This is a genomic window from Paenibacillus flagellatus, from assembly GCF_003217775.1.
Lineage (GTDB): Bacteria > Bacillota > Bacilli > Paenibacillales > NBRC-103111 > Paenibacillus_AB > Paenibacillus_AB flagellatus.
In genome coordinates, this window is sequence record NZ_QJVJ01000003.1 from 516,849 (window position 1) to 573,112 (window position 56,264).

Below are 56,264 nucleotides of genomic sequence, written 5' to 3' on the forward strand. Positions count from 1 at the left end.
TCGTTCGTCACTTGAGCGACGGTCGCCACCTTCAGCTTATAGTCGGATGCTTCGAACGTACCGGCCGTCTTGCCTTTGTACGTCAGCGTGTACGTCGCACCCGGCTTCTGGACCGTAACCGGGACGATGTAGGTCGCCCGCGCGCCCGTTTTCAGCTGCGGCACGTTCAGCAGCGCCATGCCGTTGTCGAACGCGAAATTTTTCTTCGCTTGGTCCAGGCTGACGTCGGCGGCGGTCAGCGGCGCCGAGAACGTCACCTCGAGCGTGATCGCATTGAGCGCCTTCACCCCGGTCACTTCCGCCGAGGGGGAAGGAATATGCGGGAGCGCGTCCGATACCCACCGGGCCGCTTCGGCACGCGTAACCGGCTTGTTGGCATTGTACGATTCCGTCCACAGCTGGACGATCGACGGCTTCTTGTTGATCAGCCGGCCGATATTCGCGACGATCTCTTCCTGCGTAATCGGGGTCGTCGGCTGAAACTTTCCGTTCGCGCCCAACGTCCATCCGCTGTCCAACATCGCCCGGACGTACGGAGCGTACCATTCGTCCGCCGATACGTCGGCGGGAAGCGGCTGTCCGTCCGCCTTCGGCTGCAGTCCGAATGCACTCGTCGCGACTTTGGCGAATTCGGAGCGGGTCATCGGGCGGTTCGGCTTGATCGTGCCGTCCTCATACCCGGCGATGACGCCGGCTTCAATCAGCTTCTCGAGGGCGGGGCGAAGCGCGCCGGCTTCGGCCAATTCGGTTTGCGACACCTGCGAAAGCGATGCCGCGTTCACTTGGGGCACAGCAGGCTGGAGCAGCGAAGCGGTGCCGATGGCGGTGGCGGCGATCAAGGTCAAGAGCGGTTTCTTCATCGTAAATTCCTCCCCGGAATGAGTCGTATAGTAATTCGGTTCTGCTACTCATCATACCGGGTAAATATGAAATCGAAAGAAACCGGATATTAAATCTTTCTTAACCGCTCGTAAAAAACGGCCGGACTAGACGGAAAACCGGTAGCCGGCCCCCCATACCGTCTCGATAAATTGCGGCCGGGACGGGTCGGCCTCGATCTTCTCCCGGATTCGCCGGACATGCACGGTCACCGTCGAATTGTCGCCCCAGCTATCCGGCCCCCAAATGCGCTCGAACAGCTCCTCCTTGCCGAACACCCGGTCCGGATGCTGCGCGAGAAAGGTCAGCAATTCGAATTCCTTCGCCGTCAACGTCACTTCCTCCCCGCTCACGAAAACGCGCCGCGAGCCGGTGTAAATCGTCAAATTCCGAATGCTCAGCTCGTCGCGTTCGGGCGTCTTGCCGAGCAGCCGCTCGTAACGGGCGAGATGCGCCTTGACACGGGCGACGAGCTCGCTCGGGCTGAACGGCTTCGTGATGTAATCGTCCGCCCCCGTTCCGAAGCCGCGAATTTTATCGACCTCCTCCTTTTTGGCGGAGACGATCAGGATCGGCACTTCTTTGACGGCGCGGATTTGCCGGCAGACGTCGAACCCGTCCTTGCCCGGCAGCATCAAGTCGAGCACGATCAGGTCGTAGCTCCCCTTCAGCGCCAGCTCCAATCCTTCCTCCCCGTCATGGCACAGATCGACGCGAAAGCCGTTCAGCTCGAAATAGTCCCGCTGCAGCTCGGCGATGCTCGTCTCGTCTTCGATGATCAATATCCGCTTCATAGGTCCCACCTCACGCTTCGCACGTATTCAGCTTGATCGCTACGCGCGTCCCTTCTCCCGGCGTGCTCGCCAGCGCGATTTCGCCGCCGTGTCCTTCGACGATCTGCTTCGCGATCGCGAGTCCGAGCCCGCTTCCGCCCGTTCTCGCATTGCGGGACGGCTCCGCCCGGTAAAACCGGTCGAATACGGACCGGATCGCCTCCGGGGCGACGCCCGGCCCGTTGTCGGCGATTTCGAGCGTAACCCGATCCGAATCGGCCGCAAGAGCGAACGAAAGCCGCTTCTCCGCCTTGTCCGCGAACTTGACGCTGTTGTCGACGATGTTCGCGATCGCCCGCTTCATCTTGTCGGGATCCAGCCGCACCCAGACGGGCTCGCCTTGTCCGCCGTGCCAGTCGATGCGGAAGCCGTGTCGCTCCAGGTCGAATCGCAGCTCGCCGACGATGTCGTCCACGAACCGCCGTGCATCCAGCTTAACGAGCTCGAACGGCACTTTGTTCAAGTCCAGCTTCGAATACAGGAACAGCTCGTCGATGAGCCGGTCCATCGCCACCGTCTTGGCGTAAATCGTCTCGACATACTTATCCATCTTCTCCGGCGTATTCGGCACGCCGTCGCGAATGCCTTCGACGTAGCCTTTGATCGTCGTGACGGGCGTCTTCAAATCGTGGGATATGTTCGACAGCAGCTCCTTCCGGTTCGCCTCGTACTGCAGCTGCAGCTCCACCGACTGCTGGAGCTTGCGGCGCATATGCTCGAACTGGAGGATGAGCTGGCCGATTTCGTCGCGGGAGCCGGTCGGCTCGATGCGAAAGTCAAGGTCCCCCTCCTCGATTCGCGCGGCGGAAGCCCGCAGCTTGTGGAGTGGGCGGATAACCCGGCGCGTGACGAATAAATAAAGCAGCACGTTCGCTCCCACGAGCATGACGAACAAAATCGACAGGAACAACGGCAGCAGCTTGCCCGTCAGCGCGGCGAACGGGCTGAGCTCGCGGATGACGAACAGGCTTCCCCGGGTTGCGTCGGACAAGGCGAAATCGTATTTGCCGTACGCATAAAACCGGTCGCCGATATTCAGCAAATTGCGGATGCGAATATTGTCCATCTCGTAAGGCGGCAAGCTCTTTTCGAGTCCGGCGTCGGCGATTTGCGGCGACAGGAACGCCACCCGGTCTTCCCGACGGATGAGCAGCGCCGATTTGGCGACGCGCAGCTGGAAATCGTATTCTTTTTGCAGCGCCGGATCGAACAGCTTCTCCGGATCGGTTTTGGCCATATATTTCAAATCGAGGAACAGCGTCTCCTGCTCCGGCGTCAGCGGCTTCAGCGTGAAATGGATCGCGTAAAACTGCTTGACGCTTTTCGCGTCCCCGGTTACGGCGAGCGTAATCAAATAAGCCGTGGCGAAAAAGACGAGAATCGTCACGACGAGCACCGAGCTGTAATAAACAATCATTCTGGAACGGATCGACATGGCGCCCCCCCGCATTCTCATTTGCTCTTACATTAGCACAGGGACGCGAGGAAGTATAGACGATCCCGCCTCCGACTAGGCGGCATAGCCAGGGGGAATGACAAGCCCGAGCACGTCCCGAAAAGCAAAAAATCCGCGACGTTCGCGGATTTTTCGCGGCCGGCACGGGCCGTCCGGTCAAATGACGTAATCGAGCACATACTCGTCTGTCGGGGAGTACGTTCTTGCGCCGGACAACGGCGGGGCGTACACGTGCAGCGAGACGGTGCGTCCTTCCGTCGGATTGCTCATCCGGTGCACCTGTCCCGGCGGGGCGAGCACAAATTGACCGGCACTCAATCGGGTTTCGGCCGCAAAGGCGGCTTCGTTTTCCCCGACGGCCCGGTAAATCGAATTGACGAGCACGCCCTCGACGACTTGGGCGCAGCCGAACGACGCCCCGTGATCGTGAATATACGTTTCGGTATGCCCCGGCAAATGAACGACGATCGCCTCGGCCTCTTCCGTACGGAACAGCACGTTGCGACCGTACGGCAGCCCGTCGGGCTCGGTCACGTACGGAGCGATCGCCTCCGGCGTGCATAGCAGGGCGGACAGCGTCTCGCGCAGCTCGCGCAGCGTCGGCTTATGCAGAGCGGACAGCGCCATCTCGACGCGTTGCAGGAAAGTCATCGGCATCTCTCCCGGATCGCAGGTTTTCCTACCTTCCGTACAGTATATGGAGAAAAGCTTTCCGCGGAAAGTTGTACGGCAAATGCCCTACGACCCGGGCCGTTCCCGTACCGCCGAATCCGTTCAAGACGCCGGATGCTCCGGGAGTGCCAGCTCCGCACCCGTCGCCCGGTTGTAGCTGTACTTCAGCAGCAGCGCCAGCTCGTACCATTGGATTTGCTCGAGGACGGCGACGGTGCTCTCATCCCGCTCGCGAGAAACTTGCCGCTCCACTGCGTCCACGAACCGGTATGCATCCCAAGAGCCGGAGCGAAGCAGCGACTCCAGGTCGGCACGTCCTCGGCCGGCGGGGACGGTGTCCAATCCGTTCGGACTTTCAAGCAGACGTTTCGCCGCTGCGTACAGCTCGCCGAATACCGGATGGCTGCCCGTTCTGGCGAACCAATATTTCGCGTTGCCGTAATCGCCTTCCATCCGGTGCATAATGCCGTGCCAAAAGCTGCCCGTCGCCGTATGGACGTCCTGCGAAACGTCATGCGAAGCGTCCAGGCTGTCGTTCCATAGATAGAGACCGGCCACGACGGCCAATCGGTCGGCCTTCGAGCCTTGCGTCGGCGTTTCCGCCCAAGAAGCCGCTTCGGCGGCGATCGCTTCGTCCAGCGCGGCATCCCATACGTTCCGGGGCGCAAGCGATTGAAGCGGGGATCGACCCGCCAGCCGCATCGCCCATTGCTGCATCGACATCGGTTTTTCCGTCCTCCTTCCGGATAGGTGCCGCCGTCTGTGCGGACTACAACGCCCGCACCATGCCGCCGTCTACGAGCACCGCTTGGCCGGTCACATACGTATTGGCGAACGAGCCGAGGTAAACGACCGTTTTGGCGAACTCCTCCGGCGTACCGTAGCGGCCGAGCGGAATTTGCGCCATAAACTGCTCGCGCACCTGCTCCTCGGTCCATCCTCTCCGATCGGCGGCGAGCCGGTCGAGCTCGACGATCCGGTCCGTTTCGATCCGTCCGGGACCGACCGTATTGACCAGGATGCCGTCTTTGCCGTATTCGGCGGACAAGCTCTTCGTCAGCGCATAGACGCCGGCGCGGAAAACGTTGGACAAGATCAGGTCGGCGATCGGCTGCTTGACCGATACCGACGTCAGGTTGACGATCCGTCCCGCTCCCTGCTTCTTCATATGCGGCAGCGATTCCCGGACGAGCCGGACGACGCTCATCAAATTTTGCCGGAACGCCGCCTCCCACGCGTTGTCGTCGAACTGCTCGAAGCCGCCTCCCGGCGGGCCTCCCGCGTTCGTCACGAGCACGTCGAGCCGGCCCGTCCAATCGACGGCCGCCCGGACCGCCCGCGCTACGTCGTCCGTCTTGTTGACGTCCGCCGCAACGGCGACCGCCTCGCGTCCCGACGCCGCTTCGATTTCCCGCTTCGCCGCCTCCAGATGCTCCACGCTGCGGCTGGCGATGACGACGTTCGCTCCTTCCCGGGCGAATTCGATCGCGCTCGCTTTGCCGAGCCCTTTGCTGCCTGCCGTCACCAGCACCGTTTTGCCGTTCAACTGCATATCCATCCGTCGTTCCCCCTCATTCGCGTACCGCGGTTCGTTACAGCACGAGATCTTTTTCGCGCTGCGTCAGCTTCCGGGCCGGGATGTCCAGCACGAGCTTGCCGCCGGACAATCCCCATATGCGGGAGGCGTTCCGTTCCGCCATCTCCAAATTTTGCATCGCGCATACGACGATCATGTTCTGTTCCGTGCACAAGGCGCGAAGATCCTGCAGCACCTTCGACGCCGATTCGGGATCGAGCCCTTTGGTCGGCTCGTCCGCCAATATCACTTTCGCACCCTGCGCAAGCCCTTTCGCGATCGCGACGCGCTGCTGCTCGCCGCCGCTCAGCTTTTCCGCGGGAAGCATCTTCGCCTTGTCGAGAAGACCGACCCGCTCCAAGTAGTCCATCGCCCGAATATGCTCCTCGGTCGAGACGGTCCCCGTTATTTTGCGCCACCACGGCAGCTGCCAAAACCGTCCGCTGAACACGTTTTTGAGCGCCGTTTTTTTGAGCGCGAGCGCCGGCCGTTCCTCGAGAAACGCCCATTCCTTGCGCAGCTTCAGTCGATCCGCCCATTTCGCGCCGGAAAACTCGGTGCCGTCCACGATCAGCTGCCCTTCGGTCCACTTTTGCCGCAGGGCGAGACAGCCGAGCAGCGTCGACTTGCCGCTGCCGCTCGCCCCGATGACGGCGATGAATTCGCCTTTATCGATTTGGAAGCTGACCTTGGACAAAATCGTCTGGCCGTCGGTCAACACTTTGGACAAATTGCGTACGATGATCATCCGTTATCATGGCTCCTTTGATTCGCGGCGGCTGCCGTTCGTTTGCCGGAAGATGAAGGCATTCGTTGCCATTATACCACAGCCGGACGAGACGACGGAAAACTTTTCCCCCTGCGGGCGCTCCGGATTGGCACATAATTCGGGCCCCGCCTGCCAACGATACGGATGGAGGTGGATCACCCATGACAACGTCCAAGCGCCGGAAAGAAAGCGCATGGAAAAGCCGCAAGCAAAACCAAAAGCCGCACGGTCACGTATCGTCGCTGAAGGAATTGTCCGAGCAGGCCGATCAAGGGTAACGAACGCCAGCCTCTGCAACGAACGAAACCCCCGGCGTCCGAACGTTCCGATTACGGTCCGTCCGGCGCAAGGGGTTTGGTTTGCCATCATCCAATCGATATTAGGGCAAGTTTTTTTCGATATTGTTGACCGAAGCGGTGTACGCCTTCGCCTTGTCGGCTTGAATCGTGCGGACTTCCTCTTTCAGGCGCGACATGTTTTGCTGCTCCTTGTACGCCTTGCGGCGATGATGCGGCATGAGGACACCTCCGTTTTCGTAGAAGTCGGATCAGTTGTCTTTGCTCTTCTGCTTGCCGGGAAGCTTCTGGTCCGGTTTTCCGTTTCCGTGAGTTCTCCGGTTTTTCTCGTCCTTCGCCTGCGTATCGTGCAGCTTGTTCACATACGACCGCGTATCGTCGATCATGGCGTTCCCTCCTTCCTTGCGGAAAGACTTCGCCTATATTGTGTCCAAGCGTTCGCCGCCGTACGACGAAACCGCGCATGACAATTTCAGTCAGCCTACCTTCCGCCTCAACCGATTATTTTTGACGGAAAAAATTCCAGCCGCCGACCGTCTCCGGGTTGCCCGTATCCCCCGGCAGCAGCGCTTCGTATTGGAGAGCCGCCTTGCGGAACGCATCCGCGTACCGGTCGATCTGCTCCGGCCGGTAATGCTTGAACCACGGAATCCAGAACACGCGTTCCGGAATCGCTTCGGACACCGGCAAGCTGCCCTTGGGCTGACGCACATCGCGGGAAGCGTTCGCGATGATCGTCGGCTTGCCGTGGCCGTACACGTCCACCTCGTGCTGGAGCGGATGAAGGTGAAGCGGGATGTTGCAGCCGGCCTGTGTCGGCACGCCTTCGGCGCGCACCGCCTCGCAAAACCGGGTGACGGACAGGCCGCCGAGCTCCTCCGGCACGTAATGGCCGTGCGCCGCGTACCAGCCGCCCATCGTGCTTCCCGACCCTTTCTCCGGCCGATGCGGGCGAATGCCGGGTACGCCTTCGAGCCGGTCCCAAAACCGGTTCATCGCCTTGTCGATTTCGCCGATGCGCTCGTCGTAATATTTCAGCTGGACGCGCCCTACGGCCGAGCTGACTTGGTGCATGCGGAATTTGTACCCGCCGTACGGCAAGCCGATATGCGGCTGCAAATACGGAGTGCGGATGTCCGCGTTGAACCGCTCGTAATGGCCGAGCGCGATCGCCCGCTCGTATATTTCTTCGTCGTTCGTGACGAAAATGCCGCCTTCGCCGATGGCGAACGACTTGCCCGCCATGAGCGACATCGCCCCGACGTCGCCGATCGTGCCGACGCGGCGGCCTTTATAATAGCCGCCCTGGGCGTGGGAGACGTCTTCGATCACTTTCAGGTTGTGCTTTTTCGCAATCGCCATAATCGGATCCATGTCGGCCGGGTGACCGAGATAGTGGACGACGACGATCGCTTTCGTCTTGTCCGTAATGCGGTGCTCGATGTCGTTCGGGTCGAGGCACAGCGTCACCGGATCGATTTCGGCGAAGACGACGGACGCCCCGAGCGAGTAGGCCGGAAGCGCCGAAGCCCAATACGTGACGCTCGGACAAATGATCTCGTCGCCGACGCCGACGCCGCATCCGTAAAAGGCGCCGAGCAGCGCGTTCGTCCCGTTATTGAAGGCGAGCGCGTACGACATGCCGAGCCAGTCCGCGAACTCGCGCTCGAATGCTTTCGTAATATCCGTGCCGGACATCGCGCCGTCCCGCAGCACTTGCACGGCGGCCGCCTCGTCCTCCTCCGTGATGATCGGCCATTTGAACAACGATTCGTCTTGCTCGACGACCGCCTTCGGCCCTCCGAACAGGGCAAGCTGCTCCACTGCGTTCATCGTTACCCACTCCTTGTACGGCTTGGAATAAAATTCGGGGGAAACCCCGGCCGCCGCATGCGGAACCGGTTTTCCTTTTTCGACAGTAACTATATAATAGAGCCAGAAGCGCCGCATGACAGAAGCCGCGCGACTGGATGACAGTTTTTAACGACCGCGCTTTCCTTCGGGAGGGGACGAACGATGACTAAGACGGGATTTCCCGAATACCAGGATCATATCGGCGGGCTGACCCATTCGCCGGACGGCCAGCAGCGTTTTTATATCGATATCGGCACCGTGACGCGCTCGAACCTGCACCATCACGACTATGCCGAGCTGTCCTATTATTTGGAGGGAGAAGGGACGGAAACGATAAACGGCGTCGTTCACGCCGTTCGGCCGGGGACCGCTTCGTTTTTGCTTCCCCATCATATGCACAAGGTGGAGAGCGCTCCCGGCCGCACGATGCGCAAAATCCGCTGCATGTTCGACATGCCGCTCTTGTTCGATTCGCGCGACAGCGGGGAGTTTTCCCGGCTCGTGTACGGGATCGGCACCGTCACTCCTTCGTTCGCCGATTTCGAAGGCCGTGCCGCCGACCGGATGCGAACGACGCTCGAGCAGCTGCTCGAGGAATACGCCGCCGGCGATCGACCCGCGAGGCTGCAAATGCTCCGGCTCAAGCTGAGCGAAGCGCTGCTCCTGTTCGTCCGGACGGGCAGCCGACGCGCCGAAGAGCACGCCAATGCCGGCCGCGATCATGCGGCGGTAAAGCTGTCGCCGCTGCTGCAATACGTCCATCTCCACTACGCGGAGAAGTTGACGCTGGAGCAATTGTCCGAGCAATTCCGGTACAGCGTCCCCTACTTGAGCCGGATTTTCAAGGAGCAGACCGGAAAGCGGTTTCACGAATACGTCCGCGAGCTTCGGATGGAAAGCGCGATTACGATGCTGCTGCATACGAACATGTCCGTCACCGACATCGCGGCGGCGGCCGGTTTCGATTCGTTCCGCACGTTCGCGCGGGCGTTCCGCGACACGAAGGGAGAGACGGCGAGCGAGTTCCGCAGCCGGATGCGGGGTGCGGGCGCGAAGCCGGTGCGGTAAAGGCTGCCGCGATAGGTGCGAACCGCGTGCGGACTAGCGCTGCGGCGCACACCGGCTGGCCGCGTTTTACGCAGCAACGCAAAAAGACGGGCTGCGGCCCGTCTTTTTCGTATGTTCCGTATCAATACAGCTTTCCGAGTACGGCTTTGGCCGTCACCTCGAGCGACTCGTACGTACGCTCCTTCTGGCCGAGCGCAATCGCGGTCGACAACACGTCGAGCGCATGGATTTGCGACAGCTTCGAGGAGAACGAGCCGCCCTGCAGCGGGCTCTCCTTCGATGCGGTCAACAGCACGACGTCGGCGAGATGCGTAATCGGCGAGCGCGCGTGACTCGTCAGGCAGACGATGCGCGCCCCTCTCCGCTTGGCGATTTCGACGGCGTCGACCAAATCCTTCGTGCTGCCGGACGTCGAGATGCCGACGACGACGTCGCCCGGCTTGACGAGCGCCGCGTTCATCGCGATGATGTGCGCGTCGTTCTCGGCGGCGCAGTCGTAGCCGATGCGCATGAACCGGTATTTGGCGTCGAGCGCCGTCAGCCCGGACGAGCCGACGCCGAAAAAGTACAGCTTCCGCGCCTCGCGGATGATCGCGATCGCCGACCGCAGGCTGTCGTCGTCGAGCAGCGTCGTCGTGTTCTCGATGTTTTGCGCGTTCATCGCGCTGATCTTCTTCACGACGACGCTCAAATCGTCCGAATCTTGAATGTCGCCGTGAACGTTCTGGGACGGCGTGGACAAGTTTTGCGCGACCGACAGCTTGAATTCCTGATACCCTTTGAATCCGAGCTTCCGGCAAAACCGGATGACCGACGTTTCCCCTACTCCCGCCTTCTCCGACAAGTCGGTGATCGTGTAGAACACCGCCGCTTCCGGCTCCTGCATGACGACGTCGGCCACCTTTTGCTCCGACTTCGTTAAAGATGTGTAAATGCTCGATATTTTCAGCAGCGTGTTGTTCAAATCGGGAATTCTCGTATGTTTCATGGAAGGTTCACGCGCGGCTTACACTTCGTTCCATATGCGGATCGCGTTGTCCATCGCCGTTTTCGTGCCCCACTTGCACTCCTCGCGGCCTTCGAACTCGATCGACACGTAGCTGTCGTAGCCCGAAGCCTTCACGATGCGGACCACCTCGTACATGTCGATGTCGCCTTGGCCGACGACGGCGCCGCGCAAATAGTTGCCGGCCGTCGACGTGAACCAGCCGTCTCCCGGATTGCGGTACGACGGACGGACGTAGAAGTCCTTGAAATGAACCATGGACGCGTACGGCATGCTTTTCTTGACCGCGGATACCGGATTCTCGTCGACGCAGAGGAAATTGCCGATATCGACCGTATGACGGAAATTCGGACGGTTGACCGCCTCGATGATCCGGTGGACACGCTCGGTCGCCTGCACGAAAAAGCCGTGGTTCTCGATGCTCGTCACGATGCCGTATTGGCTCGCGTAATCGGCGATTTCCGCGCATGCGCGAACGATCGTCGCGAAGTCGGCCTCGAATTGGGCCGTACCCGTCTCCGCGACCGGACGTCCGGCGACGTCGTGACGCATCCGCTTCACGCCGAGCCGGTTCGCGATGTCGACCTGCTTCTTCACGCGCTCGAGCTCGTTCGCGAAATGCGCCTCGTCCCCGTTGACGAAGTTGGCGCCGATCGCGTAGTTCGAAATGTCGATGCCGACTTCGGCCGCCTTGTTCACGATGGCGTCGACGAGCGCCGGGTTGTCGTCCAGCGTATATCCGATCGGTACGATCTCGACGTGCTGTCCGCCGTTGTCGGCGATCCATTGGATCGCGCCGAGGACGTCCATTTCTCCGGCGTTGATCGCCCGTGCCAAGCTATAAGTGCTCACTCCGATTTTCATAGGTAACGTCCCTCCGAAATGGTTTGCTTTTCCTCATTCATTGTAAAGGACGGCTCGCCGTTTGTCTGCCCTTTTTTTAGCCGGCCGCGATCGCGTCGCGAACCGTGCGGACGAGCTCGGCATCGTCGGGCGTCACGCCGCTGCGGAACCGGCCTGCGATCGTCCCGTCCCGGCCGATGACGAACTTCTCGAAGTTCCATTCAACATCGCCGGCGTCCGCCGCCGTCTCGGTCAAGTATCGGTACAGCGGCTCCTTGTCGTCGCCCAGGACGCGGATTTTGCCGAACAGCTCGAACGTAACGTCGTACGTCGTCCGGCAAAACTCGCGGATCTCCTCCATCGTCCCCGGCTCCTGGGCGCCGAAATCGTTGCAAGGAAAAGCGAGAATGCGAAACCCTTCGTCCTTGTGCCGGCGGTACAGCTTCTCCAGCCCTTCGTACTGCGGCGTCAGCCCGCACCTCGACGCGACGTTGACGATGAGCAGCGGCAGCCCTGCATAGTCGGACAACGGCTTGTCCTCGCCGGCGGCCGTCTTGACCGTGAAATCGTAAACCGAACTCATGGAACATCCCTCCATTTTTTAACTCCAGTATACCATTCCCCGACCTTCGAGAAAAAGGTTGCGAAGCGCACCAGCACAAGGAACGCCAGCATGAGCCCCATGCCGGCGGCCATCAGCCAGACGGTCACGCGGACCGGATACGTCTCCATCGTCCAACCGGCCAAGTACGGCAGCAGCGCCCCCCCGAGGCCGTTCACCGCCATGAGCAGGCTCGTCGAACGGTCGGTCTGGCCGGGCATTTGCGTATTGGCGAAAATAAGCGCGATCGCGAACAGGCCCGACATGAACAAGCCGACGAAGAAGGCGAGGACGAAGCCGCCCGCCAGCCCGCCGCCGACAGCGAGCGCCGCAAGCGCGACGGCCGCACCCGCCGACGAGACGAGCAAAAACCGGTAATAGCCGAACCGGTCGGCCAACAGCCCCGTCAGCGCGCGTCCGACGATCATCCCGATCCAATAGTCGCTGACGACGAGCGAGGCGACGGACGTGCCGGCCTCCCGGTCCTCGATAAACACCGAGGGCATGAAATGGATAAACGACGTCTCGCTGCCTCCGTACAGCAAAAAGAACAGCGCGCACAGCGCGAACGCCGTCCCGTTCGACCGGCTCCCTGCCGCGATGCCGCTTCTCCCCTCGCCTTCGCCGCCGGCCGCTTGCGACGGCTGTTCGTCCCGCACCCGGCGCTCCCCGCGGCTTTTGCCGATGAACCGGTCCAGCTCTTCGCCGAACGACATCGGCATCCATACCGCGGCCAGCAGCAAGGCGCTCAGGCCGAGCACCGGAAACGCGGCGATCCACGCGTCCTGCGCGATCAGCCAAGCGACGAGCGTCGGCATCGCCAGCGCCCCGGCCCCGAACGTCACCTCCAGCTTGCTCATCGCCGCCGCGGGCCGGTCTTTCGCCGCATGCAAAATAAGCGAGCCGATGCTCGACTCGACGAGCCCGGCGCCGCAGCCGGCCAGAAAGACGATCGGCATCGTCAGCGCCCAAGGCGGCGAGGCGAGAAACAGCGTTTCGGCCGACATGAAGACGAGTCCGAGCCCGACCGTCCGGCGGCGTCCGGCGATCTTGAGCAGGGCTGGCATGCCGAGCACGCCGACGAGCAGGCCGACGAATTGGACGAACACGAGCAAGCCGCCCGAGCTGTAGCCTTTCCCGTAATGGGCGAGCAGCTCCGGCAGCATCGAGCCGACGATGACGAGCGTGAAGCCGGTCAGGACGTAGCAGAGACACCCCATCCACAGCAGTTTCTTCATTGTAACGCAGCCTCCCCGCCGCGCGCTTCACTTCGATATTCGCGCAACTTCCTACATTATTAGCGGAATCGGGGAATAGTTCAATAGCCGCTGCGTCGCGGAGTCGGAAAAAACGTCTATAACGATTCGCGGATTTTCCTTTTGCTCCGGCTTGTGGTACTATTAGGGTCTGTTTTTTCGGGAATGCCCGAATCCGGATCATTTGGGAGGTAACTGAATTGGAGATTCAAAGTGCCTATCAAGAAGAGTTGGAAAAGCTGGAGAGCACGTCGCGGTGGATCGACGCGAAGCTGGAGTCGCTGCGGGCGATTCCGCGCTATTTCGGCGAAGATTTGACCGAGCAGGTGCTCGATTCGATCCGGGAAAACGCGAGGCGCAGCTTGACGGCGGCCACGGACGAGCCGTATTTCGGCAGGCTCGATTTCCGCGAGGAAGGCGAAGCGGAGGCGCGTCCGCTCTATATCGGCAAGTTCGGCGTCGACAACGACCAGAGCGGCGAACCGCTCGTCATCGATTGGCGCGCTCCGATCGCCAGCCTCTTTTATTCGTTTACGGGCGGAGAAGGTCCCGCCGGCTACGAATCGCCGGACGGCTTGATCGAGGGACTCGTCTACTTGAAGCGCAATCTCGTCATCCGCAAGCAGATCCTGCAAAGGGTCGTCGACACGTATGACCGAAACGGCGACAATCCGGCCGTCACCGACGAGTTTTTGCTGTACCGGCTCGGCGAGAACAAGGACAACAAGCTGCGGGACATCGTCTCGACGATCCAAGCCGAGCAGGATCAAATTATCCGTTCCGCGAAAAATACCGCGCTCGTCATCCAAGGCGTCGCCGGCAGCGGCAAGACGACCGTCGCCCTGCATCGGCTCGCTTATTTGCTGTATCAATACCGGGAACAAATCCGGGCGGAGAAAATGATCATATTCGCGCCGAACCGGATGTTCCTCGACTACATTTCCTCCGTCCTGCCGGAGCTCGGCGTCGGTCATATCCAGCAGACGACGTTCGAGGATTGGGCGCTCGAGACGCTGCCCGACCGGGTCGAGCTCGCCGACGATGCCGAGCGGACGTCCCGCTGGTTCGCCTACGGCGCCGACAAGCCGGTTATCGACGACGATGCTCCGGGACGGTTCAAAGGCTCGATCCGGTTCATGGAGGCGCTGGAGGCGGCCATGGACGCGTACGAGCGCGGGTTCGCCCCGGAGGGCGATTTCGAGCCGTGGCCGGGCGCCAAGCTCGCGTCGGCGCAAATCGGCGAATGGTTCGGCCGCGAGTACCGCCATTACCCCGTCATGAAGCGAAAGGAACGCGTCGAGGCGAGAATCAAGCGCTGGCTCGAGATGCAATTGAACGAGACCCGCGACCCGAACGTCCGCAAAGACCGGAAGAAGAAAGCGTCGCAAAAGCTGAAAGCGTATTGGAAAACGTGGCCGGACGATACGCCGCTTTCGTTTTACCGGTCGCTGTTCGCCGGACCGAACGATGCCGCGGGATCGTTCGGCGGCTTGACCGTCCCGGCCGCGATCGTCGAGCAAACGGTTCGCGCGCTCAAGAAAAACAAGCTGTACCCGGAAGATTTGGCGCCGCTCCTGTTCATTTACGACCGGATGTACGGCATCGAGAATGAGCGGACGTTCGACCACGTCGTCATCGACGAGGCGCAGGACTTCTCCCCGTTCCAGGTCGCCCTGCTCAACCGGCACGTCCGGAACGGCTCTTTTACGATATTGGGCGACTTGTCCCAAGGCATTCATCCGTATAAAGGAATTCGCCGTTGGGACGAGTTTCTCGGCCTGTTCCCCGACGACGCCCGCGGTTATTTCACGATGGAGCGCAGCTACCGGTCGACGATGGAAATTATCCGCTTCGCCAATGTCGTCCTGAGACGCGGCATTCCGGGCGCGATGCAGGCCGTCCCCGTCTTCCGCAGCGGCGAGAAGGTGAAGGTCGTCCGTCACGAGCCGGCCGACCGGATCGGAACGATCGTGCGCGCCGTCCGTAAGCTGTCCGCCGGCCCCGCCTCGACGATCGCCGTCATCGGCCGAACCGAGAAGGAATGCAAGGAGCTGCACGCGCTTCTGCTGCACGAGGACGTCTCGGCGACGCTTATCGATGCGGGCCGCAACAAGTACGAGGGCGGCTTGTCCGTCGTCCCCGTCTACTTGGCCAAAGGGCTCGAGTTCGACGCCGTCGTACTGATCGATGCGGACGCCGAGCGTTACGGCGCCGACGAGCATGACGCCAAGCTGATGTACGTCGGCTGCACGCGGGCGCTGCACGACTTGTGGGTGCTCTATGCGGGCGAGCCGACGCCGCTGATGGAAGGCGCGGACGACGACTTCGCGAAGCGGCTCGACGCCTGACCGGCTAACGGCCGCTCCGCTGCGTCAGCACCGGCGCCGGAGGCGAGACGGCCCCGTCGGTCGGGACGGACCCGCGAAGCAGCGGCACGGTCTCGCCGAGCATCGGCACGACGAGACGCTCCGCGGCCAAACCGGAGGCGCTCCACGCGGCATACAGCCGGTCGAGCGCCTCTTTCGGCGTGTCGTCGGCGAGGCGGAACGCGCCGTAATGCATCGGCACGAACGTCGCCGCACCGACGTCGCGGAACGCCTGCACCGCCTCCTCCGGCGTCACGTGCTGCGGGCTCATGAACCATTCCGGCTCGTATGCGCCGATCGGCATAAGCGCGACGTCGATGCGCGGAAACGTGCCGCCGATCTCCGCGAAGCCGTCGAAATAACCCGAATCGCCGGCGAAATACACGGTCGGCACGTCCGCCGCTTCCTCTTCCCCCTCGACGATCCAGCCGCCCCAGTGCGACCGGTTCATGTCCCACGGCGACCGTCGCGTCCAATGCTGGGCCGGGACGAACGTAAACGTCAGCCCGCTCGTACGTTCGCTCTCCCACCAGGCGAGCTCCCGCACGCGGTTAAACCCTTTGCGCCGGAACAAGCCGGCAAGCCCTTCCGGCACGAGGTGGAGCGGATCGCCCGGCAGACGACGAAGCGTCGGGAAGTCGAGATGGTCGTAATGGCCGTGCGACAGCAGCACGACGTCGATCGGCGGCAATCGGTCGAGCGCGATGCCGGGAGGCGTAAGCCTTTTCTCGAACGCCATCCGGTCCGCCCATACCGGGTCGGTTAAGACGGACAGCCCGCCCAACCGCAGCAAAAACGTCGAATGCCCGATCCAGACGAGCTTCGCGGGCGGCGCCTCGGCCTCCCATGCGGTACGGTCGAATTCCGTCCGTGGAACCCGGAACGACAAATCCTTCGTCTTGCTTCTTCTTTCTTTGCGCCAGCGTCGCAGATCGCCGAATTTCGGCCGGATCGGCGCGCCGTTTTTATTTTCGTACAGCTTCATGGCTTCCTCCCTGGTTCTCCGTTGTTTATTTCGGCTGGCCGATCGGGTACAATGAGACTATTATCGTTCACAGGAACCGATCGAGGTGATTCACGAATGCGATATTCGGTCAAGGAAGAAATCGCCAACGCGATAAGCCACGGCATCGGCGCGCTGCTCAGTGCGGCGGCGCTCGCGCTGCTCGTCGTGTTCGCCTGCCTCCACGGCACGGTGTGGCATATCGTCAGCTTCGCCATCTTCGGCACGACGCTCGTGCTGCTCTACACGTGCTCGACGCTGCTCCACAGCTTCCGCGAGGGCAAAGCGAAGGACGTCTTCGAGTTTCTCGATCATTCGGCCATCTACCTGCTGATCGCCGGGACGTACACCCCGTTTTTGCTCGTCACGCTGCGCGGCCCGCTCGGCTGGACCATATTCGGCATCGTCTGGGGGCTTGCCGTCGCGGGCATCGTATTCAAGGCGTTCTTCGTCAAAAAGTTCATCATGCTCTCGACCTTGTTCTACATCGGCATGGGCTGGCTGATCGTCGTCGCCATCAAGCCTTTGTACGAGCAGCTGCCCTGGAACGGCCTCATGTGGCTCGTAGCCGGAGGATTGCTGTACACGGTCGGCACCGTTTTTTACGTATGGCGCAAAATTCCGTTTCATCACGCCATTTGGCACGTCTTCGTCATCGGAGGAAGCGTCTGCCATTTTGTCGCGATTTTGTTCTACGTGTTGCCGATGCCCGTTGTCCGATGAGTTAACGCAACCAAGACGAGATCAGCCCAATGGCGGCCATGCCGGCCGTCGCGACGAAGACGCCGATGCCGAATCGCCGCACCCAAGCCGGCATGGAGCCCCAGTCGGCTTGTTTCATCGGGCCGGCCCCTTCGATGCGGGCGATTTCCTCCAAATCGGGCGGGACGTACGGCTTCTCCTCCGCTATCGCCCGCTGCGGCTCCGTCTCGTGAATGTGCATCGGCTTCCCTCCTTTTTCTATATGCTCCCATTGTACCCAGAACGAAACAAAAACGGAACCTCGGCGGTTCCGCTTCGTATCGATTGCATACTCGATCCCCTCATGCCTTCATCGGTTATTGCCGTCCGCCTTCTGCGGAAAACTCCATCTGCCCCTTCGTAACCGGGTAACGGTCCCATACGTAGTTCATGTCGTACTCGACCGTATCGGCCTCGATCCACCGGTAGATCACAATCAGGAATACGGCGAAACCCAACAGAAAGCCTATCGTGCAAACGAGAAACATGCCCATGCCGAAGCCGCCTCCTTCCCGGGTACCGTAACGTTCGTACCTTATATATATTCCGGGGAACGAAAAAAAGCACCTTCGATTGAAGGCGCTTTCCCCCTTGATGCAGCCCGTTATCCGGCGGATTACAGCTTCTCCGCGACCATCCGGTTCGTGATGGACCCGAGCTTCTCGATTTCGACCGTGACGACGTCGCCGGGCTGCAAGTACACCCGCTTCTCCTTCGGGTAGCCGAGCACGACGCCTTCCGGCGTCCCCGTCAGGATGACGTCCCCCGGCTCCAGCGTGAAGTGGCGGGAGATGTAGCTGATAATGTGCTTGCAGTCGAAAATCATGTCCGACGTATTGGAGTTTTGCCGTTCTTCCCCGTTGACCGTCGTCCGGATGTTCAGCGCGTTCGGGTCGGAAATTTCGTCGGCGGTGACGAGCACCGGTCCGAGCGGAGTGAAGCCGTCGCACACTTTGCCGAGCATCCATTGGTTCGTGCGCAGCTGCAGGTCGCGGGCGGACAAGTCGTTCGCCGCGCAGTAGCCGAATACGCTGTCGAGCGCCTGCTCGACCCCGACATGCTTCGTGCGGCGGCCGATGACGATGGCGAGCTCGGCTTCGTAGTCGACTTCGTTCGACGCGACGGGCAGCTCGACGTCGTGGCCGTGCCCGGTCAGCGTATTGTTGAATTTGTTGAACAAAATCGGGTACTCCGGAATCGGCGCCTTCGTTTCCTCCGCATGCTTCCGGTAGTTCAGTCCGACGCAAATGATTTTTTGCGGTCGCGTGACGCACGGACCGTATACGGCCGATTCGGCGTCGATCCAAGCCGAGCCGTCGGCCTCCGCATCGCGCACGAGCGCTTCCACGGCCTCGCGTGCGGCGGACCCGCCTTCGATCAGTTCGTGGATCGTCGCGGGCAAGGTGCTCCCTTTGCCGGCGCGTGCCGCGGCCGTCACGTCGAGAATGCCGCGTTCGGTTTTCACGCCGAGGTGCGGTTGTTGGTCGATGAGCAATGTAACGAGTTTCACTGTAGGTGCCTCCCCATACGGTCAGGCCGTCCGCCGGGTCGCCTTGTCAAACCGGCAAGCCGAACAGACGGGCCGCGTTGTTGTATGCAATATCTTCTCTCTGACGTTCGGTCAATTCCGCTTCCTGCAGCTGGGCGTAGTTCGTCAAAAACGAGCAGCCCGGCATGTCCGAGCCGAATACGATCCGTTCGGCGCCGATTTGCCCGACGGCGTAGTCGAGCTCGTCGCGGCCGAACAGCGAGCCGGAGTAATCCGTCCAGACGTTCGGACAGTCGCGGACCGCCTTGATGCCGTGATAGACGTTGCCGCCGAAATGCGCCATGATCAGCTTCGCCTCCGGGTAACGCCGGGCCAGCCTCGCGACATGGACGCCGGTCGTCTCGTCCTGCAGCTGGTTGACCGCTTTATGGAACGCGTGCAGCAAAATCGGAACGCCGTAACCGATACATCGCTCCACGAGCGGATATACGAGCGGATCGTCGCCGTACGTCGCGATCCACAGCTTCAATCCGATCATGCCGTCGTCCTCGATTCCCCGCCTCAGCACATCTTCCGCATCGGCGTTGCGCGGATTGACATAGACGTAGCCTTCGACGAGGTCCGGCCGCTCGCGCTTGAACCGGACGACGTCGGCGTTATGTCCCGCGATTTCCTCCTCGTTCGGGTATTGCCGGGCGATGCCCGATACGATGATTTTCGCGATGCCGTACCGCTCGCAGTTGTCGATCAGCTGCTTCGTGTGCAGGTCGTACCGGCCGCCCCATACGTGCGTATGCATGTCGATGACCATACGCGATCGCCTCCCGCCTTCGTCCGGCCAAAGGACGAATCCGTTATCGTTTCCATCGTAACCGATAACGCGGGAGCGCGTAAACGACGATAATCGGTCCCTATGTCCGAAGGCGGCGGACCGCTAAGGCAAATAGGACATTTTCGTGCTGATTTCTTTGGCGCCTTGGCGAACGGCCTGCACGATCCGCTCCCACGTGCGCTCGTCCCATCTCGCCTCCGGCATCGAGACGCCGAGAGAGGCCGTTATTTGCCCGGGCGCCCCGTAAATCGGCGCGGCGACGCATCGGATGCCGTGAACCGACTCGCCCATGCTGTAGCCGACGCCTTCCTCGCGAATGCGGCGCAATTGCGCCTGCAGCTCGCCGAAATCGGTGATCGTCGTCTCCGTCAGCCGGCCGAGCAGCTTGTCGGGGTACAGCTTGCCGAGCTCGTCCTCGGACAAGCCGCTCAGCATCACTTTGCCCATCGCCGTCGCGTGCAAGGGCAGCTGCATGCCGAGATGGGAGACGAAGCGGACCGGGTGCGTGCTCTGCTTCTCCGCGATATACAGCGCCTTGTCGCCGTTGCGGATCGTCAAAAACACCGACTCGTTCAGCTCGTCGACGAGCTTCTGCGCCGCATACTGGAATTCGCTTGCCAAGTCGGTCCGTTGGGCGTACTTGCTGCCGATTTCGAACAGCTTGTAGCCGAGCCGGAACGTCTTGCCCTGCTTGTCGGTTTCCAAATAGCCGCGGGCGAGCAAGTTTTGCAGCAGCTTGTGCGCGCTGCTCGGGGGCAGGTCAAGCTCGCGGGACAGCTCGGACAAGTTGAGCGGCTCCTGCCGCTCGGCGAACAGCTCGAAAATGTCCAGCACCCGGTCGGCGGATTTGACGGTCGTTGTCGTTTTGTCGGTTTCTTTCATGCGTACCTCTTTCCCCTTTCCGGTGCCAGGCCGTTTCTCGGCGTTCTGCTGGATGTGTCGTTCATTCGTTCGGGCGGCTCAGGACAGCTTGATCAATTGGCCGCCGTCGACGACCATGCTCGTGCCGGTCATGTACGACGATTCGTCGGAGGCGAGGAAGACGGCCGCGGCCGCGATTTCCTCCGGCTGCCCGACGCGCTTCATCGGCACGGTGCGCAAGTAATCGGCGATCGCCGGCGCGTTGTCGATGAGCGGCTTCGTCAGCCGCGTCTCGATGAAGCCCGGGCAGAGCGCATTGACGCGAATGCCGTACGCGGCCAGCTCGAGCGCCATCGACATCGACAAATTGATCATGCCGCCCTTGGTCGTATTGTAATGAACCTGGTCGGCCTCGGCCTGAATGCCGTTGACGCTGGACATTTGGATAATCGAGCCGCCCGTCCCTTGCCGCACCATTTCCCGGGCCGCCTTCTGGCTGACGAGAAACGCGCCCTTCAAATTGATGCTCATGTGCCGGTCCCACTGCTCCTCCGTGATGTCGAGGAACGGAGAAACCTCGCAAATGCCCGCGTTATTGACGACGATATCCAGCCGGCCCCATTGCCCGATCGCCCCGTCGACGAAACGGTCCACCTGCGATTTGTCCGACACGTCGGTTTCGTATGCGAGCGCCTCGCCGCCGGCCGCGCGGATCAGCTCCACCGTCTCGTCCAGCGCGGCTTTGCCGCGGCCGCACAGGGCGACCTTCGCCCCTTCGCGCGCGAACCGGATCGCGACCGCCTGGCCGATGCCGTGCGAGCCTCCGGTGACGAGCGCCACTTTGCCGGAAAGCCTCATCTTACTTCCCCTCCGTCAGCCGGACGAACGTGCGGTCGATCGCCGCCAGCGTCGCCTCGATATGGCTCGGCTCGTGTACGGCCGAAATGTACCAGAGCCCGTTCGGGCGGACAAGCACGCCTTCGTCGAGCATATATTCGGCGAACTTCGCATATTTCGCGGCGTCGCGCTTTTGGAACGTATCGAAATGCGTCACTTCGTCCTCGTCGATGAACATCATATGGAACACCGGGCCGATCTGGTTGACGACGCCGCGGATGCCGCGCTTCGCGAACAGGTCGCGAATGCCGCCGGCCAGCTTGATCGCGTTGTCTTCCATTGTACCATAGACGGCGCCGCCGTTCGCGGTCAGCTCCTCGAGCACGGCAAGTCCCGCCGCCGTGGCGACGCCGTTGCCGTTCAGCGTGCCGAGATGGCTCACCTGCTCCGAATCGATCAGCTCGAAAATGTCGCGGCGGCCGCCGACCGCGCTGAGCGCGATGCCGCCTCCGAGCGCTTTGCCGACCGTCACGAGGTCCGGCGTAATGCCGAAACGGCCGTGAGCGCCGCCCGGACTAAGCCGGAAGCCGGTAATGACTTCGTCGAGAATGAGCACGATGCCGAGCTCCCGGGTCAGCTCCCGCATTTTCTCCAAATAACCCGGCTTCGGCAAAATGCAGCCGGAGTTGCACATGACCGGCTCCGAAATGACCGCGGCGATGTCGCCCGCGTGCTCTCGCAGCGTCGCCTCGAGCGTTTCCGGCTCGTTCCACGGCAGCAGGATGACGTCCTGCAGGCTGAACTCGCTCTGTCCCTTCGTACCGGGAGGAACGCTGCTCTCGCCGGCCGAGGTCGCCTTCTGCATCATGTCCGGGCTCGGGAACGACGTGAAGATCGAGTCCGACCAGCCGTGATAATGGCCGTGGAACCGGACGACCTTCCGCTTGCCCGTATAAGCGCGGGACAGGCGAAGCGCAAGCATGACCGCTTCCGTGCCCGAGCCGCTCAACGCGACTTTGTCGGCGCAAGGCAGCACCTCCGTCAACCGCCTAGCCAGCTCGATTTCGCCGTTATGCTGCAAGCCGTAGGAGATGCCTTTCGCCATCGCGCGTCCGACCTTCTCGTTGAAGCCCGGATGGGCATGGCCCAGAATAAGCGGCCCGTAGGCCAGCAAATAATCGATATATTCGTTGCCGTCCACGTCGCGGACGATGACGCCGGAGGACGACTCGGCGTAAAGCGGCGTCGGCTTCATCGAGCCGCGCAGCGTGCTCGCGACGCCTCCCGCCAGCACCTGCTTCGCCTCCGCCAGCTTGGCGCGGGACTTCTCGTACGTTCTCATATTCGCAGCTCCTCCCCGTTATTCCGTTCGTCATTCAATCGAATCAAGCGGATAAATCGGACGCTTCAGCGCTTCGTACCGGAACCGGCTCAAGTTGCCCGAACAGCAGCCGGGCGTATCGACGTCGATTTCCAGCTTCGAGACGTCGCCGAACGCGGTTTTCCATGCCAGCGCCGACTTCGCGACGATGATATGGAATTGCTCCGGAGACAGTCCGACCGCGCGGACGTGTCCGACGTCCCAGGGCGCAACCCTTTCCGTTGTCAGCACGAGCGTCACGCTGCCGCACTCCACCGCGGCGCTCAAGCCCATTCTCGCATATTGGCCGGTCATGTATGCGCCGATATGCCGGTAATTCCCGTCGGACAGCGTACGGACCCGCCCGACGATCGGAATCGGCTCGCCGTGCAGATCGTCGGTTTTGCCGCCTACCGGACACCGCAGCTCGCCGCCGATGCCGACCTTCGCCGCCAATCGGGCGGCCTCCGGATCGCACAGGACGAGAAGGCTCTTCTTCGGCGACGCCAGCAAATGCGGCAGCAAATGCGTCGAATCCGCCGGTGCGCCGCCGCCGACGTTATCGGCGCTTTCGGTCAAAATGACCGGTCCTTCCGGATGACGGGACGCGAGCGCCACCGCCTCGGCCGGCTCCGTCAGCCGGACGAGAAACCGCTCCCTGCGCTCCCAGGCCGCCGACCGCAGCGTCTCGCCGCACCGGTCCGCGAGCTCGCGGTCGCCGTCGGCCGTCACGACGAACGTCATGCCGGCGTCCGCCACGTCGCTGAACGGGAACCCGCCGGCGACCGAAACGTTCAGGACGCCGGGCTCCTTCTCCAGCTCGAACGCCAGCTCCATCAGCTCCTTCATCGCGCCGGCGTCGGTCAGCATCGCTTGAGGCGCGACCAGCATCCGCGTATGGACGAGCTTCTGAACCGGACGGACGGAGCCGTTCAGCATTCGCTTCAACAGCCCCACGGCTTCGACGGCCCGGTCGTATACGTCGACGTGCGGATACGTATCGTACGCGACGATCAGATCGGTGCGCTCCACCATCGCCGGACTGATGTTCGCATGCAAATCCAGCGTCATCGCAAGTGGAAAATCCGGCCCCACTTTGCCCCGAATGCGCCGCAATATTTCGCCTTCCGCGTCGGGATACGACTCGGCGACCATCGCTCCGTGCAGGATGACGACGAGTCCGTCGAGCCCTTGCTCGATCGAATCGACCATGCCGTTCGCGATGGCGTCGAACGCCTCGTCGGTCACCATGCCGCTCGGCGTCGCCTGCGTATACAGGCCGGGGCGAAGCTCCAGCCCGAGCGACTCGGCCGCGTCGATCGCGCCGCCCATCGACGTTTTCGTTCCCCGGTAACGGCCGACGAACGCCTCCCTTCCCTCGACCCAGTCGCCCCGGAACGCCTCAAGCTCCGTCTTGCCGGGCGCGAACGTGTTCGTTTCATGGACGACGCCGATGACGCCGATCGCATAGGGGCGGTTTCGTTTCGGTTGTTCCATCGTCCGTTCAGTCTCCTTCCGCTCCGCACCAATCCACCGTCAATTCGGCAAACCAGCGGATTAATCGGGAATAGCTGTCCAAATCGAGATATTCGTCGGCCGCATGCGCATTCGCGCCGGAAGGCCCCAGCACGAGCGCCGGCGTCGGGCTGTGCAGGTTGAACATGAAGCCGTCGCAGGCGAACGGCGATCCCCGGTTCGCCTCGGGCTCCCGTCCGAGCGCCGTCGCGCCGGAACGGCGGACGACGGCGAGGAACGATTCCGTCGGTTCGCCGGCCGGCATCTCGCTGCCGGACAAATACCGGATGAGCGGGGTAACGTGCGGCCGGACTTTGGCCAATATCGGAAAGTTCGGCAGCTCGCTCTCGTAAAATTGCCACAACCAGTCGAGAATTTGCGCATCGGTCATGCCGGGGTAGCCTTCGATCCAGAAGTTCAGCTTGCCGTCGGCGGGCAGCTTCTCCTGCAGCTCCCGATTCGTGTCGCCCGATACGATCGAGAGGACGACGACGTCGATGCCGCGGTCGGTATGGCTCCACATCGGATGCGTCGGCACGAGCTCGTTCAGCCGTTTCTTGAACTTTTGCAGCAGCATGGCGAACGCCACGGTCGCGTCGAGCGCGCTGACCAGCTCTTCGCCGTTGAAGCCGATGCCGCTTTTGCCGGAAAATTCCGCCTTCCAGATGCCCCCGCCCAGATGGGCCGGATACGGCACCAGGTTCGTCGGCTCGGGAATGACCGCCATATCGGGATTGACGCCCATCAAGCGGCCGGCCAGCGTCCCGTTCGCGCCGCCGTGCTCTTCGTCGACGACGCTTTCGATATACACGTCGCCGCGGAGCCGGATGCCGCATTCGCGCAAGCAGCGAATCGCCTCCAGCGCGGCGGCCATGCCGCCTTTCATGTCGTACGAGCCGCGGCCGAACAGCTTGCCGTCGCGGATCGTGCCCGAGAACGGTCCGTCCCGCCAAGGCTCGGTCCCTTCATACACCGTATCGGCATGGCCGGAGAAGACGAGCGAGCGGCCCGCTCCGGCACCGGCGAACAAGCCGTGCACGTTCGGCCTTCCGGCATAGTTGCGCGTCTTCATGAACGCCGGATGGTCGTTCAAGCCCGGTACATCGTCCAGCTCGTAGACGGTGACGTCCGCTCCCAGCGAACGGAGCCGCTCGGCAAAATAAGACTGGTAAGCGGCTTCATTTCCGTTCGGAGGATGGTTGACGCTCGGGATGCGGACGAGCTCGGCGGCCAAGGCGGCCGAAGCTTCCTTGTTCGACTCGACCCATTCCGCGATGATCCGCGTAATCGCGTCCCGCTTCATTCAGCCTTCTCCTCGGCGCGTAGGCGCGTACGCAATGACGTCGATCTCGATCAAGTAGTTGCCGAGCCCGCTCTGAACGGTCGTCCGCGTCGGATACGGCTTGCTGAAGAGCGTCTCGTATACTTTGTTATAGGCCGGGGACATGCTCAGGTCGCTCAAATGGGCGTTCACTTTGATGACATGGTCCAGCGTCAGTCCGGCCGCTTCGAGAATCGCTTCGATATTGCGGACGCTTTGCGTCGTCTGCGCTTCGATCGTGTCGCCCGCGAGCTCGCGCGTTTCCGGATAGACGCCGACTTGACCGGAAACGTAGACGAAGTCTCCCGCACGGAGAGCATGCGAGAACGGCAGCGGGAATTGAGGGGCGTTTGGCGCTTTGATTTCGATGGACATGGGTACAATCGTCCTTTCCGTTTCGGATAATGGGAATCGCAATAATCGCTAAATCGTCCTATTTTCGTTCATTTCGGCCCGTTTACCGCACTTTGCCTCGCGCGTCGACGGTCAGCCATTTCTCGAACCGCCCGTTGCGGACGCCGCACAGCTTGTCGTGAAGATTCGTGACGACGCAGCAATGATTCGGCACGATGCGCACCGTCTCCCCGATCCGGAACGAATCGAGGTCCGGAACCGAGACGATGCCGTGCTCCTCGCTCAGCCGTTCGATGACGGCTCCTTCGTGCCCCAGAACGATGCCGTAGCCGGGATGGTACTTGCTCAAATCGCTGCTCAGCGTCTTCGAGCCGGCGTCGACGATGATCGTCCCCGGACGCGGACGGCCGACGACCGTCGCCGCGATCGTCATGGCGCACTCGTCCTCGCCGATGAGCCCCATCTTCCACTGTCCGCCGTCCCCGAAAACATAAGCGCCCGGACGCATTTCCGTCACGCCCGTACCGGCGACGTCGGCGACGTATTTCGACGTCGGCGTCGATCCTACGCTGATTTCTTCGATCGCGATGCCGTCGTTTTCGAGCAACACTTTCGTCGAAACCAGATCGTCCGCTTCCCGCTTCGCCGCCTCGCGGATCGCCTCCGGCGCGTCGTGGCCGTAGGCGTGGCCGGAATGGGTCATCAATCCGGTTACGCGTATGTAGGGGAGCTCGGCGATCCGCTTCACCAGCTCGGCCGTCTCCTCGCCCGGCTGCCTGCCGCACCGGTTCAAGCCGGTGTTCACGTCGACGTAAAGTCGGACGTCGCGGCCCAAGCTGCGGCCGAGCGACGACCATTGGCGCGCGACCTCGACGTCGTCCGTGCTGAGCGTCACCTTCGCCTTCTCCATTAACCGGCCGAGCCTCTCCAGCTTCGCGGCGCCGATGACCGGGAAGGCGATCAAAATGTCGTCGATGCCGCCTTCGGCCATCGTCTCCGCTTCCCCGAGCTTGGCGACCGTAATGCCGGACGCGCCGTACCGGATTTGCTCCTGCGCGATCCAGACGCTTTTGTGCGTCTTCGTGTGCGGTCTGAGCTTGACGCCTGCTCGCGCCGCCCGATTCGCCGTCTCCCGCAAGTTGCGGTCCAGCACGTCCAGATCGATCAGGACGGCCGGCGTATCCCACTGCTCCATGACGCTCACATCGATCCTCTCCCCGAATGGTTTGCCGTCGTCCGAGCGCCGTTGGCATCCGAATAACGGTTTTTCGCGATCATCGTAACACAGGCCTAATTTCACATCAAGAAAAACTTTTCCCGAATGGGTAAAAAAAGAATCACCTGTCAAACCGTCTGGATTCGCCGCGTTTTCTCCCCAAAACGAAAAAGACCCGGCAACGGATCGAAACGTCCGAAGCGCGGGGTCTTCCCGATCGGCGACATGGAGCCTTGGCCCTTGTCCCGAACGTCTCGGGCTGCGGGCGCGGTTATCCTTTGATGGAACCGAGCAGCATCCCTTTGACGAAATATTTTTGCAGAAACGGATAAATAATTAAGATCGGAATGATCGCGACGACGACGGTCGCCATCTTGATCGTCTCCGGCGGCAGCTGCTGAATGTCGCTCGCGTTAATGTTCAGCTCCGTACTGACGCTAGGCGACACGATCATGTTCCGCAGGACGACCTGGATCGGCATCATGTCCTTGTCGGTCATGTACATGATCCCGCCGAAGTACGCGTTCCAGTGGCCGACTCCGTAGAACAGCCCGAGCGTGGCCAGAATCGGAAGCGACAGCGGAAGCACGATGCGGAACAGCGTCTGCATGTCGCCGCAGCCGTCGACCTTCGCCGCCTCCTCGATTTCGCTCGGCAAATTCTCGAAATACGTCTTCATGATGAGCAGGTTGAAGGACGAGACGAGCCCCGGAATAATGAGCGCCCAGATCGAGTTCAGCAAACCGGTCGAGCGGACGACGATATAGAGCGGGATCAGGCCGCCCGAGAACAGCATCGTGAAGACGATGCCGACGAGGACGACGTTGCGCCCCGGCAAAAACTTTTTCGACAGCGGATAAGCGAGGAACGTCGTCACGAGCAGGTTGCAGAACGTACCGATCACCGTTACCCGCACCGTCACCCACAGCGCCTTCGGAATGCGATCGCTTTCGAAAATGTACTTGTACGCCTCGGTCGTCACTTCGTTCGGCCAAATGACGAACCCGCCGTTGCGAAGCACCTCGGCGATCGGCGTGATCGACATGACGATGACGTAATAGAGCGGAAACAGCGTAGCCAGGCCGAACAGCGTCATGGACAAGTAGATGAAAAAATCGACGACGTAGTCGGATTTCGTCTTTTTGAGTATGAATGACATCGGTTTGACCTCCTACCAGATTCCGGACCCGCCGAGTTTTTTCGCAAGCTTGTTCGCCGAAACGACGAGGATGAAGCCGATGACCGATTTGAAGAAGCCGACCGCCGCCGCGACGCTGAAGTCGAGGCTTTCGATCCCCCGGCGGAACACCCACGTGTCGATAATGTCCCCGACCTCGTAGACCCGCGCGTTGAGGAAGATGTACACCTGCTCGAAGCCGGCGTCGAGAATGTGGCCGATGCGCAAAATGAGCAGCAGGACGAACACTTCGCGAATGCCGGGCAGCGTAATGTGCCAAATTTGTCTCCAGCGGCCCGCTCCGTCGACGACGGCCGCTTCGTACAGCTCGTGGTTGATCGTGGCGAGCGCCGCCAGGTAGATGATCGCCCCGTAGCCGGTGCTTTTCCAGATGTCCGTCAAAATGAGGATCGGCCGGAACCAATCTTTGTCGGTCAGCAGGTTGAGCGTCTCGCCCGTATGATCGCGCCACCATGTGCTGATCAGGCCGGCGTCCGGCGCCAAAAACGAGAAGACGAGACCGTACACGATAATCCATGACAGAAAGTACGGTCCGTACGTCACGGTCTGGATCGCCCGCTTGAACCATTGGACGCGAATTTCGTTCAGAATGAGGGCGAGCAGGACGTCCGGAAGCATATTGAACGCGATCCGGTACACGCTGATGATCAGCGTGTTGCGAATCAGATCCGGAAAGTCCGGCGACGTGAAGACGGTGCGAAAATTGTCGAGCCCCGCCCACTCGCTCCCCCAAATCCCTTTGACCAAGTTGTACTTCTTGAACGCGATCAGCAAGCCGCCCATCGGAATGTAGTGGTAGATGATGTAGTACAAAATTCCCGGTAGCATCATCAAGTAAAACCAACGATAACGGACAAGCGCTTTTCCCAATAGGAGGATTTTTTGCTTGACGGTCGTTTGGTCCGAGGTGCTTGCCAAAGCTTGGTCTGTCTTCACTTTTGCATTCCTCCTGGTTGATTGGCGTATCGCGCCGAAACAATAAAGCGTTTTCACAGCTATCCCATATCAACATCATATTCGTTCATGTTATCGATTACAAGATTTGCATTGACGCGAAATATGTCTTTAAAAGGTCTTTATTATCCGAAACGTTACACATAACGTGTCTTAAATTCGGACAACCGTTCGGCGGCAGCGGATTCCGAACCTTATCTCCGTCCCGGAGCCGGAATCGCCCGCGCCGTCTGAGGAGACGGGTACGTAGACGACGATGTCCCGACCTTCGGAACGCCCGTCGACCACGACGTTGCCTTCGTCGTCGAGGCGGGGAATTAAAGACCGGCGGTATCGCTCCCAATCGTTTACTTTTTTCCCTGTCCAAAAATCGAAGCCGAGCCGGCGCGCTTCGCGGACGAGCAGGCGAATCGAATCGCGCACCGCTTCCCACCGGTCGATATGAATTTGGTGATACAGGAAATGGGCCACTCCCCCCACCCGTTTCACCTGCTCCAAAAACGGCACGATGACCGAATTGTCGGATAGGTTGGACAGTTCCAAATCCTGAGTCAAAAAGCTCATTTCGAGCACGTCGTACATCCGGTTCCCCTCGGTCGACCAAGCGATCGGGAAGTACGGGTGGCACGTGCCGAACAGCATGCCGACGTTGCCCTTCTTGCTCGGGCCTCGCGTCTGGTCGGCGGCGATGCCGTGACGTTCGCACCATTCGAACAGCTCGCCCCAGCCTTCGAAGCGGGTGTAATGGTTTTTGTTCGACGTGACGCCGTCAAGATCCGCCGCGTCTTTCAGCCATTGCAGCTGACGGGCGAACTCTTCCTCCGCCCAGGCGCCGCCCTGCGCCTCCAGGGCGTTGTAGTGGAACGCGAGCTCGTGCCCGGCCGCCTTCACCTCGTCGTACACCGGCTTGCCGTATCCCGGCTCCAGCATGCACCACGTCGTCCGGATGCCGAGCTCGGCCAACAGCGCGAGCGTCGTTCTCGCCTGCTTATCCTGATTATGGTCGCTGTCGTGGGAAATCATGAGCACTTGGGAGACGCCGTCCGGGTAATAGCCGACGAATGGCACCGTCTTGCCCGTTTCGACGACCGTGCCGAGCAGGGCGCCGACGAACGCTTCCCGCCACAGGTCGGCATACGGATATGCGAAATACGGCATGCCGGTCTCGGTCGTTTTCCGGTCCCAGCGCCAATCGACGGCCGCCTGGTCGTCCGCTTTCAGGATGCCGTCGTCGACCGCTCCCGTCCCGTCGGGTGCCGGGGCTCCGTCCTCGAGGACCGGTCCTTTGCCCTGCTGCAGCCGCACGATCGTATCCCATATGTCGACGGACCAGCGGTACAGCCGGCCGCCGCCGACCCGAAACGTTTGCAGAGCCGCTCCGGCCGGCTCCCCGTCGGGACGATCGCGGACGATCCGGCCTTTCTCCTCGCACGTGACGCCGCCTCCGGCCGCTCCGCTTCGCCACGGCAACGCTTCCAAAAAGCGCAGCGGCGTCCGCTCCTCGTTTCCGGCCGGCTCCAGCAGCGCGTAGCCCGGCGCGACGCAAGCCTCCTTCGCGTAGCCCAGCGTGACGCCGAGCTTGTTCAAGTTCGCGCAGCCGATCACGATTCCGCCGCGCTCCATGTACGCCGTTATCGCCGCAACCGTCCGATCGTCCTCCGAGCATACCGCCGCCACGACAACGTCGCAGTCGCAATGCTCCAGCTCCTCCGCATCGTTCAGCGTCGCGAACGGCAGTCCGGCATGGGCGAGCACTTCGCCCGCGTACAGCCCGAACGCGTTCAAGCCGAATCGCTGTCTGAGCAGGACGGCGTTCCGGTCGTACAGCACGGCAATCTTGGCCATTTTCGTCATAACGTCATCTTCCTCTCTCCGATTGGACCGTGCGCATCGCTTTGCGCATCAAGCTTCGTCGCACTTTGTTGTACTGTATAATACCTGTATACGAAAAGAAATCATTCCGATGTTACCATATATGCCGCCATCCGGCAATGCAGAAGTTTTGCCACATGAACCGATTTTGCGAAAAAGCGGCGCGAAAGGCGTTCCGATGCGTTCCGCAGCGGCTCGTGCCCGGCCGGACCGACCGGAAAATACCGGTATCGACGCCACGCGGCTTGTCTTCCCCGCGAGCGCTGGCGTACGATAAGTAGAGCGAATGGCCCGCCTGAACGTCGGGCCGGGCAACGTCGCGGATAAAGGAGAGGAGCGCCGATTGATGAAAACGGTAGCCGTATTTTGCGGGTCGGGAAACGGTTCCGATCCCGTCTATAGGAACGAAGCGCGGGCATTGGGGGAAGCGCTGGCGGCAAACGGATTGGATCTCGTATACGGAGGCGCGACGGTCGGCTGTATGGGAGCCGTCGCCGATGCGGTTCTGGCAGCCGGCGGAAGAGCGATCGGAGTTATCCCGAGAAAGCTCGTTGATGTGGAAATCGCCCACGATCGATTGACGGAGCTTCACGTCGTGGATACGATGCACGAAAGAAAAGCGATGATGGCGGAGCGCGCCGACGGCTTCATTGCATTGCCCGGGGGCACGGGCACGCTGGAAGAATGGTTTGAGGTGTTCACGTGGGCCCAGCTCGGGTATCACCGCAAGCCGTGCGCATTGCTGAACGTCAATCGATACTACGACCCTTTGCTGTCGCTGTTCGACCATATGATCGGACAAGGGTTCATGAAAGAACCGTACAAACGATTGATCGTGACGGACCGCGATCCCGAAGCGCTGATCCGGAAGCTGCAGACGTATGAAGCGGATTATGCGCCCAAATGGGGATGACGCTTCCGCCGATCGATCTTCGGGGCCGGGTCCCGTACCCCGATCCCGAGGCAAGAAAAAGAATCCCTCCATCCGGACGGGATTCTTTTCGCTTCGTACGGCACGGACTCCGGCCGGGTACGTTCATTTCGGGGGGACCGGTACGAGCTTGAAGCCGAACGGATAAACCGTTCCCCCGCTGCATTCGACGCAAACGTGCGTGTAGCACTCGGATTGCTCTTCCATGACTGTTCCGCATTTGGCGCACTGCTTCTGCGGAAGCGTTTCGAAAAATTGATGGGCCGGAGGCAGCATGCGAACCCGTTCACCCCCTCTCGTCGAATTTTGTACTACTACAGTTTATGGTTTGTTTTTTTATTATATAACAATCAACCGATCGTTGACGAGCTGTTTTTTCGTCTTCCCCCGCCTAAAACGCGATCGACCGTCTGCGGGCATGTCCGACACCGGAATCCGCAGCGGATCGACACAAATCCAACCGAGCGGCTCGGCGGCCGATTAGCCTTCCCCCATCTGCGTTGCGAATTCGGCGGACGCGGAGCCGGGTCATTGAAAAAAGGCCGTACCTTGGCGGTACGGCCGACATCGCTGCTTCGCATCAGGACGGCCGGACCGCGGGCGCCTCTCCGCCGACGACCCGGAACGAGGCGCTTCCCCACGAGCCGAGACGCCCTTCCCCGTCCTCGACACGGCCGCGCGCGGTAACGGTTTTGCGCGACTCGTGCACGAGCTCCGCGGTCACCGTAATCGGACCGAGCCCCAGCGGGGTCAAGTAATGAATATTCATATTCGTCGTGACGACGCTGTCGCCGGGTCTCGCGATCATGGCGACGATGCCCATCGCGCTGTCCAGCAGCGAGGCGTGGACGCCCCCGTGCAGCAAGCCGATGCCGTTCAGATGGCGCCGTTCGGCCAGCAGCGAGACGACGACGAGGCCCGGCTCGGCCTTCGCGAGCCTGCATCTCAAATCGTCCCAAAACGTCCCTCGGGCCGCTTCCTCCAGCTTCCTCATCCAGTTTTCCAGGTTGGCGTCCATGCTGTCGACTACCTCCAATGCTCCGTTTCGGACGCGGCTCGCTCGCGGCCCGCGGTTCAGCCGGCGGCGGTCCGGACAATCCGCGTCATCCGACGACGTACCGTTCCGCCGCGATGACCTTCTCCGCGATTTTCCGCTTCAGCCGGATCGCGTCGGGCGGCGTATGCCGCGTCCATTTGCGCAGCACCGACAGCTGCAGCGCGAGCAGATCGCCGGACGCCATCGCCGCGACCGCCTGCTTCGCCGCCCGCTCGACGTCCGCGAACGCTTCGTGGACGTATACCGTCGCCATCGCCGCCGCCAATTCCGCCCGCGCCTCCCCCGACTTCGCGGCGATTTTCTCCGCCCGAACGATCGCGCTCTCCATCGCGTAGATGCGGATCATGACGTCGGCGAGCAGCGCCAGCACCTCCTGCTCCTCCTCGAGCGCGAGCCCGTACGTTTGCACCGCCTGGCCGCCGATCAGCAGAAACAGTTGCTTCGCCGTCGCGAGCAGCCGCTTCTCCTGACCGAACGGCTCATCGGCTTCGTCGCGCCCGGCCGGCTCGAGCATCCGCTCTTGAACGGATTGGGCGTGCTCCATAAGCGGAAGCTCGCCTTTCATCGCTTTTTTCAGCAGCGTGCCGGGAATGAGCAGCCGGTTGATCTCGTTCGTCCCTTCGAAAATCCGGTTGATGCGCGAGTCGCGGTAAATGCGCTCGATTTTGTATTCTTGAATGAAGCCATAGCCGCCGTGAATTTGGACTCCCTCGTCGGCCGCGAAATCGAGCGCCTCCGTGCCGAACACTTTGATGATCGAGCATTCGAGCGCGTACTCGGCGATCCCTTTGGCCGCCTGCATGCCCGCCAGCTCGCCGTCGTGGTCGATGTCCGCGAGCACGGCGTCGATCAGCCCCGCGGTCCGGTACACCATGCTTTCCAGCACGTACGTCGCGATGTTCATGTCCGCGAGCTTTTGGCCGATCAGCGGAAACGACGAAATCGGCTTGCCGAACTGCTCCCGTTCGTTGGCGTACGCCGCGCTCAGCGCGATCGCCTCCTTGGCGCCGCCGATGCAGCCCGCGCCCAGCTTGAACCGGCCGATGTTCAAAATGTTGAACGCGATCAGATGCCCTTTGCCGGGCTCGCCGAGCAAATGGCCGACCGGCACGCGGACGTTCTCGAGAATGAGCGGGCACGTGGAGGAGCCCTTGATGCCCATCTTCTTCTCTTCCGGCCCGATGCTGACCCCTTCCATCGTCCGCTCGACGATAAAAGCCGAAAATCGGCTGCCGTCGATTTTCGCGTAGACGACGAATACGTCCGCGAAGCCGGCGTTCGTAATGAACTGCTTCGTGCCGTTCAGCACGTAGTGCGAGCCGTCCTCGGACAGCTTCGCGGTCGTCTTCGCGCCGAGCGCGTCCGAGCCGGACGACGGCTCGGTCAAGCAGTATGCGGCGATTTTCGTCCCGTTCGCCAAATCGGGCAAAAACGTCCGCTTCTGCTCCGGCGTGCCGAAAAACACGATCGGCAGCGTGCCGATGCCGACGTGGGCGCCGACCGACAGCGCGAACGAAGAGCCTTTCGCCAGCTTCTCGCTGACGATCGTCGAGCTGACCTTGTCGAGTCCGAGTCCGCCGTACGCCTCGGGCACGTCGATGCCGAGCAGGCCGAGCTCGCCCGCCTTGCGGAGCAGCTCGACGGTCAGCCCGTAGTCGAGCTTCTCCAGCTTCTCGTCGTGCGGCGTCACCTCGCCTTCGATGAACTGCTCCGTCGTCTCGGCGATCATCGCCTGCTCCTCGGTCCAATCTTCCGGCGTCGTCACCCGGTCCCACGTGATCGAATCGATGACGAAGCTTCCGCCTTTTACGATGCGCGCCATGCCGCGCCCCTCCTTTCGTCCTGCCGATCCGACGGCCGTCATGGCGCGAACGCCTCGAACACGCCGGCCGCCCCCATTCCGCCGCCGATGCACATCGAGACGACGCCGTATCCGCCGCCTCGCCGCCCCAGCTCCCGGATGAGCGTCGTCGCGAGCTTCGCGCCCGTGCAGCCGAGCGGGTGGCCGAGCGCGATCGCGCCGCCGTTCGGGTTCACCGCCGCATCGTCCAGCTCCAGCTGCCGGATCACCTGGATGCATTGCGAGGCGAACGCTTCGTTGATTTCATACAGCGAGACGTCGCCCTTGCCGATGCCCGCCTGCCGCAGTGCCTTCGGAATCGCCTCGACCGGGCCGATCCCCATCACCTCGGGCGGAACGCCCGCCACAGCGAACGAGCGGTACGCGGCGAGCGGCTTCAGCCCGAGCGACTCCGCTTTGCGCCGGCTCATGACGACGAGCGCGGCCGCCCCGTCGCTGACGGGAGACGCGTTGCCGGCCGTCACCGTACCGTTCGCCGAGAACGCGGGCTTGAGCTTCGCGAGCGCCTCCGGCGTCGTGTCGGGGCGGACGCATTCGTCGACGTCGAAGACGAGCTCCTTCGTCCACGCGCCGCGGTCCGCATCGAAGCCGGAGACGGTCGTCCGCACCGGCGCGATCTCGTCCGCGAACTTGCCCGCCGCTTGCGCCGCCGCCGCCTTCTTATGGCTCGCATACGCGAACGCATCCTGCTCCTCGCGCGTAATGCCGTATCGCTGCGCCACCCGCTCGGCCGTATGCCCCATCCCCATGTACGCCTCCGGCATCCGCTCGAGCAAGTCCGGGTGCGGCGACAGCTTGAACCCCGTCATCGGGACGTGGCTCATGCTCTCGACGCCGCCCGCGATGACGGTATCCGCCCGCCCGAGCATGATCCGCTCGGCGGCGTACGCGATCGCCTGCAAGCCGGACGAGCAGAATCGGTTGACCGTGATCGCCGGCACGGACACCGGAAAGCCGGCGTACAGCGCCATCGTCCGGGCGAAATTGAGCCCCTGCTCTCCTTCCGGCATCGCGCAGCCGATGACGATGTCCTCGACGTCCTCCTTGCGCAAGCCGGGCGTCCGGTCGACGGCCGCCTCGAGCGCCGTCCGTCCCAAATCCTCGGCGCGCGTCTGCGCGAGCGACCCTTTCCGCCCCCGGCCGACGGCCGTGCGGACGGCCGTTACGATGACCGCCTCTTCCATGTCCGTCCACCTCCCGTCAATTTCGCAGCGGCTTGCCGGTCGCGAGCATATGCTGCATCCTCGCCTGCGTTTTCGGCTCGCCGCACAGGCTCAAAAACGCTTCGCGCTCCAAATCGAGCAGGTGCCGTTCGGACACGGACGTCCCGCCCGGCACGTCGCCGCCGGACAGGACGCGCGCCAGCTTGCGCGCGATCGTATAGTCGTGGTCCGAAATGTACCCGCCTTCCTTCAGCGTGTAGGCGCCCAGCTCGAGCACCGCCCTTCCGTTCCGTCCGACGACCCGGATCGTTCCGTCGCCGCCGGGAGGCGCGTAGCCGTCGCGATCCAGCTCGAGAACCGTCCGTCTCGCCTCGAACAGCTGCCGGTCCCGGTTCATGACGTGCCGGTCCACGGCCCGCATCAGCCCGAGTCGGACGGCGTCGGGGGCGCTGCCGGACACTTTGGCCATGCCGATGGTCTCGAACGCCCGATTGATAGCCGCCTGCAGCGATTCCTCGTCGTCCCCGGCCGATTCCGCCGCCCTCAGCGCCATCTCCTTCGTGCCGCCGCCCGCCGGAATGAGGCCGACGCCCGCTTCGACGAGCCCGTAGTACGTCTCCGCATGGGCGCGAACACGGTCGGCCGCCATGCACACCTCCACCCCGCCGCCGAGCGTCATCCGGTGCGGCGCCGCCACGACCGGCTTGCCGAGCCGCTTCAGCTCGAGCATCGCCTGCTGGAACAGCCGGATGATGCGGTCGACTTCGTCCCATTCCTCCTCCTGCGCTTCCATGAGCAGCAGCATCAAATTCGCGCCGACGCAAAAGTTGCGCCCTTCGTTCGCGACGACGAGACCGCGGTAGTTGCGCTCGACCTCCTCCGCGCTTTTGCGGATCATCGTCAAGATGTCGGCCCCGATCGCGTTGTTCGGCGAATGGAACTCGAGGCAGGCGACGTCCTCCCCGATGTCGATCAGACTCGCCCCGCCGTTCGACAGCACCGTCTTGCCCCACACCTTCAGCGCCTTGAGCGAGATCGTCTCCGGGCGCTCCTCCGCTTCCGCATACGCCCCGTTGCGGACGTACGCCGTCCGGCCTTCCTTCCTCGCATAGAACGACTCGTTCCCCGCGTCGATCCAAGCCCGCACCCAGCCGGGGACGGCCATCCCGTCGGCTTCCATTCTCGCCGCCGTCTCCCGAAGCCCGAGCGCGTCCCACAGCTCGAACGGGCCGAGCTCCCAATGGAAGCCGAGCTTCATCGCGGCGTCCACGTCGGCGATCGAGCCGGCGATTTCGTCCGCCTTGTCGGCGGCGTAGACGAGCACGTGCTTGACGACGCCCCAGGCGAGCCTGGCGAGACGGTCGGTGCCGCCCACGATCGCCCGGCATTTGGCCGCCGCGCCTTTGGCCGATTTGGCCGCCTCCAGCGACGGCGAACGGACGGGGACGGAGGCCGCGTACTCCATCGTGGCGAGATCGAGCGACAAGATGCGGCTTCCCTGCCCGGTTTTCACTTTTTTGTAAAACCCTTCGCCCGTCTTCTCGCCGAGCCGGCCGCGGCTTACCAAGTCCGCGAGCACGTCCGGGACGGCGAACGCCTCCTTCTCCGCCGGGTCGTCCGTCCGTTCGTACACGTTGTTCGCGACATGGACGAACGTATCGAGACCGACGAGATCGAGCGTCCGGAACGTCGCGCTTTTCGGCCGCCCGAGGGCGGGACCGGTTACCGCGTCGACTTCGTCCACCGTATAGCCGCCTTCCGCCATCAGCTTTAGCGTCGCGAGCAAGCCGTACGTTCCGATCCGGTTGGCGATGAAATTCGGGGTGTCTTTGGCGACGACGACGCCTTTGCCGAGTCGCCGCTCCAGCACGTCCCGCATCGCTGTAACGACTTCCGCATCCGTGTCCGGACCCGGAATGATTTCCACGAGCGGCATATGGCGTGGCGGGTTGAAAAAATGCGTGCCGAGAAAAAACGCCCGCATCGGACCCGCGATCGCTTCCGCCATCGCCGCGATCGAGATGCCAGACGTGTTCGAGCTGACGAACGTCCCCGGCGTCCATACCCGTTCGATGCGGGCGAGCAGCTCCTTTTTCCAATCCAGCCGTTCCGTTATCGCTTCGATAATCCAATCGGCGTCCCGCAGCGATTCGAAGTCGTCCTCCACGTTGCCCGGCGTCACGAGCCGCGAGCCGCGCTCCTCATAGAACGGCGCCGGGTTCGTCTTCAATAGCCGGGCCAGCGCGTCCGTCGCCAGCCGGTTGCGGACGGCCGGAGACGCCGTCGTCGCTCCGGAGGCCTCCTCCTGCGGCGTAAGCCGATCGGGCACCCGGTCGAGCAGCCGGACGCGAATGCCGGCGTTGGCCAAATGCGCGGCGATGCCCGCCCCCATCACGCCGGAGCCGATGACGGCCGCCGTACGGATCGTTTTCATCGCACCGTTCCCTCCTTACTTGAAGCTTCGCGCCCCGACGGTCCGAATACCGCCGCCGCGAGCAGCTCCGCCACGTCTTTCGCGGCGACCGTCTCCTCCGCCTCGAGCAGCTTCGAGCCGTCCTCCATCATCGTCAGGCAGTACGGGCAGGCGCTGGCGATCACCGTCGGCGATACGGCGAGCGCCTGCTCGACGCGGGCGACGTTGATCCGTTTGCCCGCCGACTCCTCCATCCACATGAGACCGCCGCCGGCTCCGCAGCACATCGCGTTGGCGCCGGAGCGCTCCATCTCCGCCAGCTCGAGCCCCGGAATGGCCCGCAGGATGTCGCGGGGCGCCTCATACCGCCCGTTGTAGCGTCCCAAATAGCACGAGTCGTGATAAGTCGCCCTTTCCCGGACCGGGTGCGCCGGGACGAGCCTGCCTTCCTTCACCAGCCCGGCGAGCAGCTCGGTATGATGGACGACTTCCGCTTCCAAGCCGAACTCAGGGTACTCGTGCTTGAACGTGTTGTACGTATGCGGGCAAGCCGTCACGATGCGGCGCACGCCGTAACGGCGGAACGTCTCGATATTGTCCTCCGCGCATTGGCGGAACAGCAGCTCGTTGCCCATCCGGCGCGGCGTATCGCCCGAATTGCGCTCCTCGTTGCCGAGTATCGCGAAGCGGACCCCGGCATGCGCCATCAGCTTGACGAGAGAAGCCGTCACTTTGCGCGTCCGGTTGTCGTACGAGCCCATCGAGCCGACGAACAGCAGCACGTCGAAATCCGGCAGCTCGCGAACCGTCGGCACGCGCACGCCGTCCAGCTCCTCCGTCCATTTCGCGCGGTCGCTCCGGCTGATGCCCCACGGGTTCCCCTGCCGCTCGATTTGCTGCATCGCCCGCTGTCCGTCGGACGGCACGCTGCCCTCGGTCAGCACCAGGTAGCGGCGCATGTCGACGATTTTGTCCACGTGAGCGTTGCCTACCGGGCACTGGTCCTCGCAGTTGCGGCACGTCGTGCACGCCCACAGCTCCTCGGCGGTCATGACGTCGCCGATCAGGCTCGCTTCCTCGGGCCGCGGCGGCGGCTCGCCCCCGTCACTCGCATCCGGCTTCCGCCAGGCATCCTTCTGCATCCGCATCGTCGGCCGGATGTCCGTGACGCCCTCCCCCGTCCATTCTCCGCGGCCTTCGCGCGACGGCGTTCCGGCCGGACGGAAAACGGTTGCCCTATCGTCAGACGGGAAGGCGAATTCCGGCACCCATGCCGATTTGCTCGTGATCGCGGCCCCTTTCTCGGTCAAATGATCGCGAAGCTTGACGATCAGATGCATCGGGGAAAGCGCTTTGCCGGTGCCGGCCGCCGGGCAAACGTCGGTGCACCGTCCGCATTCGACGCAGGCGTACAGGTCGAGCAGCTGCTTTCGCGTAAACGTCTCGACCGCCCCGACGCCGAACGATTCCGCATTCTCGTCCTCCAGGTCGAGCGAGCGCAGCTTGCCGGGCGGGTCCGATCCCGCAAGAGCCAGGTTGACCGGCGCCGTCAGCAGATGAAAATGCTTCGATTGCGGCACGTACACGAGAAAGCCTAGCAAAATAAGCAGATGCGCCCACCAGAACGCGTAATACAGCACGTCGGCCGCCCATGTGCCGGCGATGCCGCTCATCGCGCCGGCCAGCGCGGAGGCGATCGGCGCGAGCGCGGATGCCGGCGCTTCCTCGCGCAGCCGGTCGAAGGCGGACACGAACAGCACCGACAGCATGAGCCCGGCGATAAACAGAAGGACGACGCTCGGCTTCCAGCCGCGCTTCAGCCGGCGCAGCTTCTCGCCGTACCGGCGGTACCCCGCGTAGCCGATCGCGACGAGCACCGCCGCGGCGGCGATTTCCTGCGACAGCACGAACCAGTCGTAGGCCGGCAAGGGGAGCCGGACGTCGAACAATCCTTTCCATACGATGTCGACGGCTCCGAACTGCAGGACGATAAAGCCGTAAAACACGATCAGATGCATAAGTCCGCTCCGGCGGTCCTTCAGCAGCTTCTTGTGCCCGAACAGCTGCGCCGCCCATTCCCGGAGCCGCCTCCGGTCGAAGCGGAACGGCTCGCCCTCCCGCCGACCGAGCATGACGTACGCGTACCGGCGGCTGACCGCCTTCCCGAACAGCAGCGCGCCGCAGCCGACGGCGCCGAGACATAAAACGAAGTTCGCGATTTTCCAAATCATGGCCAGCCCGCTCCTTTCGCTTGCCGTCCGTCTCCGCCGGATTAATCCGGGGCTGTGCGGCATATACATGAAAACGGCCGGGATCGACGCGGAACGCTCCTTCGCGTTACTTGCATTGTATTACCGGCAAAGCTGGTCCCATGACAACTTCGCTCGTAACCGGAAGGACGAACGCCCCGCGGGCGGCCGCGTCCGCCCGCGAGGATCGGAAAGGAGCCGACGGATGGAACTGATCGTCTTGATGAAGCAAACGTTCGATACGGAGGAAAAAATCGTCGTCCGGGACGGAGCCGTCCAAGACGACGGCGCCAAGCTCATCATCAACCCGTACGACGAATATGCGGTGGAGGAGGCGATTCGGCTGAGAGACCTGCACGGCGGCCAAGTGACCGTCGTCACGGTCGGGACCGACCGTAGCGCTGAGGCGCTGCGGACCGCGCTCGCGATGGGCGCCGACGAGGCGGTGCTGATCGAGGAGCCGGCCGGCGGTACGGACGAGGCCGGCGTCGCCAAGCTGCTGGCGGCGTACGCGCGAAGCCGGCCGTTCGACGCCGTGCTCGGCGGCCACTTCTCCGTCGACCGCGGCTCCGGCCAAGTGGCGCTGCGCGTCGCCCAGCTGCTCGGCATCCCGCACGCCGGCGCGGTCACGAAGCTGGACGCCGATCCGGCCGCCGGACGGGCGGTCGCGACGCGGGACGCGGAGGGCGACGACGAGACGGTCGAGCTGCCGCTGCCGGCGCTGTTCACCGCCCAGCAAGGACTGAACGAGCCGCGCTATCCGACGCTGCCGGGCATCATGAAAGCGAAAAAAAAGCCGTTCGCCCGCTTGACTGCGGACGATCTCGGCTTATCCGGCGAAGAGACGGCGCCTCTCACGAGCGCGGTCGAGCTGTTCCCCCCGCCGGCCCGGCAAGCGGGCGTCCGGCTTGCGGGCGACGCCGCCGATCAAGCGCGGGAACTGGTCCGCACGCTGCGCGAGGACGCGAAAGCGCTGTAAACGAAACCGGTCGTCGACCGTAACCAAGGAGGGAACCGATACACATGAGCCGGGATATTCTCGTTATCGCCGAGCGGCGCGACGGTTCGCTGCGTCAAGTGTCGCTGGAAGCGATCGCGGCGGCGCGGACGATGGCGGGCGAAGACGGCGTCGTCCACGCGTTCGTCGCGGGCGACGCGCTCGAGCCGCACGTCCGCCGGCTGCTCGCCGCCGGAGCGGATCGCGTCCATACCGCGGCCCGTCCCGCGGGCGAGCCCTACACCGCGGAGAAGGCGTTCCGCGACGCGTCCGGCGTCGCCGCCCGCATCCGCCCCGCCGCGATCGTGCTCGGGCATACCGCGATCGGCCGCGAAGTCGCTCCGCGGCTCGCCGCCGCTCTCGACGCCGGTCAGCTGTCCGACGTCATCGCCATCGAGCGCGAGCCGGACGGAGACGGCTTGCGCTTTACCCGCCCGATCTATGCGGGCAAAGCGTTCGAAAAGCGCGTCTTCCGCCGGGAGCCGTGGGTCGTCACGATCCGGCCGAACAACTTTCCGGCGCCGGCCGCAACCGCCTCCGATGCGGCCGATTCGCCGGCCGTCGATTCCGCGGTCGTGCCGTTCGAGCCGGACGACGTCGACCTGCGCACCGTCGTTCGCGGCGTCGTCCGGCGGACGGCGGGCCAAACCGACCTGGCCGAGGCGAAAATCGTCGTCTCCGGCGGCCGCGGCGTCAAGAGCGCCGACGGGTTCAAGCCGCTGGAGGAGCTGGCGGCGGCGCTCGGCGGAGCCGTCGGCGCGTCCCGCGGCGCGTGCGACGCCGGCTATTGCGACTACGCGCTGCAAATCGGCCAGACCGGCAAGGTGGTGACGCCGGAGCTGTACATCGCCTGCGGCATCAGCGGCGCGATCCAGCACTTGGCCGGCATGAGCCAGTCGCGCGTCATCGTCGCGATCAACAAAGACCCGGAAGCGCCCATCTTCAAAATCGCCGACTACGGCATCGTCGGCGACTTGTTCGAGGTCGTGCCGCTGCTGTCCGAGGAGGTCAGGCGCCTGGCTCCTCCGCGATAGGTCCGTAGCCCGCGACGGAGGCGACCCGCTCGGCGATGATCCGGTACCCTTCGCCGTTCGGATGAAACCGGTCGTCGGACAAATAGTCGTCCTCCCGGCCCAAAAAATCGTCGTACACGTCCACGACGCGTACGGAGCCGGAATTGAACGAGCGCAGATGCTCGTTGAACTTGCCGACCCAGAACGCGGCCTCCTCGAATTCCGGAAGCGGATTGTACAGCCCGAGCGCCACGACGGCGTAAGGTCCGCTTCCGGCCTTCACGGCGTGAATCGTCTCCAAAATGTGCGCGACATTGCGTTGATACTGCTTCAAGGCGGTCATCAGATGGCGCGGATCGCTGTCGAAGTAAAACCGCTTCGCCGCCTGGATCAAATCGTTGCCGCCGGCGGTCAGCGTAATGACCGCCGACCGTTCCGCCGCGGCCTTGATGGCCGGGTCGGTGCGGACGAGCTGCAAAATGTCGCCCGACGTCGCCCCGCTCCGTCCCGCATTTTCCGCCAAAATCGTCCGTCCGAGGCTCGTTTCGGCAAGCCGGATGTATTGCTGCACGAAGCTTTGCTCCGGCGGCGCGCCGACGCCCGCAGTCAAAGAATCGCCTATCGCCAAAACAACCCATTCCCGCTCCATAAAACCAGCCTCCATTCGTCTTCTTTCCTACAGCATATTCACGTCCCCGCCCATTGGGCCCACCCCGCTCGAACTTTCCCGGTCATCCGCCCATTCGCATTCCTTTGCGCGATTCGTTACAATATCGATAGACTACCTTTATCGAACGGAGAGGAATCCGATGAAAACGGATATTTATCATGCGATTGACGATCAAACGGATAGGCTGAAAAAGCTCGCGCGATGGATCGGCGAGCATCCCGAGTTGGGTCATGAGGAAGTGATGGCGAGCGGCATGCTGTCCGACGAGCTCGAGCGGCAAGGCTTTCGGGTCGACCGGGGCGTGCTCGGTTTGCCGACCGCCTTCATCGCCGAATACGCGGCGGCCAAGTCCGGCCCGACGATCGCTTTTCTGTGCGAGTACGACGCGCTTCCCGGCCTGGGACACGCCTGCGGGCATCATCTGATCTGCACGATGGGCTTGGGAGCGGCGATCGGCTTGAAGGCGGCGATCGATCGGGTCGGCGGCACGATCCGCGTATACGGTACCCCGGCGGAGGAGACGACGGGCGCCAAAGTGCCGATGGCGGAAGCCGGCTTGTTCGACGATGTCGATGCGGCGCTTATGGCGCACCCGTTTCACCGGTACGAACGTTCCGGGACGTCGCTCGCCATGGATGCGATCCAGTTCGAATTTTTCGGCAAATCGGCGCACGCCGCGGCCAATCCGCAGGACGGCGTCAACGCGCTCGATGCAGTCCTGCTTACGTTCAACGCGCTGAACGCGCTTCGCCAGCAGCTTGAAAGCCATGTCCGCATTCATGGCGTCATTACCGAGGGCGGCAAGGCGGCGAACATCATTCCCGACTATGCCGTCGCCCGCTTCTACGTCCGGTCGGCCAATCGTCCGTATACGGACGAAACGGTCCGCAAGGCGATCCGCTGCGCGGAAGGGGCGGCGCTTCAAACCGGCTGCACGCTGAAGGTGAGCAACTACGAATATTCGTACGACGAGCTGCGGACGAACGAGCCGCTGTCCGACGCGTTTACGCGCAACTTGAACGAGCTCGGCGTTCCGCTAGACGCGATTCAAGACGGTCAGGATCACGGCTCGCTCGATTTGGGCAACGTCTCCCGACGCTGCCCGGCCATTCATCCGTTCGTACAGGTGATCGACGAGTCGTTCTCGCTGCACACGCCGGAGTTTCGCGACCTTGCCATGACGGAACGGGCCTTGGACGGCATGATCGTCGGAGCCAAGGCGCTGGCCGCCACCGCTTACGACGTCCTTGCGCAGCCCGGGCTCCTCGCGCGCGTCCGAGAATCGTTCGAGGCGGGCGTCAACGCGTAATCCGCGCGGCGGAGCCGCCGGCGGGCCGCTCCGCTTCCAGCGCGCGGGCGACTTCCTCCGCGGCCCGCTCCCCGGATTGCAGCGCGCCTTCCATATACATGCGCCAGACGGTCGCCGTCTCGGCGCCCGCCCAATGAATCGGGCCGACCGGCTCGAGCAGGCTCGGTCCGAATTCGCTCAACACGCCGGGCGCGAACCGGCCGCCGTATCCGCCCCGAATCCAGGGATCGGCGGACCAATCCTTTTCGTAAACCGCAACCGGTTCGAGCGCCTTCTCCCCGACGAAGCGGGCCAGGCTCCGCAGCACTTCCGTCTTCCGCTCCTCTTTGCCGAGGCGGCCCAGACGGCGGGCATGGCCTCCGTTCGCCATCGCCGCCAAAACGCCAAGCCGCTGTCCCGGCTCCGTGCCGTCCAGTACCGTCTGGATCGGCCCCGTCTCGCCGTATGCGGACCCGCTCCATCCCCGCTCCCGCCAAAACGGCGTATCGTACACGAGCACGAATTTGATGACCGCCCCCTGGCCGATCCGCTGGCACAATTGATCCCGATCGGGGGGCAGCGGCGGCTCGTACGCGATCCGGTTCGTAAACGTCGGCGGGATCGCCACGATCGCCCGTCTTCCCGTCCACGCTTCCCGGTCCGTATAGGCCGTCACTTGTCCGCCGCCCCACCTAATCGTTCGTACGGCGTTGTCCGGCCGGACCGCGTCGCCCAACCGTTCCGCCATTTTCGCCGGCAGTTGCTGGGTGCCGCCCGCAATCCACTCGTCCTCGGCCGTCATCAGCTTGTCCACCCCGCCGGCCGACACGTAATCCCACAACACGTCGAGCATGGACACTTCGCTTAGCCGGGCGCACAGTCCTTCCTCCGCCACGGCCCGGCAAAACGATTTGGCCGCCGTCGAGAACGCCGCCTTCTCCAGCCACGTCTCCATCGTTAGAGCGTCCAATTCCGGGGCGGCGGCGGATTTCCACGGAGCGCCGGGGTCGATCGTTCCGGCCAGCTTGTCCAGCTTGCGGCGAATCCGGAACAGATCGAGCTTCCCCGTCCAACCGAGCGGAGGCCGATCCCCGTTCCCCCTCATCCTGTCGCCCCTCAGCACGTACAGCGCATCTCCTTTGGCGAAGGTCGGTACGGTCGTCAAGCCGAACCGCGCGAGCAGCGCCTTCATTCTCGGCTGATGCGGCGATATCCACTGCGCCCCGTAATCGACGGTCACGCCGTCCTCGACGACGGAAAGGACTTTGCCCCCCACCCGGCTTTGAGCCTCCAGCACGATAACGTCGATTCCGCGATCGTACAGCGCCAAGGCGGCCGACAAGCCGGCTAGTCCGGCGCCGACGACGATCACTTCCGTTCGCCTTGCCTCTCTCACGTTTTCCCCTCCCCGATGGCGGTCCGTTTCGTAGTTACAAATTTTCCCCAAAGCGCAAAAAAACATCCGCGAACCGTTCGCGGACGTCGAATCGCCCTTCGTCGGCGCTTGCCCTCCTTCCCGCCCCTAGGGGGAGAGGACGGCCTTTTCAAGCGGCAGAGAGCAAGAACGAAAAAAAGAACCGCTTCACACGGCTCTTTTTCTCGTATTCCGCCGGGCGCGCTCCGGGCGGACTTATTCGCACATCGCGTAAGCGGCGAGCAGCGCCGCCGTATTTGCGATCGCCTGCTCGTGCGTCCGCTCCATGCCGTGCGACGCGTGTACGCCCGGCCCGATCAAGGCGGCCCGGATGTTGCTGCCGCCCCGGAGAGCGGCCGACGCGTCGGAGCCGTACTTCGGATAAATGTCGATCGCGAACGGAATGCCGTTCGCTTTCGCCAGCTCGATCAGCTTCGACGTCATGCCGTAATCGTACGGGCCCGTCGAATCTTTGGCGCAAATCGACACGTCCGTCTCCCGGCAGCTCAAGTCGTCGCCAATCGCGCCCATGTCGACGGCGATCAGCTCGACGATGTCGGGCGGCACGTACGAGGCGCCGTGACCGACCTCCTCGTAGACGGATACGACGATTTTGAGCGTCCGCTCCGGAACGGTGGCCGTGGAGCTCAACGCCTGCAGCAGCGCGAACACCGCCGCAACGCCCGCCTTGTCGTCCAGATGGCGCGATTTGATATACCCGTTCGGCAAACGGCGCGTCCGCGGGTCCCACGATACGAAATCGCCGACCTGAATGCCGAGCGCCTTCACGTCGCCGGCGGACGCGACCGGCTCGTCGAGCCGGATTTCCATGTTCCCCTCGTCCCGCTTCATCTCCCGCGCGTCCTCGTAGACGTGCACCGAAGGCTTGACCGGCAGAACGGTTCCATCATACTCCCGGCCGTCTCTCGTATGAACGAGACAGTATTCGTTTTCGACCGAGCTCATCATATAGCCGCCGACGGGCGAGAAGCGCAGCGTTCCCCCCGGCTTGATCGACCGAACCATCGCGCCCAGCGTATCGACGTGCGCGGATATGCCGAGCGTTTCATCCCGTTTGCCCGGTACGGTGACGACGACGCAGCCTTTCGGCGTTCGTTCGGACGCGTACCCGAGCCGGGACGCCTCCTCCTCGACCAATGCGGCGATACGGCCGCAGTAGCCCGACGGGCTGGGCGTCGCCAGCAGACGGAGCAGCAGGTCGATCATATAGTCGCGGTTTATCGCAATCATCGCATTCCCTGCCTTTCGTTTGGATCGTTCTTGCGCAAGTCGTCCGCATGTTCCCGCCGAACGTTGGCATGCTAAATACGGGAGGTGAAGTCGAATGGCAGGACGCAACAATCGCCCGAAAAAGAACGGCCCTGCGGGTCACCCGTCGCAGCTCGACCAGTACCGCGAGGAGTTTTCCGTCGATCTGACCGAGGAAAAGGAACACAATCGGAAAGATAAAACTCGGTACACGATGTAACGTTGGCCCATGAGAACGATCCCCCGAATCAGCAACGAAAAAGAGCGCGGCTTGCCTTGGCGAGCGGCGCTCTTTTCGCGTCCGGCGTCCGATCAAGACGAGCGGATCGGCAGCCAGTCCAGCACGCGGCGGATGTATGCGTCCCAATACGCCCAATCGTGCCCGCCGGGCCCTTCCTCGTATTCCAGCTCGAGCCCGAGCGATTGGGCATGCCCGAGAAACGCGCGGTTCGCCTCGTATAAAAAGTCTTCCGTCCCGCACGCCTGATACAGCTTCGGCTTCGGCCCGCCCGATGCGGCGACCTTCTCGGCCAGCCGGAACAAATCGTCGTCGGCCGGCACCGGCGCGCCCTGGCCGAATATGTAGCCGTAATCCCGGGGCCAGCGCTCGTGTCCGTTCCGCAGGTCGAGCGCGCCGGACAAGCTCGCCGCGGCCGCGAACAGATCCGGCCGCCGCAGCGCCAGCTTGAACGCGCCGTAGCCGCCCATCGACAGTCCGGCGGCGAACGTGTCTTCCCTCTTGTCGGACAGCGGGAAATAGGCTCTCGCCTTCGCCGGCAGCTCCTCGCTGACGAACGTCCAATACGGGTAACCGCCGACCATGTCGGTATAGAAGCTCCGGTTGACGGCCGGCATGACGATCGCGATTTCCTTCGTCCGCGCATACCGCTCGATCGACGTCCAGCGCATCCATGCCGTGTGGTCGTCGGACAAGCCGTGCAGCAGGTACAATGTCGGGTATTTGCGGTCCGCCGGCTGGCCCGGCTTCGGATCGGGCAGCAGGACGTTCATCGTCGCCCCGATCGCAAGCGTATCGGAAGTGAAATTGCATTGGATGAATGCCATAAACGTACGACCAACCTTTCGAATAGCGTTTCGTTGCCTATCGGTTCGCTCGGCGCCTTTTCAGGCGACCGCTATCATTATACTTCGGATTTCCGGACGTTTCCATCGTTTTCGCTTCGTGTCTTTATATGGGGACATATATCGTTTTTCGTTGCCGCACCTGTATTCTACTTGTTACAATATGGAGGAAGATTATCCCGACGAAACGAGGGTCTCGTTCATGATTATCGATTGCCATAACCATCCCGATTGGTACGGCTACAACGTCGACCGCTTCCTGGACAACATGAAGCAATATTCGATCGACCGGACATGGCTGCTCAGCTGGGAATGCCCCGACGACGAATACAATCCGACGTACAAGAAAAGCATCCCCGACGCCGGCTTGCCGGACGGGCCGATATCGTTCCGTCGATGCGTCGATTACGCGTTGAAGCATCCGGACAAGTTCGTGCTCGGCTACGCGCCCGATCCGCGGCGGCCTGACGCGATCGACAAGCTCGACCACGCGATCAAGCTGTACGGCGTTCGCGTTTACGGCGAAATCAAGCTGCGCATGATGTACGACAACCCGGACGCGATCCGGCTGTTCCGCTTTTGCGGGGAAAAAGGGCTTCCCGTCACCGTCCATATCGACTACGAGTTCGATACCGGTTCCGCCTATCCGCGTCCGAACTGGTGGTACGGCGGCGGCATCGATGCGTTCGAGCGCGCGGTGAAAGCTTGCCCGGAGACGATCTTCCTCGGGCATGCCCCGGGCTTTTGGGCGCATATATCGGGAGACGACCAATACGACAAAGCGGCGTATCCGACCGGCAAAGTCGTACCGGGCGGCAAAGTCGTCGACATGCTGCGGCGTTATCCGAACTTGTATTGCGACATATCCGCCGGCTCCGGCGCCAACGCGTTCAAGCGCGACCCCGAGTTCGCGAAGCAGTTTCTGCTCGAATTCCAGGACCGCATCCTGTACGGCCGCGACTATTTCGACAACGTCCATCAAGAGGTGCTGAACAGTCTCGGGCTGCCGGAGGACGTGCTGGCGAAAATTTACGCCGGCAACGCCTTGAAGCTCGTTCCGCTCGACTGATACAATCAAGGTAACATCCGATCTCGAACGCCGGTCGTTTGCGCTTTCAACGCCGGCGTTTCGCTGTCTTCGTCGGAAAGGAGCGTTTTTTCGGCCATGCCCAACATTTGGACCCACTTTTTGTTCGGCCGCGAATTGGCGGACCGGGTCGGCTGGAGCGGACCTTCGACGTCTTCGGCGGTAGAGCGCGCCTATCATTTCGGCTGCCAGGGGCCGGACTTTTTGTTTTACCACCGCTTTCTCCCGTGGCAAAAAAGCGCCGGCATGCCCGAGCTCGGCGGAGCGATGCACTCCCGGCGATGCGGGCCGTTTTTGCTCGACCTGCTCGATGCGGTCAAAGACCGGCCGCTCGACTCCCCCGACGCGGCATTCGCGCTCGGCTTTTTGACGCACCATATTTTGGACCGGAACGCGCACCCCTACGTGTTTTACCGGTCCGGGTTCAAGAAATGGGACCACCAGCGGTTCGAGATCATGATCGACACCTTGATCGTCCGAAGCAGGCTCGGCCTCGAGACGTGGAGGACGCCGGTCTGGAAGCGGATCGATGCCGGACCCGCGCTCCCCGGCGAAATGGCGGACGTCCTCGCCGCGCTCGCCCGTTCGCATTACCCGGAACTGGCCGGACATTTGGGGCCGGACGATTGGAACGAGGCGTACCGCGACATGATCCGCGCCCAAAAGCTGTTTCACGACCCTTCCGGCGCGAAGCGCCTGCTGACGTTCGGCCGGATCGAGGCGCTCGTCTACAAGCGGACCGTTCCGCCCGTCGACGTCTTGAACGAAGCGAGGCGGGAATGGCGGCATCCGTCGATCGAGGACGAGACGCATACGGAGAGCTTCATGGACCTTTGGGAGATGGCGATGGAGGACGGCGTCCCGCTTCTGCGGTCCGCGCTGGATTACGTTGCCGGAAACGGCTCCCGATCGCGGCTGGAAGCGCGGCTCGGCGACGTGTCGTACGAGACGGGCAAGCCGTGCGCCGACGGGCATACGATTTTGTACGCGGATCCGATCATTTGACGTGCCGCCGGACGTACCGGGAGCTTCTCCCCCGCGTACGTTTTTTTGTCGTTCGCGACTTTGCGGGAATGGCAAGCTCCATTTTGACCAAACTATGTAAATCGGCCCGATCGCCGACACCCTCTTCGCCAAAGGAGCGCAATTCTTGTATGAGCGGATCAAACGACTTCGTCCGATCGGAAGGCTGGACCGGCGCCGGCATCCCGTTCGCCCGCAATTTCCCGCTGCACGCCATGATCGTCGCTTTCCTCCTCTACTGGATTTATACGGCCATTCATCCGACCGACCGGATCCAGTGGGCGATGGAAAGCCTGCTGCCGGTCGGCACGCTGGTCGCGCTCGGTATGACGTACCGGAAGTTCCGGTTTTCGAACCGGTCGTATTTCTGGATGTTCGTCTTTCTATGCGTCCATACGTTCGCCGCCCACTATACGTACCAAGGCACTCCGGTCGACGCTTGGCTGAAGGCCGCTTATCATACGAAGCGCAGCTATTTCGACCGGGTCGTTCATCTGCTGTTCGGTTTGATCTGGACGTATCCATGCCGAGAGCTGCTCGTCCGGACGTCCTCCTTGCGCGGATTTTGGTCGTACGCCTTGCCCGCGGCCGTCGTCTTCGGCATGAGCTCGCTGTTCGAAATCGTGGAGATGGTTGCGGCGCTCGTCGCCAAGCAGAGCGGGGAACAGTACGTCGGCCTGCAGGGAGACGTCTTCGATTCTCAAAAAGATATGTCGCTCGGACTCGCGGGTGCCGTCGTCTCGATGGGAGCGCTCGCCTGGCTCCGCAACCGGGCCGGGCGGGAGGAACGCGCCGGCTGGAACGGGACGAATGCGCGGGCCGAACGGTTCGTCGGAAAAAGAAAAGCCCGCTAATACGGCAAAAGCCGGAGCGTACCGATCGCTCGGCAAACTCCGGCCTTCCGTCATGAACGATGTTATCGGTGCGTGCTCGTGCCGGATTCGATTCCGACGAGACACGTTACGCTTTTGCGGCGGCCGCCTCCGCCTCTCCCTTGGTCAGATCGACTTTGGCCAGCAGCACGATGCCGATCGCGAAAAAAACGACGAGCGCGAGAATGCCGAGCCGGCTCGTGCCGGTCAGCATACCGACGACGGAGAAGACGAACGGACCGACGATGGCGGAAAATTTGCTCGATACGCTCAGGAAGCCGAAAAACTCGGCAGGGCGGTCGGCCGGGACGAGCCGGCTGTAAATCGACCGGGCGATCGATTGGCTGCCCCCCTGTACCATGCCGACGACAACCGCCAGCGCGTAAAACTGCCACGTCTCGGTCATGAAATAACCGAAAACGACGATCAGCACGTACACGCCGAGCGAGATGTACAGCGACTTTTTCGAGCCGAGCTTCTCCGCGATGCGGCCGAACAGCAGCGTGAACGGAATGCCGACGAATTGCGTAATGACGAGCGCCCCGATCAACGCTTCCGTGCCGAGACCGATTTCGGTGCCGTAAATCGTCGCCATCGTGATGATCGTGCTGATGCCGTCATTGAAAAACCAAAACGCGATCAAATATTTCAGCAGCTCGGGATACCGCTTGATTCGCTTGAACGTATTCCAGATGCGCGAGAAGCCGATGGACGCGTACTGTCCGAACGTGTGACGGCCGCCCGTCTTCTTGTCCTTCATCCGGCGGAACAGCGGAATCGAGAATACGTACCACCATACCGCAACCGAAGCGAAGGACAGGTACGTGCCGGCCAAGCTGTCGGGCAGTCCGAACCACGACCATTTCATGATCCATAGCAGGTTGACGATCAGCAGCACCCCGCCGCCGATATAGCCGAACGCGTACCCTTTGGACGATATGTAGTCCCGTTTCCCCGGCTCCGCGACGTCGTTCAGCAGCGCGTCGTAAAACGCGTTGCCGCCGGAAAATCCGATCGTGCCGAGAATGAACAGGAAGGACGCGAGCAAGTAGTCGCCGTTCCCGACGAAGACGAAGCAAAGCGATGCGAGAATGCCCAAATACGAAAACAGGCGCAAAAACCGCACCCTATAGCCCGAATAGTCCGCAATCGCCCCGAGAATCGGCGTCATGACGGCAACGAGCAGCATCGCGATCGACTGCGTCATCCCCCAATACGAGGTGGCCGTCTGGCCCGGCAGCGTGGAAGCCGCCACCGTGCTGTAAAAGATCGGCAGCACCGCGGCCATCATCGTCGTGGCGAACGCGGAGTTGGCCCAGTCGTACATGATCCATGCCCGCACCGTTTGTCGATCCATGGAAGTCCCCCTTTTCGTATGGCAACGTTCGTTCGCGCGTTGCCGGCATCCACTCCCCATTGTATCACCGCCTTGCTTGCCCGCCTACGATTATTTTGCAAACGCTATCCCTCCTGCTGCGGACAACGAACGAAAAACCGCGGCCGTTGCCGCGGTTTTGGACATTGTAAAGTTTTCATGAGCGAAGCGCACCATCGGCCGCTACACCCGGCGCCGATTCAAATGGACGAACGTGACGGCGAGCGCCAGCACGAGCACGACCCCTTTGATGATGTCGAACGCATAGTAAGGCAAATTGAGCATCGTCAAGCCGTTTAGCAGGACGCCGATCAGCACCGCGCCGAGAAACGTGCCGATGACGTTCGGCTTGCCGGCGCCGAGCACGGAGAAGCCGACGAATACGGCCGCGACCGACTCCATGAGCAGCGGGGCTCCGGCGTCGATTTGCCCCGAGCCGACGCGGGCGGCGAACAGAATGCCGCCGATCGCGGCGAAGCAGCCCGACAAGACGTAGGCGGCCAAGCGGACGCGGTTGATCCGGATGCCGGACAGCCGGGCCGCCTCGCGGTTGCCGCCGGTGATGTACATTTGCCGGCCCCACCGGGTATATTTCAGGAACAGATGGACGAGAACGACGGCGAGCAGCATAAGCAGAACCGGAACCGGTATGCCGAGCAGCTCGCCCTGGCCGATCCATTTGAACGACTCCGAAAATTTGCCGGGAGCCTTCGTGCCGTCGGTCATCTGCATGTTGTTGTAGATCGCATACCCTTTCGTATACGTCTTTTGCACGCCGCCGATGATGTACATGACCGCCAGCGTCGCCAGCAGGTCCGGGATGCGGAACCGGATGATGAGCAGCGAGTTCAGCAAGCCGATCAGCGCCCCGATCGCGATCGGTACGACCAGCACGACGATAAGCGGCTGCTCGAACCAGACCATGAGCGTCGCCGCCGCCACGGTGGACAGCGAGACGGTGGAGCCGACCGACAAGTCGAAGCCGTCCACGATTTGCGACAGCGTCACCCCGATCGCGATGAAGGTGACGATCGAGATGGATCGCAGGATGTCCGCGATATTGTCATACGTCAAAAAGTTTTCGTTCGCGATCGAGAAAAAAACGAACACGCCGGCGATGACGACGAGCGCACCGTACCGGAACGACCAATCCAACAGTTTACCTTTCATCCCCCTGCTCCTTTCCCGCGCTGGCGAACAGCAAAATTTGCTCTTCCGTCGCCTCGCCGCGGCCGAACGACTTCACGATCCGGCCGTCGCACAGAACGAGAATCCGGTCCGATATGCCGATAATCTCGTTGATTTCCGACGACGCGTACAGCACCGCTTTGCCTTCCTGCGCCAGCCGGCCGATCAGCCGGAATATGTCGCTTTTCGCGCCGATATCGATTCCTTTCGTCGGCTCGTCGAACATATACAGCTTGGCGTCGGTCGGCAGCCATTTGCCGATCGCCACCTTTTGCTGATTGCCGCCGCTCAAGTAGCCGACCGCCTGATCGACATGCGGCGTTTTGACGCCGAGCCGCTCGACCGTCTCCTCCGCATGCCTCGTCTCGGCACGTCCGCGGATCCAGCCGGACGGTGCGAGCCGTTTCAGGATCGGGACGGTCAAATTCACCTTGACCGATTCGCCGACGAGCACGCCCTGCGTTCGCCGCTCCTCCGGCACGAGCACGATGCCGGCGTCGATCGCGTCGGACGGGCCGCTCAGCCTGAGCGGCTTCCCGTCCAGCCGCAGCTCGCCCTTCTCGAGCGGCTCGGCCGCGAACAGGAGCCGGGTCAGCTCGGTTTTGCCGGCGCCGACAAGCCCGACGATGCCGACGATTTCGCCGCGCCGGATCGAGAAATCGACGCCGTGCACTTTCCCCAGCCCGTGTACGCCCGCCGCCTCGAACAGCGTGTCGCCGATTTCCGCCGCAAGCTTCGGAAACTCCTCCTCGAGCGACTTCCCGAGCATCAGTTCGACGACTTTGCCCGGGGTCAGCTCGGCGGCGGGCGCGGTAGCGACCCGCTCCCCGTCGCGCATGACCGTGATCCGGTCGCAAATGTCGAACACTTCCGGCAGCCGGTGCGAGATGAAGATGAGGCCGACGCCTTCCGCCTTCAGCGTCCGCATCGTCCGGAAGAGCCGGTCCGTCTCCTCCAGACTGAGCGGCGCCGTCGGCTCGTCCAGGATGACGTACTTCGCCTGCTGCGCCAACGCCCGCGCGATGAGCACGAGCTGCTTCTGGCTGATCGCGAGCTCGCCGACCTGCTTGTCCGCGGGCAGCCCGGCTACGCCCATCTTGTCGAGTATCGACGACGCCTCGCGCTTGAGCGAGCCCCAGTTGACGACGGCCGACTTCGCCCCGTAGGAGAGCCGGTCGAGCATGACGTTCTCGGCTACGGTCAGACCCGGGACGAGCGCGGTATCGACCTCCTGGTAGACGCATTGGACGCCCGCCCGCTTCGCGTCGATCGGCGAGCGGATCGTCGCCGGGACGCCGTCGATCGTAATCGCGCCTTCGTCGGCCGTATAAGCGCCCGACAATATTTTCATGAGCGTGCTCTTGCCGGCTCCGTTCGCTCCGAGCAGCGCATGAATTTCGCCGGCGCGCACTTCGAAATCGACGTCTTTCAACGCCCGCACGCCGGGAAACGATTTGCTGATTCGATTCAGCTCCAGCTTCGCGCCCACCTGTTACCAGCCCTTTCCTTTTATCGGCCTTTCACATGCGAAATCCCATCGACTATTCGTCGATGGGAACGTTTCGCCGTGCTTATCATTTCTTCGCTTGCTTCTCCAATTCCTTCAGCTTGTCCGACAAACCTTGCTGGCTGCCGCTCCAGCCTTTGACGTATTGGCCGAGCTGGGTCGTCGAAACCGTCTTGTCCGTCGGAAGCTGGTCGCGGGAGACGAATACCGGATCGAGCGCAATGACGTCCGGCGTCGTTTCGCCGAGCAGCTTCTGATACAGGTAACGCGCCTGCACGCGTCCGATATCTTTCGGATCGACGGCGGCCGAAGCGACCCACGGGCTGTTTTTGTCCTGGATCATTTGGAGGTCTTCGTCGCTCAAATCGATGCCGTATACTTTGATCTCCGTACGGCCCGCTTGCTGGATCGCGCGGGAAGCGCCCTTGGCGAATTCGTCCCAGGCGGCCCATACGGCCGTAATGTCGCCCTTGTTCGGATATTTTTTCAAGATCGCTTCCATTTGGGCTTGCGTATCGAGCGCCGTATTGTTCGTCGCGGCGCCGAAAGCGGCGATCTCTTTAATATCCTTGTTTTTGTCCATGAACTCTTTATACGCGAGCTGGCGGCGTTCCATCGGCGCGAAGCCGGCAACCCAAATTTTGACGATGTTGCCTTTGCCGCCGATATCTTTCGCCATTTGCTCCAGCGTGCTTTTCGCCATTTGCTGGTCGCCCTGCTGCAGCACCGGTACGCCCGGCACTTTCAAGTCCGAGTCGAACGCGACGACCGGAATT

The 56,264-nt window shown here is 62.4% G+C and carries 55 protein-coding genes (2 of these 55 cut by a window edge); 12 read left to right on the forward strand and 43 right to left on the reverse strand.

Going from position 1 to position 56,264, the window contains the following annotated elements; all coding sequences use genetic code 11:
* From DLM86_RS08840 to DLM86_RS08870, 7 genes are all read right to left on the reverse strand, one after another.
* Window positions 1-860: the 5' portion of an S-layer homology domain-containing protein gene (locus DLM86_RS08840; RefSeq protein WP_110839615.1), read on the reverse strand. Its footprint begins 634 nt before the window's first position; only the first 860 of its 1,494 coding nucleotides appear in the window; the start codon lies at window positions 858-860; its stop codon lies beyond the left edge, outside the window.
* A gap of 126 nt (window positions 861-986) precedes the next feature.
* Complete coding sequence (locus tag DLM86_RS08845; RefSeq protein ID WP_211326496.1) at window positions 987-1,682, reverse strand: response regulator transcription factor; 696 nt, start codon at window positions 1,680-1,682, stop codon at window positions 987-989.
* A gap of 1 nt (window position 1,683) precedes the next feature.
* Window positions 1,684-3,147 carry a sensor histidine kinase gene (locus DLM86_RS08850; RefSeq protein WP_110839617.1) on the reverse strand — a complete coding sequence of 488 codons (1,464 nt, stop codon included), beginning with the start codon at window positions 3,145-3,147 and terminating at the stop codon, window positions 1,684-1,686.
* 177 nt (window positions 3,148-3,324) lie between these two features.
* Window positions 3,325-3,819, reverse strand: coding sequence for a cysteine dioxygenase (locus DLM86_RS08855; protein ID WP_110839775.1), 495 nt, complete (start codon window positions 3,817-3,819; stop codon window positions 3,325-3,327).
* A gap of 123 nt (window positions 3,820-3,942) precedes the next feature.
* On the reverse strand, window positions 3,943-4,563 hold the full coding sequence (locus tag DLM86_RS08860) for a hypothetical protein (protein WP_110839618.1): 621 nt from the start codon (window positions 4,561-4,563) through the stop codon (window positions 3,943-3,945).
* Window positions 4,564-4,609: 46 nt separating this feature from the next.
* Window positions 4,610-5,398, reverse strand: a complete 789-nt coding sequence (locus tag DLM86_RS08865; RefSeq protein ID WP_110839619.1) for an SDR family oxidoreductase — start codon at window positions 5,396-5,398, stop codon at window positions 4,610-4,612.
* Between the two features lie 34 nt (window positions 5,399-5,432).
* On the reverse strand, window positions 5,433-6,164 hold the full coding sequence (locus DLM86_RS08870; protein ID WP_110839620.1) for a phosphonate ABC transporter ATP-binding protein: 732 nt from the start codon (window positions 6,162-6,164) through the stop codon (window positions 5,433-5,435).
* Between the two features lie 182 nt (window positions 6,165-6,346).
* Between DLM86_RS08870 and DLM86_RS32680 the strand changes: the two genes are divergently transcribed.
* Entirely contained in the window at window positions 6,347-6,463 is a 117-nt protein-coding gene (locus DLM86_RS32680; RefSeq protein ID WP_245954442.1) for a DUF6254 family protein, read from the forward strand.
* A gap of 101 nt (window positions 6,464-6,564) precedes the next feature.
* On the opposite strand, the gene DLM86_RS32040 is transcribed toward DLM86_RS32680, so the two are convergent.
* The 3 genes from DLM86_RS32040 to DLM86_RS08880 all read right to left on the reverse strand — a co-directional run bounded on the left by DLM86_RS32040 (window position 6,565) and on the right by DLM86_RS08880 (window position 8,314).
* Window positions 6,565-6,702 (reverse strand): hypothetical protein, encoded by a 138-nt coding sequence (locus DLM86_RS32040; RefSeq protein WP_158289403.1) that lies wholly within the window; start codon window positions 6,700-6,702, stop codon window positions 6,565-6,567.
* A gap of 30 nt (window positions 6,703-6,732) precedes the next feature.
* On the reverse strand, window positions 6,733-6,867 hold the full coding sequence (locus DLM86_RS08875) for a DUF4023 domain-containing protein (RefSeq protein WP_110839621.1): 135 nt from the start codon (window positions 6,865-6,867) through the stop codon (window positions 6,733-6,735).
* A gap of 115 nt (window positions 6,868-6,982) precedes the next feature.
* Window positions 6,983-8,314 (reverse strand): DegT/DnrJ/EryC1/StrS family aminotransferase, encoded by a 1,332-nt coding sequence (locus tag DLM86_RS08880; RefSeq protein ID WP_158289404.1) that lies wholly within the window; start codon window positions 8,312-8,314, stop codon window positions 6,983-6,985.
* Between the two features lie 183 nt (window positions 8,315-8,497).
* Here DLM86_RS08880 and DLM86_RS08885 point away from each other — a divergent pair, with 183 nt between their 5' ends.
* Window positions 8,498-9,403, forward strand: coding sequence for a helix-turn-helix transcriptional regulator (locus DLM86_RS08885; RefSeq protein WP_110839623.1), 906 nt, complete (start codon window positions 8,498-8,500; stop codon window positions 9,401-9,403).
* Window positions 9,404-9,524: 121 nt separating this feature from the next.
* On the opposite strand, the gene DLM86_RS08890 is transcribed toward DLM86_RS08885, so the two are convergent.
* From DLM86_RS08890 to DLM86_RS08905, 4 genes are all read right to left on the reverse strand, one after another.
* The gene (locus DLM86_RS08890; RefSeq protein ID WP_110839624.1) at window positions 9,525-10,391 is read right to left on the reverse strand and encodes a MurR/RpiR family transcriptional regulator; all 867 of its coding nucleotides are present in this window, start codon (window positions 10,389-10,391) and stop codon (window positions 9,525-9,527) included.
* Between the two features lie 18 nt (window positions 10,392-10,409).
* Window positions 10,410-11,273 carry a sugar phosphate isomerase/epimerase family protein gene (locus tag DLM86_RS08895; protein WP_110839625.1) on the reverse strand — a complete coding sequence of 288 codons (864 nt, stop codon included), beginning with the start codon at window positions 11,271-11,273 and terminating at the stop codon, window positions 10,410-10,412.
* Between the two features lie 76 nt (window positions 11,274-11,349).
* Entirely contained in the window at window positions 11,350-11,835 is a 486-nt protein-coding gene (locus tag DLM86_RS08900; protein WP_110839626.1) for a glutathione peroxidase, read from the reverse strand.
* Window positions 11,832-13,091: an MFS transporter gene (locus DLM86_RS08905; RefSeq protein WP_110839627.1), complete on the reverse strand. Its 1,260-nt coding sequence runs from the start codon at window positions 13,089-13,091 to the stop codon at window positions 11,832-11,834. The genes DLM86_RS08900 and DLM86_RS08905 overlap by 4 nt, the downstream gene beginning before the upstream one ends.
* Before the next feature lie 218 nt (window positions 13,092-13,309).
* On the opposite strand from DLM86_RS08905, the gene DLM86_RS08910 reads away from it, so the two are divergent.
* Window positions 13,310-15,457: a HelD family protein gene (locus DLM86_RS08910; RefSeq protein WP_110839628.1), complete on the forward strand. Its 2,148-nt coding sequence runs from the start codon at window positions 13,310-13,312 to the stop codon at window positions 15,455-15,457.
* Between the two features lie 4 nt (window positions 15,458-15,461).
* Here the strand turns inward: DLM86_RS08910 and DLM86_RS08915 are convergent, their stop codons facing one another.
* Entirely contained in the window at window positions 15,462-16,460 is a 999-nt protein-coding gene (locus DLM86_RS08915; protein WP_110839629.1) for an MBL fold metallo-hydrolase, read from the reverse strand.
* 96 nt (window positions 16,461-16,556) lie between these two features.
* Here DLM86_RS08915 and trhA point away from each other — a divergent pair, with 96 nt between their 5' ends.
* Entirely contained in the window at window positions 16,557-17,201 is a 645-nt protein-coding gene (gene trhA, locus DLM86_RS08920) for a PAQR family membrane homeostasis protein TrhA (RefSeq protein WP_110839630.1), read from the forward strand.
* A gap of 1 nt (window position 17,202) precedes the next feature.
* On the opposite strand, the gene DLM86_RS08925 is transcribed toward trhA, so the two are convergent.
* From DLM86_RS08925 to DLM86_RS08985, 14 genes are all read right to left on the reverse strand, one after another.
* Window positions 17,203-17,421 (reverse strand): hypothetical protein, encoded by a 219-nt coding sequence (locus DLM86_RS08925; protein WP_110839631.1) that lies wholly within the window; start codon window positions 17,419-17,421, stop codon window positions 17,203-17,205.
* A gap of 115 nt (window positions 17,422-17,536) precedes the next feature.
* Window positions 17,537-17,713: a hypothetical protein gene (locus DLM86_RS32045; RefSeq protein WP_158289405.1), complete on the reverse strand. Its 177-nt coding sequence runs from the start codon at window positions 17,711-17,713 to the stop codon at window positions 17,537-17,539.
* A gap of 122 nt (window positions 17,714-17,835) precedes the next feature.
* Window positions 17,836-18,729 (reverse strand): fumarylacetoacetate hydrolase family protein, encoded by an 894-nt coding sequence (locus DLM86_RS08930; protein WP_110839632.1) that lies wholly within the window; start codon window positions 18,727-18,729, stop codon window positions 17,836-17,838.
* A 46-nt stretch (window positions 18,730-18,775) separates the two neighbouring features.
* Window positions 18,776-19,519: an amidohydrolase family protein gene (locus tag DLM86_RS08935; protein WP_110839633.1), complete on the reverse strand. Its 744-nt coding sequence runs from the start codon at window positions 19,517-19,519 to the stop codon at window positions 18,776-18,778.
* 123 nt (window positions 19,520-19,642) lie between these two features.
* A complete protein-coding gene (locus tag DLM86_RS08940) occupies window positions 19,643-20,422 on the reverse strand; it encodes an IclR family transcriptional regulator (protein WP_110839634.1) in 780 nt (259 codons plus the stop codon).
* Window positions 20,423-20,500: 78 nt separating this feature from the next.
* On the reverse strand, window positions 20,501-21,259 hold the full coding sequence (locus DLM86_RS08945; protein WP_110839635.1) for an SDR family NAD(P)-dependent oxidoreductase: 759 nt from the start codon (window positions 21,257-21,259) through the stop codon (window positions 20,501-20,503).
* 1 nt (window position 21,260) lies between these two features.
* Window positions 21,261-22,580, reverse strand: coding sequence for an aspartate aminotransferase family protein (locus tag DLM86_RS08950; RefSeq protein WP_110839636.1), 1,320 nt, complete (start codon window positions 22,578-22,580; stop codon window positions 21,261-21,263).
* A 30-nt stretch (window positions 22,581-22,610) separates the two neighbouring features.
* Window positions 22,611-24,095 (reverse strand): M81 family metallopeptidase, encoded by a 1,485-nt coding sequence (locus tag DLM86_RS08955; protein ID WP_110839637.1) that lies wholly within the window; start codon window positions 24,093-24,095, stop codon window positions 22,611-22,613.
* 7 nt (window positions 24,096-24,102) lie between these two features.
* A complete protein-coding gene (locus DLM86_RS08960) occupies window positions 24,103-25,416 on the reverse strand; it encodes a M20/M25/M40 family metallo-hydrolase (protein ID WP_110839638.1) in 1,314 nt (437 codons plus the stop codon).
* On the reverse strand, window positions 25,417-25,809 hold the full coding sequence (locus DLM86_RS08965; protein WP_110839639.1) for a RidA family protein: 393 nt from the start codon (window positions 25,807-25,809) through the stop codon (window positions 25,417-25,419).
* Window positions 25,810-25,891: 82 nt separating this feature from the next.
* Window positions 25,892-26,983, reverse strand: coding sequence for an alanine racemase (locus DLM86_RS08970; protein ID WP_245954485.1), 1,092 nt, complete (start codon window positions 26,981-26,983; stop codon window positions 25,892-25,894).
* A 292-nt stretch (window positions 26,984-27,275) separates the two neighbouring features.
* Window positions 27,276-28,163, reverse strand: a complete 888-nt coding sequence (locus tag DLM86_RS08975) for a carbohydrate ABC transporter permease (protein WP_110839641.1) — start codon at window positions 28,161-28,163, stop codon at window positions 27,276-27,278.
* Between the two features lie 12 nt (window positions 28,164-28,175).
* On the reverse strand, window positions 28,176-29,138 hold the full coding sequence (locus DLM86_RS08980; protein WP_245954445.1) for an ABC transporter permease: 963 nt from the start codon (window positions 29,136-29,138) through the stop codon (window positions 28,176-28,178).
* Between the two features lie 171 nt (window positions 29,139-29,309).
* Window positions 29,310-31,010: a polysaccharide deacetylase family protein gene (locus tag DLM86_RS08985; protein ID WP_110839642.1), complete on the reverse strand. Its 1,701-nt coding sequence runs from the start codon at window positions 31,008-31,010 to the stop codon at window positions 29,310-29,312.
* Window positions 31,011-31,374: 364 nt separating this feature from the next.
* Here DLM86_RS08985 and DLM86_RS08990 point away from each other — a divergent pair, with 364 nt between their 5' ends.
* The gene (locus DLM86_RS08990; RefSeq protein ID WP_110839777.1) at window positions 31,375-31,941 is read left to right on the forward strand and encodes an LOG family protein; all 567 of its coding nucleotides are present in this window, start codon (window positions 31,375-31,377) and stop codon (window positions 31,939-31,941) included.
* A 123-nt stretch (window positions 31,942-32,064) separates the two neighbouring features.
* On the opposite strand, the gene yhfH is transcribed toward DLM86_RS08990, so the two are convergent.
* The 6 genes from yhfH to DLM86_RS09020 all read right to left on the reverse strand — a co-directional run bounded on the left by yhfH (window position 32,065) and on the right by DLM86_RS09020 (window position 40,684).
* Window positions 32,065-32,235 carry a protein YhfH gene (gene yhfH, locus DLM86_RS08995; RefSeq protein ID WP_110839643.1) on the reverse strand — a complete coding sequence of 57 codons (171 nt, stop codon included), beginning with the start codon at window positions 32,233-32,235 and terminating at the stop codon, window positions 32,065-32,067.
* A gap of 304 nt (window positions 32,236-32,539) precedes the next feature.
* Window positions 32,540-32,977 carry a PaaI family thioesterase gene (locus DLM86_RS09000; protein WP_110839644.1) on the reverse strand — a complete coding sequence of 146 codons (438 nt, stop codon included), beginning with the start codon at window positions 32,975-32,977 and terminating at the stop codon, window positions 32,540-32,542.
* A gap of 85 nt (window positions 32,978-33,062) precedes the next feature.
* Complete coding sequence (locus tag DLM86_RS09005) at window positions 33,063-34,838, reverse strand: acyl-CoA dehydrogenase family protein (protein ID WP_110839645.1); 1,776 nt, start codon at window positions 34,836-34,838, stop codon at window positions 33,063-33,065.
* Between the two features lie 38 nt (window positions 34,839-34,876).
* Window positions 34,877-36,061, reverse strand: a complete 1,185-nt coding sequence (locus tag DLM86_RS09010) for an acetyl-CoA C-acyltransferase (protein ID WP_110839646.1) — start codon at window positions 36,059-36,061, stop codon at window positions 34,877-34,879.
* 16 nt (window positions 36,062-36,077) lie between these two features.
* Window positions 36,078-38,474: a 3-hydroxyacyl-CoA dehydrogenase/enoyl-CoA hydratase family protein gene (locus DLM86_RS09015; RefSeq protein WP_110839647.1), complete on the reverse strand. Its 2,397-nt coding sequence runs from the start codon at window positions 38,472-38,474 to the stop codon at window positions 36,078-36,080.
* Complete coding sequence (locus tag DLM86_RS09020) at window positions 38,471-40,684, reverse strand: (Fe-S)-binding protein (protein WP_110839648.1); 2,214 nt, start codon at window positions 40,682-40,684, stop codon at window positions 38,471-38,473. Before DLM86_RS09020 ends, DLM86_RS09015 begins: the two co-directional genes overlap by 4 nt.
* Window positions 40,685-40,907: 223 nt before the next feature.
* On the opposite strand from DLM86_RS09020, the gene DLM86_RS09025 reads away from it, so the two are divergent.
* Together DLM86_RS09025 and DLM86_RS09030 are read left to right on the forward strand one after the other, a co-directional pair.
* Entirely contained in the window at window positions 40,908-41,681 is a 774-nt protein-coding gene (locus DLM86_RS09025; RefSeq protein WP_110839778.1) for an electron transfer flavoprotein subunit beta/FixA family protein, read from the forward strand.
* 44 nt (window positions 41,682-41,725) lie between these two features.
* Window positions 41,726-42,733, forward strand: coding sequence for an electron transfer flavoprotein subunit alpha/FixB family protein (locus DLM86_RS09030; RefSeq protein ID WP_110839649.1), 1,008 nt, complete (start codon window positions 41,726-41,728; stop codon window positions 42,731-42,733).
* Here DLM86_RS09030 and DLM86_RS09035 read toward each other — a convergent pair.
* On the reverse strand, window positions 42,708-43,361 hold the full coding sequence (locus DLM86_RS09035) for a GDSL-type esterase/lipase family protein (RefSeq protein WP_158289406.1): 654 nt from the start codon (window positions 43,359-43,361) through the stop codon (window positions 42,708-42,710). The two genes, DLM86_RS09030 and DLM86_RS09035, sit on opposite strands and share 26 nt — an antisense overlap.
* 160 nt (window positions 43,362-43,521) lie before the next feature.
* Between DLM86_RS09035 and DLM86_RS09040 the strand changes: the two genes are divergently transcribed.
* Window positions 43,522-44,691, forward strand: coding sequence for a M20 family metallopeptidase (locus DLM86_RS09040; protein ID WP_110839651.1), 1,170 nt, complete (start codon window positions 43,522-43,524; stop codon window positions 44,689-44,691).
* On the opposite strand, the gene DLM86_RS09045 is transcribed toward DLM86_RS09040, so the two are convergent.
* A complete protein-coding gene (locus DLM86_RS09045; RefSeq protein ID WP_158289407.1) occupies window positions 44,681-46,066 on the reverse strand; it encodes a flavin monoamine oxidase family protein in 1,386 nt (461 codons plus the stop codon). The two genes, DLM86_RS09040 and DLM86_RS09045, sit on opposite strands and share 11 nt — an antisense overlap.
* Window positions 46,067-46,300: 234 nt before the next feature.
* Window positions 46,301-47,335 carry a M42 family metallopeptidase gene (locus tag DLM86_RS09050; protein ID WP_110839653.1) on the reverse strand — a complete coding sequence of 345 codons (1,035 nt, stop codon included), beginning with the start codon at window positions 47,333-47,335 and terminating at the stop codon, window positions 46,301-46,303.
* 94 nt (window positions 47,336-47,429) lie between these two features.
* On the opposite strand from DLM86_RS09050, the gene DLM86_RS32325 reads away from it, so the two are divergent.
* Complete coding sequence (locus tag DLM86_RS32325; RefSeq protein WP_170143701.1) at window positions 47,430-47,573, forward strand: hypothetical protein; 144 nt, start codon at window positions 47,430-47,432, stop codon at window positions 47,571-47,573.
* A 92-nt stretch (window positions 47,574-47,665) separates the two neighbouring features.
* Here the strand turns inward: DLM86_RS32325 and DLM86_RS09055 are convergent, their stop codons facing one another.
* Window positions 47,666-48,418, reverse strand: coding sequence for an alpha/beta hydrolase (locus DLM86_RS09055; protein WP_110839654.1), 753 nt, complete (start codon window positions 48,416-48,418; stop codon window positions 47,666-47,668).
* Between the two features lie 220 nt (window positions 48,419-48,638).
* On the opposite strand from DLM86_RS09055, the gene DLM86_RS09060 reads away from it, so the two are divergent.
* The 3 genes from DLM86_RS09060 to DLM86_RS09070 all read left to right on the forward strand — a co-directional run bounded on the left by DLM86_RS09060 (window position 48,639) and on the right by DLM86_RS09070 (window position 51,400).
* Window positions 48,639-49,505 (forward strand): amidohydrolase family protein, encoded by an 867-nt coding sequence (locus DLM86_RS09060; RefSeq protein WP_158289408.1) that lies wholly within the window; start codon window positions 48,639-48,641, stop codon window positions 49,503-49,505.
* A 96-nt stretch (window positions 49,506-49,601) separates the two neighbouring features.
* Entirely contained in the window at window positions 49,602-50,528 is a 927-nt protein-coding gene (locus DLM86_RS09065; protein ID WP_110839656.1) for a zinc dependent phospholipase C family protein, read from the forward strand.
* A gap of 149 nt (window positions 50,529-50,677) precedes the next feature.
* Window positions 50,678-51,400: a DUF2238 domain-containing protein gene (locus tag DLM86_RS09070; RefSeq protein WP_110839657.1), complete on the forward strand. Its 723-nt coding sequence runs from the start codon at window positions 50,678-50,680 to the stop codon at window positions 51,398-51,400.
* A gap of 106 nt (window positions 51,401-51,506) precedes the next feature.
* Here the strand turns inward: DLM86_RS09070 and DLM86_RS09075 are convergent, their stop codons facing one another.
* The 4 genes from DLM86_RS09075 to DLM86_RS09090 all read right to left on the reverse strand — a co-directional run.
* Window positions 51,507-52,775: an MFS transporter gene (locus DLM86_RS09075; RefSeq protein WP_110839658.1), complete on the reverse strand. Its 1,269-nt coding sequence runs from the start codon at window positions 52,773-52,775 to the stop codon at window positions 51,507-51,509.
* A 201-nt stretch (window positions 52,776-52,976) separates the two neighbouring features.
* Entirely contained in the window at window positions 52,977-53,963 is a 987-nt protein-coding gene (locus DLM86_RS09080) for an ABC transporter permease (RefSeq protein WP_110839659.1), read from the reverse strand.
* Window positions 53,953-55,470 carry a sugar ABC transporter ATP-binding protein gene (locus DLM86_RS09085; protein ID WP_245954447.1) on the reverse strand — a complete coding sequence of 506 codons (1,518 nt, stop codon included), beginning with the start codon at window positions 55,468-55,470 and terminating at the stop codon, window positions 53,953-53,955. The genes DLM86_RS09080 and DLM86_RS09085 overlap by 11 nt, the downstream gene beginning before the upstream one ends.
* Window positions 55,471-55,555: 85 nt before the next feature.
* On the reverse strand, window positions 55,556-56,264 hold the 3' portion of the coding sequence (locus tag DLM86_RS09090; protein WP_110839660.1) for a sugar ABC transporter substrate-binding protein. 410 nt of this gene lie beyond the right edge of the window; the window shows 709 of its 1,119 coding nt (coding positions 411-1,119); its start codon lies off the right edge, out of view — the gene reads right to left on this strand; it ends in the stop codon at window positions 55,556-55,558.

Bases quoted from the DNA above. Each gene is read 5' to 3' on its own strand.
- DLM86_RS08850 (WP_110839617.1), bottom strand. From the start codon at position 3,147: ATGTCGATCCGTTCCAGAATGATTGTTTATTACAGCTCGGTGCTCGTC.
- DLM86_RS08855 (WP_110839775.1), bottom strand. From the start codon at position 3,819: ATGACTTTCCTGCAACGCGTCGAGATGGCGCTGTCCGCTCTGCATAAG.
- DLM86_RS08860 (WP_110839618.1), bottom strand. From the start codon at position 4,563: ATGTCGATGCAGCAATGGGCGATGCGGCTGGCGGGTCGATCCCCGCTT.
- DLM86_RS08865 (WP_110839619.1), bottom strand. From the start codon at position 5,398: ATGGATATGCAGTTGAACGGCAAAACGGTGCTGGTGACGGCAGGCAGC.
- DLM86_RS08870 (WP_110839620.1), bottom strand. From the start codon at position 6,164: ATGATCATCGTACGCAATTTGTCCAAAGTGTTGACCGACGGCCAGACG.
- DLM86_RS32680 (WP_245954442.1), top strand. From the start codon at position 6,347: ATGACAACGTCCAAGCGCCGGAAAGAAAGCGCATGGAAAAGCCGCAAG.
- DLM86_RS32040 (WP_158289403.1), bottom strand. From the start codon at position 6,702: ATGCCGCATCATCGCCGCAAGGCGTACAAGGAGCAGCAAAACATGTCG.
- DLM86_RS08875 (WP_110839621.1), bottom strand. From the start codon at position 6,867: ATGATCGACGATACGCGGTCGTATGTGAACAAGCTGCACGATACGCAG.
- DLM86_RS08880 (WP_158289404.1), bottom strand. From the start codon at position 8,314: ATGAACGCAGTGGAGCAGCTTGCCCTGTTCGGAGGGCCGAAGGCGGTC.
- DLM86_RS08885 (WP_110839623.1), top strand. From the start codon at position 8,498: ATGACTAAGACGGGATTTCCCGAATACCAGGATCATATCGGCGGGCTG.
- DLM86_RS08890 (WP_110839624.1), bottom strand. From the start codon at position 10,391: ATGAAACATACGAGAATTCCCGATTTGAACAACACGCTGCTGAAAATA.
- DLM86_RS08895 (WP_110839625.1), bottom strand. From the start codon at position 11,273: ATGAAAATCGGAGTGAGCACTTATAGCTTGGCACGGGCGATCAACGCC.
- DLM86_RS08900 (WP_110839626.1), bottom strand. From the start codon at position 11,835: ATGAGTTCGGTTTACGATTTCACGGTCAAGACGGCCGCCGGCGAGGAC.
- DLM86_RS08905 (WP_110839627.1), bottom strand. From the start codon at position 13,091: ATGAAGAAACTGCTGTGGATGGGGTGTCTCTGCTACGTCCTGACCGGC.
- DLM86_RS08915 (WP_110839629.1), bottom strand. From the start codon at position 16,460: ATGAAGCTGTACGAAAATAAAAACGGCGCGCCGATCCGGCCGAAATTC.
- trhA (WP_110839630.1), top strand. From the start codon at position 16,557: ATGCGATATTCGGTCAAGGAAGAAATCGCCAACGCGATAAGCCACGGC.
- DLM86_RS08925 (WP_110839631.1), bottom strand. From the start codon at position 17,421: ATGCACATTCACGAGACGGAGCCGCAGCGGGCGATAGCGGAGGAGAAG.
- DLM86_RS32045 (WP_158289405.1), bottom strand. From the start codon at position 17,713: ATGGGCATGTTTCTCGTTTGCACGATAGGCTTTCTGTTGGGTTTCGCC.
- DLM86_RS08935 (WP_110839633.1), bottom strand. From the start codon at position 19,519: ATGGTCATCGACATGCATACGCACGTATGGGGCGGCCGGTACGACCTG.
- DLM86_RS08940 (WP_110839634.1), bottom strand. From the start codon at position 20,422: ATGAAAGAAACCGACAAAACGACAACGACCGTCAAATCCGCCGACCGG.
- DLM86_RS08945 (WP_110839635.1), bottom strand. From the start codon at position 21,259: ATGAGGCTTTCCGGCAAAGTGGCGCTCGTCACCGGAGGCTCGCACGGC.
- DLM86_RS08950 (WP_110839636.1), bottom strand. From the start codon at position 22,580: ATGAGAACGTACGAGAAGTCCCGCGCCAAGCTGGCGGAGGCGAAGCAG.
- DLM86_RS08955 (WP_110839637.1), bottom strand. From the start codon at position 24,095: ATGGAACAACCGAAACGAAACCGCCCCTATGCGATCGGCGTCATCGGC.
- DLM86_RS08960 (WP_110839638.1), bottom strand. From the start codon at position 25,416: ATGAAGCGGGACGCGATTACGCGGATCATCGCGGAATGGGTCGAGTCG.
- DLM86_RS08965 (WP_110839639.1), bottom strand. From the start codon at position 25,809: ATGTCCATCGAAATCAAAGCGCCAAACGCCCCTCAATTCCCGCTGCCG.
- DLM86_RS08970 (WP_245954485.1), bottom strand. From the start codon at position 26,983: ATGGAGCAGTGGGATACGCCGGCCGTCCTGATCGATCTGGACGTGCTG.
- DLM86_RS08975 (WP_110839641.1), bottom strand. From the start codon at position 28,163: ATGTCATTCATACTCAAAAAGACGAAATCCGACTACGTCGTCGATTTT.
- DLM86_RS08985 (WP_110839642.1), bottom strand. From the start codon at position 31,010: ATGACGAAAATGGCCAAGATTGCCGTGCTGTACGACCGGAACGCCGTC.
- DLM86_RS08990 (WP_110839777.1), top strand. From the start codon at position 31,375: ATGAAAACGGTAGCCGTATTTTGCGGGTCGGGAAACGGTTCCGATCCC.
- yhfH (WP_110839643.1), bottom strand. From the start codon at position 32,235: ATGCTGCCTCCGGCCCATCAATTTTTCGAAACGCTTCCGCAGAAGCAG.
- DLM86_RS09000 (WP_110839644.1), bottom strand. From the start codon at position 32,977: ATGGACGCCAACCTGGAAAACTGGATGAGGAAGCTGGAGGAAGCGGCC.
- DLM86_RS09005 (WP_110839645.1), bottom strand. From the start codon at position 34,838: ATGGCGCGCATCGTAAAAGGCGGAAGCTTCGTCATCGATTCGATCACG.
- DLM86_RS09010 (WP_110839646.1), bottom strand. From the start codon at position 36,061: ATGGAAGAGGCGGTCATCGTAACGGCCGTCCGCACGGCCGTCGGCCGG.
- DLM86_RS09015 (WP_110839647.1), bottom strand. From the start codon at position 38,474: ATGAAAACGATCCGTACGGCGGCCGTCATCGGCTCCGGCGTGATGGGG.
- DLM86_RS09020 (WP_110839648.1), bottom strand. From the start codon at position 40,684: ATGATTTGGAAAATCGCGAACTTCGTTTTATGTCTCGGCGCCGTCGGC.
- DLM86_RS09025 (WP_110839778.1), top strand. From the start codon at position 40,908: ATGGAACTGATCGTCTTGATGAAGCAAACGTTCGATACGGAGGAAAAA.
- DLM86_RS09030 (WP_110839649.1), top strand. From the start codon at position 41,726: ATGAGCCGGGATATTCTCGTTATCGCCGAGCGGCGCGACGGTTCGCTG.
- DLM86_RS09035 (WP_158289406.1), bottom strand. From the start codon at position 43,361: ATGGAGCGGGAATGGGTTGTTTTGGCGATAGGCGATTCTTTGACTGCG.
- DLM86_RS09040 (WP_110839651.1), top strand. From the start codon at position 43,522: ATGAAAACGGATATTTATCATGCGATTGACGATCAAACGGATAGGCTG.
- DLM86_RS09050 (WP_110839653.1), bottom strand. From the start codon at position 47,335: ATGATTGCGATAAACCGCGACTATATGATCGACCTGCTGCTCCGTCTG.
- DLM86_RS32325 (WP_170143701.1), top strand. From the start codon at position 47,430: ATGGCAGGACGCAACAATCGCCCGAAAAAGAACGGCCCTGCGGGTCAC.
- DLM86_RS09055 (WP_110839654.1), bottom strand. From the start codon at position 48,418: ATGGCATTCATCCAATGCAATTTCACTTCCGATACGCTTGCGATCGGG.
- DLM86_RS09060 (WP_158289408.1), top strand. From the start codon at position 48,639: ATGATTATCGATTGCCATAACCATCCCGATTGGTACGGCTACAACGTC.
- DLM86_RS09065 (WP_110839656.1), top strand. From the start codon at position 49,602: ATGCCCAACATTTGGACCCACTTTTTGTTCGGCCGCGAATTGGCGGAC.
- DLM86_RS09070 (WP_110839657.1), top strand. From the start codon at position 50,678: ATGAGCGGATCAAACGACTTCGTCCGATCGGAAGGCTGGACCGGCGCC.
- DLM86_RS09075 (WP_110839658.1), bottom strand. From the start codon at position 52,775: ATGGATCGACAAACGGTGCGGGCATGGATCATGTACGACTGGGCCAAC.
- DLM86_RS09080 (WP_110839659.1), bottom strand. From the start codon at position 53,963: ATGAAAGGTAAACTGTTGGATTGGTCGTTCCGGTACGGTGCGCTCGTC.